52 protein-coding genes are annotated in these 54,116 nt (G+C 64.6%); 21 read left to right on the top strand and 31 right to left on the bottom strand.

Going from position 1 to position 54,116, the window contains the following annotated elements:
* The first annotated feature begins 263 nt into the window (after positions 1 to 263).
* Entirely contained in the window at positions 264 to 1,661 is a 1,398-nt protein-coding gene (locus ACFFWD_RS41475) for an NfeD family protein (RefSeq protein WP_376975175.1), read from the top strand.
* Complete coding sequence (locus ACFFWD_RS41470) at positions 1,658 to 2,419, top strand: slipin family protein (protein ID WP_376975174.1); 762 nt, start codon at positions 1,658 to 1,660, stop codon at positions 2,417 to 2,419. The genes ACFFWD_RS41475 and ACFFWD_RS41470 overlap by 4 nt, the downstream gene beginning before the upstream one ends.
* A gap of 29 nt (positions 2,420 to 2,448) precedes the next feature.
* On the opposite strand, the gene ACFFWD_RS41465 is transcribed toward ACFFWD_RS41470, so the two are convergent.
* The 9 genes from ACFFWD_RS41465 to ACFFWD_RS41425 all read right to left on the bottom strand — a co-directional run bounded on the left by ACFFWD_RS41465 (position 2,449) and on the right by ACFFWD_RS41425 (position 10,189).
* Positions 2,449 to 3,132 carry a DUF2848 domain-containing protein gene (locus tag ACFFWD_RS41465; protein WP_376975173.1) on the bottom strand — a complete coding sequence of 228 codons (684 nt, stop codon included), beginning with the start codon at positions 3,130 to 3,132 and terminating at the stop codon, positions 2,449 to 2,451.
* Positions 3,116 to 3,808 (bottom strand): ABC transporter ATP-binding protein, encoded by a 693-nt coding sequence (locus tag ACFFWD_RS41460; RefSeq protein ID WP_376975172.1) that lies wholly within the window; start codon positions 3,806 to 3,808, stop codon positions 3,116 to 3,118. The genes ACFFWD_RS41465 and ACFFWD_RS41460 overlap by 17 nt, the downstream gene beginning before the upstream one ends.
* On the bottom strand, positions 3,809 to 4,555 hold the full coding sequence (locus tag ACFFWD_RS41455; RefSeq protein ID WP_376975171.1) for an ABC transporter ATP-binding protein: 747 nt from the start codon (positions 4,553 to 4,555) through the stop codon (positions 3,809 to 3,811).
* A complete protein-coding gene (locus tag ACFFWD_RS41450; RefSeq protein WP_376975170.1) occupies positions 4,552 to 5,475 on the bottom strand; it encodes a branched-chain amino acid ABC transporter permease in 924 nt (307 codons plus the stop codon). Before ACFFWD_RS41450 ends, ACFFWD_RS41455 begins: the two co-directional genes overlap by 4 nt.
* Positions 5,476 to 6,375: a branched-chain amino acid ABC transporter permease gene (locus ACFFWD_RS41445; protein ID WP_376975169.1), complete on the bottom strand. Its 900-nt coding sequence runs from the start codon at positions 6,373 to 6,375 to the stop codon at positions 5,476 to 5,478.
* A 50-nt stretch (positions 6,376 to 6,425) separates the two neighbouring features.
* On the bottom strand, positions 6,426 to 7,721 hold the full coding sequence (locus tag ACFFWD_RS41440) for an ABC transporter substrate-binding protein (RefSeq protein ID WP_376975168.1): 1,296 nt from the start codon (positions 7,719 to 7,721) through the stop codon (positions 6,426 to 6,428).
* A gap of 62 nt (positions 7,722 to 7,783) precedes the next feature.
* Positions 7,784 to 8,164, bottom strand: coding sequence for a cupin domain-containing protein (locus ACFFWD_RS41435; protein ID WP_376975167.1), 381 nt, complete (start codon positions 8,162 to 8,164; stop codon positions 7,784 to 7,786).
* Positions 8,165 to 8,180: 16 nt separating this feature from the next.
* A complete protein-coding gene (locus ACFFWD_RS41430) occupies positions 8,181 to 9,650 on the bottom strand; it encodes a 4-hydroxyphenylacetate 3-hydroxylase family protein (RefSeq protein ID WP_376975166.1) in 1,470 nt (489 codons plus the stop codon).
* A gap of 20 nt (positions 9,651 to 9,670) precedes the next feature.
* Positions 9,671 to 10,189, bottom strand: a complete 519-nt coding sequence (locus tag ACFFWD_RS41425) for a flavin reductase family protein (protein ID WP_376975165.1) — start codon at positions 10,187 to 10,189, stop codon at positions 9,671 to 9,673.
* A 148-nt stretch (positions 10,190 to 10,337) separates the two neighbouring features.
* On the opposite strand from ACFFWD_RS41425, the gene ACFFWD_RS41420 reads away from it, so the two are divergent.
* Complete coding sequence (locus ACFFWD_RS41420) at positions 10,338 to 10,934, top strand: MarR family winged helix-turn-helix transcriptional regulator (RefSeq protein ID WP_376975164.1); 597 nt, start codon at positions 10,338 to 10,340, stop codon at positions 10,932 to 10,934.
* Between the two features lie 258 nt (positions 10,935 to 11,192).
* The gene (locus ACFFWD_RS41415; RefSeq protein WP_376975163.1) at positions 11,193 to 12,113 is read left to right on the top strand and encodes a LysR family transcriptional regulator; all 921 of its coding nucleotides are present in this window, start codon (positions 11,193 to 11,195) and stop codon (positions 12,111 to 12,113) included.
* A gap of 27 nt (positions 12,114 to 12,140) precedes the next feature.
* On the opposite strand, the gene ACFFWD_RS41410 is transcribed toward ACFFWD_RS41415, so the two are convergent.
* Positions 12,141 to 12,917, bottom strand: a complete 777-nt coding sequence (locus ACFFWD_RS41410) for an esterase/lipase family protein (protein ID WP_376975162.1) — start codon at positions 12,915 to 12,917, stop codon at positions 12,141 to 12,143.
* Positions 12,918 to 12,989: 72 nt separating this feature from the next.
* Entirely contained in the window at positions 12,990 to 13,787 is a 798-nt protein-coding gene (locus ACFFWD_RS41405) for an SDR family NAD(P)-dependent oxidoreductase (RefSeq protein WP_376975161.1), read from the bottom strand.
* 77 nt (positions 13,788 to 13,864) lie between these two features.
* Here ACFFWD_RS41405 and ACFFWD_RS41400 point away from each other — a divergent pair, with 77 nt between their 5' ends.
* Entirely contained in the window at positions 13,865 to 14,011 is a 147-nt protein-coding gene (locus ACFFWD_RS41400) for a hypothetical protein (protein WP_376975160.1), read from the top strand.
* 79 nt (positions 14,012 to 14,090) lie between these two features.
* Here ACFFWD_RS41400 and ACFFWD_RS41395 read toward each other — a convergent pair whose 3' ends face one another.
* The 9 genes from ACFFWD_RS41395 to ACFFWD_RS41355 form a co-directional block, all read right to left on the bottom strand.
* Positions 14,091 to 14,687 carry an adenylate kinase gene (locus tag ACFFWD_RS41395; RefSeq protein WP_376975159.1) on the bottom strand — a complete coding sequence of 199 codons (597 nt, stop codon included), beginning with the start codon at positions 14,685 to 14,687 and terminating at the stop codon, positions 14,091 to 14,093.
* Between the two features lie 102 nt (positions 14,688 to 14,789).
* Entirely contained in the window at positions 14,790 to 16,127 is a 1,338-nt protein-coding gene (locus ACFFWD_RS41390) for an MFS transporter (protein ID WP_376975158.1), read from the bottom strand.
* Between the two features lie 96 nt (positions 16,128 to 16,223).
* On the bottom strand, positions 16,224 to 17,777 hold the full coding sequence (locus tag ACFFWD_RS41385) for a WS/DGAT/MGAT family O-acyltransferase (protein ID WP_376975157.1): 1,554 nt from the start codon (positions 17,775 to 17,777) through the stop codon (positions 16,224 to 16,226).
* A 168-nt stretch (positions 17,778 to 17,945) separates the two neighbouring features.
* Positions 17,946 to 19,655, bottom strand: coding sequence for a long-chain-fatty-acid--CoA ligase (locus ACFFWD_RS41380; protein ID WP_376975156.1), 1,710 nt, complete (start codon positions 19,653 to 19,655; stop codon positions 17,946 to 17,948).
* A gap of 29 nt (positions 19,656 to 19,684) precedes the next feature.
* Positions 19,685 to 20,452, bottom strand: a complete 768-nt coding sequence (locus ACFFWD_RS41375; RefSeq protein ID WP_376975155.1) for an SDR family oxidoreductase — start codon at positions 20,450 to 20,452, stop codon at positions 19,685 to 19,687.
* Positions 20,453 to 20,489: 37 nt separating this feature from the next.
* Positions 20,490 to 20,930, bottom strand: coding sequence for a TIGR01841 family phasin (gene phaP, locus ACFFWD_RS41370; protein WP_376975154.1), 441 nt, complete (start codon positions 20,928 to 20,930; stop codon positions 20,490 to 20,492).
* 60 nt (positions 20,931 to 20,990) lie between these two features.
* Positions 20,991 to 21,800 carry an esterase/lipase family protein gene (locus ACFFWD_RS41365; RefSeq protein ID WP_376975153.1) on the bottom strand — a complete coding sequence of 270 codons (810 nt, stop codon included), beginning with the start codon at positions 21,798 to 21,800 and terminating at the stop codon, positions 20,991 to 20,993.
* A 195-nt stretch (positions 21,801 to 21,995) separates the two neighbouring features.
* Positions 21,996 to 23,078, bottom strand: coding sequence for an AraC family transcriptional regulator (locus ACFFWD_RS41360; RefSeq protein ID WP_376975152.1), 1,083 nt, complete (start codon positions 23,076 to 23,078; stop codon positions 21,996 to 21,998).
* Positions 23,079 to 23,406: 328 nt separating this feature from the next.
* Positions 23,407 to 24,471, bottom strand: coding sequence for an AraC family transcriptional regulator (locus tag ACFFWD_RS41355; RefSeq protein ID WP_376975151.1), 1,065 nt, complete (start codon positions 24,469 to 24,471; stop codon positions 23,407 to 23,409).
* A gap of 269 nt (positions 24,472 to 24,740) precedes the next feature.
* Here ACFFWD_RS41355 and ACFFWD_RS41350 point away from each other — a divergent pair, with 269 nt between their 5' ends.
* The 3 genes from ACFFWD_RS41350 to ACFFWD_RS41340 are packed head-to-tail and all read left to right on the top strand — an operon-like array spanning position 24,741 to position 27,697.
* Positions 24,741 to 25,499, top strand: a complete 759-nt coding sequence (locus ACFFWD_RS41350) for an acetoacetate decarboxylase (RefSeq protein ID WP_376975150.1) — start codon at positions 24,741 to 24,743, stop codon at positions 25,497 to 25,499.
* A 21-nt stretch (positions 25,500 to 25,520) separates the two neighbouring features.
* The gene (locus ACFFWD_RS41345) at positions 25,521 to 26,501 is read left to right on the top strand and encodes a 3-hydroxyacyl-CoA dehydrogenase NAD-binding domain-containing protein (RefSeq protein ID WP_376975149.1); all 981 of its coding nucleotides are present in this window, start codon (positions 25,521 to 25,523) and stop codon (positions 26,499 to 26,501) included.
* A complete protein-coding gene (locus tag ACFFWD_RS41340) occupies positions 26,498 to 27,697 on the top strand; it encodes a CaiB/BaiF CoA transferase family protein (protein ID WP_376975148.1) in 1,200 nt (399 codons plus the stop codon). The genes ACFFWD_RS41345 and ACFFWD_RS41340 overlap by 4 nt, the downstream gene beginning before the upstream one ends.
* 363 nt (positions 27,698 to 28,060) lie before the next feature.
* On the opposite strand, the gene ACFFWD_RS41335 is transcribed toward ACFFWD_RS41340, so the two are convergent.
* From ACFFWD_RS41335 to ACFFWD_RS41320, 4 genes are all read right to left on the bottom strand, one after another.
* Complete coding sequence (locus tag ACFFWD_RS41335; RefSeq protein ID WP_376975147.1) at positions 28,061 to 29,140, bottom strand: AraC family transcriptional regulator; 1,080 nt, start codon at positions 29,138 to 29,140, stop codon at positions 28,061 to 28,063.
* Between the two features lie 172 nt (positions 29,141 to 29,312).
* The gene (locus ACFFWD_RS41330; RefSeq protein WP_376975146.1) at positions 29,313 to 30,713 is read right to left on the bottom strand and encodes an L-serine ammonia-lyase; all 1,401 of its coding nucleotides are present in this window, start codon (positions 30,711 to 30,713) and stop codon (positions 29,313 to 29,315) included.
* The gene (locus tag ACFFWD_RS41325; RefSeq protein WP_376975145.1) at positions 30,710 to 31,879 is read right to left on the bottom strand and encodes a M20 aminoacylase family protein; all 1,170 of its coding nucleotides are present in this window, start codon (positions 31,877 to 31,879) and stop codon (positions 30,710 to 30,712) included. The genes ACFFWD_RS41330 and ACFFWD_RS41325 overlap by 4 nt, the downstream gene beginning before the upstream one ends.
* A 19-nt stretch (positions 31,880 to 31,898) precedes the next feature.
* Positions 31,899 to 33,251, bottom strand: a complete 1,353-nt coding sequence (locus tag ACFFWD_RS41320) for a DUF3100 domain-containing protein (protein WP_376975144.1) — start codon at positions 33,249 to 33,251, stop codon at positions 31,899 to 31,901.
* Between the two features lie 314 nt (positions 33,252 to 33,565).
* On the opposite strand from ACFFWD_RS41320, the gene ACFFWD_RS41315 reads away from it, so the two are divergent.
* From ACFFWD_RS41315 to ACFFWD_RS41305, 3 genes are read left to right on the top strand one after another with little or no spacing between them, the layout of a single operon-like run.
* Positions 33,566 to 35,653 (top strand): FUSC family protein, encoded by a 2,088-nt coding sequence (locus ACFFWD_RS41315; protein WP_376975143.1) that lies wholly within the window; start codon positions 33,566 to 33,568, stop codon positions 35,651 to 35,653.
* A complete protein-coding gene (locus tag ACFFWD_RS41310; protein ID WP_376975142.1) occupies positions 35,650 to 35,847 on the top strand; it encodes a DUF1656 domain-containing protein in 198 nt (65 codons plus the stop codon). The genes ACFFWD_RS41315 and ACFFWD_RS41310 overlap by 4 nt, the downstream gene beginning before the upstream one ends.
* A gap of 19 nt (positions 35,848 to 35,866) precedes the next feature.
* The gene (locus tag ACFFWD_RS41305; RefSeq protein WP_376975141.1) at positions 35,867 to 36,769 is read left to right on the top strand and encodes an efflux RND transporter periplasmic adaptor subunit; all 903 of its coding nucleotides are present in this window, start codon (positions 35,867 to 35,869) and stop codon (positions 36,767 to 36,769) included.
* A gap of 12 nt (positions 36,770 to 36,781) precedes the next feature.
* Here ACFFWD_RS41305 and ACFFWD_RS41300 read toward each other — a convergent pair whose 3' ends face one another.
* Positions 36,782 to 37,378 carry a GNAT family N-acetyltransferase gene (locus ACFFWD_RS41300; protein ID WP_376975140.1) on the bottom strand — a complete coding sequence of 199 codons (597 nt, stop codon included), beginning with the start codon at positions 37,376 to 37,378 and terminating at the stop codon, positions 36,782 to 36,784.
* A gap of 244 nt (positions 37,379 to 37,622) precedes the next feature.
* On the opposite strand from ACFFWD_RS41300, the gene ACFFWD_RS41295 reads away from it, so the two are divergent.
* The 5 genes from ACFFWD_RS41295 (at position 37,623) to ACFFWD_RS41275 (ending at position 43,872) form a co-directional block, all read left to right on the top strand.
* The gene (locus ACFFWD_RS41295) at positions 37,623 to 39,188 is read left to right on the top strand and encodes an AMP-binding protein (RefSeq protein ID WP_376975251.1); all 1,566 of its coding nucleotides are present in this window, start codon (positions 37,623 to 37,625) and stop codon (positions 39,186 to 39,188) included.
* 185 nt (positions 39,189 to 39,373) lie between these two features.
* Positions 39,374 to 39,565, top strand: a complete 192-nt coding sequence (locus ACFFWD_RS41290) for a hypothetical protein (protein ID WP_376975139.1) — start codon at positions 39,374 to 39,376, stop codon at positions 39,563 to 39,565.
* A 308-nt stretch (positions 39,566 to 39,873) separates the two neighbouring features.
* Entirely contained in the window at positions 39,874 to 40,854 is a 981-nt protein-coding gene (locus tag ACFFWD_RS41285; RefSeq protein WP_376975138.1) for a helix-turn-helix domain-containing protein, read from the top strand.
* A gap of 301 nt (positions 40,855 to 41,155) precedes the next feature.
* Entirely contained in the window at positions 41,156 to 42,787 is a 1,632-nt protein-coding gene (gene mhpA / locus ACFFWD_RS41280) for a bifunctional 3-(3-hydroxy-phenyl)propionate/3-hydroxycinnamic acid hydroxylase MhpA (RefSeq protein ID WP_376975137.1), read from the top strand.
* Between the two features lie 68 nt (positions 42,788 to 42,855).
* On the top strand, positions 42,856 to 43,872 hold the full coding sequence (locus ACFFWD_RS41275; protein ID WP_376975136.1) for an alpha/beta hydrolase family protein: 1,017 nt from the start codon (positions 42,856 to 42,858) through the stop codon (positions 43,870 to 43,872).
* A gap of 17 nt (positions 43,873 to 43,889) precedes the next feature.
* On the opposite strand, the gene ACFFWD_RS41270 is transcribed toward ACFFWD_RS41275, so the two are convergent.
* The 5 genes from ACFFWD_RS41270 to ACFFWD_RS41250 are packed head-to-tail and all read right to left on the bottom strand — an operon-like array spanning position 43,890 to position 47,846.
* The gene (locus ACFFWD_RS41270) at positions 43,890 to 44,228 is read right to left on the bottom strand and encodes a non-heme iron oxygenase ferredoxin subunit (RefSeq protein ID WP_376975135.1); all 339 of its coding nucleotides are present in this window, start codon (positions 44,226 to 44,228) and stop codon (positions 43,890 to 43,892) included.
* 36 nt (positions 44,229 to 44,264) lie between these two features.
* Positions 44,265 to 44,678 carry a Rieske (2Fe-2S) protein gene (locus ACFFWD_RS41265; RefSeq protein WP_376975134.1) on the bottom strand — a complete coding sequence of 138 codons (414 nt, stop codon included), beginning with the start codon at positions 44,676 to 44,678 and terminating at the stop codon, positions 44,265 to 44,267.
* A gap of 2 nt (positions 44,679 to 44,680) precedes the next feature.
* Positions 44,681 to 45,784, bottom strand: a complete 1,104-nt coding sequence (locus ACFFWD_RS41260) for an amidohydrolase family protein (RefSeq protein ID WP_376975133.1) — start codon at positions 45,782 to 45,784, stop codon at positions 44,681 to 44,683.
* A 1-nt stretch (position 45,785) separates the two neighbouring features.
* Positions 45,786 to 46,838 (bottom strand): amidohydrolase family protein, encoded by a 1,053-nt coding sequence (locus ACFFWD_RS41255; protein WP_376975132.1) that lies wholly within the window; start codon positions 46,836 to 46,838, stop codon positions 45,786 to 45,788.
* A 33-nt stretch (positions 46,839 to 46,871) separates the two neighbouring features.
* Entirely contained in the window at positions 46,872 to 47,846 is a 975-nt protein-coding gene (locus ACFFWD_RS41250; RefSeq protein WP_376975131.1) for a Bug family tripartite tricarboxylate transporter substrate binding protein, read from the bottom strand.
* Positions 47,847 to 47,930: 84 nt separating this feature from the next.
* On the opposite strand from ACFFWD_RS41250, the gene ACFFWD_RS41245 reads away from it, so the two are divergent.
* Positions 47,931 to 48,743 (top strand): IclR family transcriptional regulator domain-containing protein, encoded by an 813-nt coding sequence (locus tag ACFFWD_RS41245; RefSeq protein ID WP_376975130.1) that lies wholly within the window; start codon positions 47,931 to 47,933, stop codon positions 48,741 to 48,743.
* Positions 48,744 to 48,795: 52 nt separating this feature from the next.
* Here ACFFWD_RS41245 and ACFFWD_RS41240 read toward each other — a convergent pair whose 3' ends face one another.
* A complete protein-coding gene (locus ACFFWD_RS41240) occupies positions 48,796 to 49,422 on the bottom strand; it encodes a GntR family transcriptional regulator (protein ID WP_376975129.1) in 627 nt (208 codons plus the stop codon).
* A gap of 179 nt (positions 49,423 to 49,601) precedes the next feature.
* Here ACFFWD_RS41240 and bioB point away from each other — a divergent pair, with 179 nt between their 5' ends.
* Genes bioB through ACFFWD_RS41220 form a run of 4 tightly spaced genes read left to right on the top strand, consistent with a single transcriptional unit; the run spans position 49,602 to position 53,612 of the window.
* Positions 49,602 to 50,561, top strand: coding sequence for a biotin synthase BioB (gene bioB / locus ACFFWD_RS41235; RefSeq protein ID WP_376975250.1), 960 nt, complete (start codon positions 49,602 to 49,604; stop codon positions 50,559 to 50,561).
* Positions 50,561 to 51,700, top strand: a complete 1,140-nt coding sequence (locus tag ACFFWD_RS41230; RefSeq protein ID WP_376975128.1) for an 8-amino-7-oxononanoate synthase — start codon at positions 50,561 to 50,563, stop codon at positions 51,698 to 51,700. The genes bioB and ACFFWD_RS41230 overlap by 1 nt, the downstream gene beginning before the upstream one ends.
* Positions 51,697 to 52,338: a dethiobiotin synthase gene (gene bioD, locus ACFFWD_RS41225; protein WP_376975127.1), complete on the top strand. Its 642-nt coding sequence runs from the start codon at positions 51,697 to 51,699 to the stop codon at positions 52,336 to 52,338. Before ACFFWD_RS41230 ends, bioD begins: the two co-directional genes overlap by 4 nt.
* A complete protein-coding gene (locus ACFFWD_RS41220; protein ID WP_376975126.1) occupies positions 52,335 to 53,612 on the top strand; it encodes an adenosylmethionine--8-amino-7-oxononanoate transaminase in 1,278 nt (425 codons plus the stop codon). Before bioD ends, ACFFWD_RS41220 begins: the two co-directional genes overlap by 4 nt.
* The last annotated feature ends 504 nt before the right edge of the window (positions 53,613 to 54,116 follow it).

Below are 54,116 nucleotides of genomic sequence, written 5' to 3'. Positions count from 1 at the left end.
GCTTCGTCGCTTCAGCGCAAAATTGCTTTGCAATTTTGTCGCGAGCTCCTCGCAATGACGTGGGAAGAGCCGCGCATTCAAGCCGATCCCCGTCATGCTGTGGAGGCCGCGCAGCGGCCGTCTCGAAGCACGACGGCCACCGGCGGGTCGAGCAAGAGATGCATCGCATTGCACAACGGCGGGATGGGACACGCCGATGCCCGCCCAGGGGCATTGATGTTCCAGCAGGGAACCCCATGTGTTCGGCTAAGGGAGTGCTTGCCGTGCAGATCGTAAAGGCGGCCCTCGTTGCGGCGATTGGGATCGCCGCGCTGGTTGTCTCCCTCCTTCCCGGCTCGGCGGAGGAGAAAGGCAGCCTTGCCCTGACCATCTCGGTGGACGGCGCCATAGGACCGGCATCGGCAAGTTACGTCAAAGAAGCCCTGGCGAAGGCAAGCGAACGACGCGCCGAGATCGTCATTCTCCGGCTGAACACACCGGGCGGGCTCAACTCCAGCATGCGCGAGATCATCGCCGATGTGCTCGCCTCGCCCGTTCCCGTCGTCGGATACGTCGCGCCCTCCGGGGCGCATGCGGCGAGCGCCGGCACCTACATCCTCTACGCGACGCATATCGCTGCGATGGCGCCAGGCACCAACATCGGCGCGGCCACGCCGGTGCAGATCGGCGGCCCGATCCCCGGCCTGCCGACCGGCACGCCGGACAAGGAGGCAAAGGACAAGAAGGAGGGCGATCGTCCGGCCGAGCCGAAGGATGTGATGTCGGCAAAGGCAACGAATGATGCAGTCGCCCTCATCCGCAGTCTCGCTGAGCTGCGCAATCGCAACGCCGATTGGGCCGAGAAGGCGGTGCGCGAGGCCGCGACCCTTTCCGCCAACGCCGCGTTGCAGGCAAGTGTCATCGAGTTCATCGCACGCGACCCGGCCGAATTGCTGAAGCAGGTCGACGGCCGCGTGGTGGAGGTTGCCGGCGGCAAGACGCAACGCCTCGTGACAAAGGATGGCGTTGTGGAGGCCATCGATCCCGGATGGACCTCCCGATTCCTGGCTGTCATCACCGATCCCAACGTCGCGTTCGTCCTGCTGATGGTCGGCATCTACGGATTGATCTTCGAATTCATGTCACCCGGCGCAGTCGCCCCGGGGGTTGTCGGCACGATCTGCCTGCTGCTCGGCCTCTACGCGCTCAATCTGCTGCCGATCAATTATGCCGGCCTCGCCATGATGGTGGTCGGGATCGCACTCCTCACAATCGAGGCCTTCAACCCAACCGTCGTGATCGGCCTCGGCGGAATCGTGGCCTTCGTACTGGGCGCGGTGATGCTGTTCAGGGTCGAGGCGCCCGGCTACCGGCTGTCGTGGTCGGTCATCGGCATCGTTGCGGCACTGTTCTCCGGTTTTATCCTTGTCGTGCTCGGCTCGATCAGGCGTGCCCGCTCGGGTCCGCCGAAGGTCGGCGCGCAGGCGATGCGCGGCCTGGCTGCAGAGGTCCTCGACTGGAACGAGAACGAAGGACACGTCTTTGCGCATGGTGAACGCTGGCAAGCGCGTGGCGTCGAAACCTTTAGGCCCGGCGAGATGGTCGAGGTCTCCAACATCGTCGATTTGACGCTGGTGGTGCGGCGCATGCCGGTCGCCACCAGCGAGGGAGGTTCATCATGATGCTTGACTATCTGACCTATGCGGCGCTGGCGCTGCTCGTCATCATCTTCCTGACGCAGGCCATCCGCGTGCTGCGGGAATATGAGCGCGGCGTCGTCTTCACGCTCGGCCGCTTCACCGGCGTGAAGGGCCCGGGCCTCATCATCCTCATTCCGGTCGTGCAGCAGCTCGTCAAGGTCGATCTCAGGGTGATGGTGCAGGTCGTGCCGCCGCAGGACGTGATCTCGCGCGACAACGTCTCGGTCAAGGTCAATGCCGTGCTCTACTTCCGGATCGTCGACCCCGAGCGCGCCATCATCAAGGTCGGCGACTACATGGCCGCGACCAGCCAGCTCGCGCAGACCACGCTGCGCTCGGTGCTCGGCAAGCACGAGCTCGACGAGATGCTCGCCGAACGTGACAAACTGAACGCGGACATCCAGGAGACCCTCGACAAGCAGACCGACGTCTGGGGCATCAAGGTTACCGCAATCGAGATCAAGGATATCGATCTCAATGAAACCATGGTGCGTGCGATCGCCAAGCAGGCCGAGGCCGAGCGGCTGCGGCGCGCCAAGGTGATCAATGCGATGGGCGAGCAGCAGGCAGCCGAGAAGCTCGTCGAGGCCGGACGCACCCTCGCCCAGGAACCGCAGGCGATGCAACTCCGTTACTTTGCGGCGCTGCATGATATCGCGGGCGAAAAGTCCTCGACCGTGGTCTTTCCGATCCCGATGAACCTGTTCGATCACCTCGGTCTGCGGAGCGGGCCCGCGTGACCGCCGATCCGGCCTGTCGGCTGCGGCGATCAGGAAATGACCGGCAGCACCGCGACGTCGTAACCATGGGCGAGCGCGCGGTTGAGGACGGGATCCGCAAGCTCCATCTCGAACCGCGTCCCCGGCCGGATGCCGCCGATCGCGCCGGGCGTGCCGCAGAACATCAGCGTGCCGGCCGCGAGCGTATCGGCGCCGGCGTAGCGGCGAATGAGGTCGCGCGGTGTCCGCAGCGAGGAGACTGCGCTCTCTTGGTAGAGCACGCGCTTGCCATCGATCGTCGCCCACGAGCGCAGCATCAGCTGGTCCCAATGCCCTTCGACGTCCGCATAGGACCACAGCTGCGCACCGACCGGCTTGCCGCAGAGCTGCTTCGACAGCGCAATGCCCGACGCCTCCGCCTTGCGGTCGGTATGGTCGGATCCGATCCCGATCCAGAGCCCGTCGGCCATCGCGACAACGACCGGCTCCACCTCGCCGGAGCTGTCGGGCCCAAGCACGGTCAACTGGCTCGCTTGCGTCAATGTCTGCGCGGCGACGCGGTAGTAGAGCGGCGTCGTCGAGGGCCGCGGAATGCCGAGGGCGGCAAGCTCCTCGATGTGGTGCTCGATGGCGGCGGCGTCCCTGCCGGCCCAGCCGGCGATCACGAGGCTGTCGATCTCGACGCCGACATGATCGGTCCGGTCCTTCGCAATACGGTCAAACTGCATGAACATGGGTCTTCTCATCCTTGGTCGGGGTCGCGAGGATTTCGCCGCGCTCGATCTGCAGCGTCCGGTCGGCGATCCGGTCGAGCAGCGCGGGCGAGGATTCGGTGATCAGCAAGGCAAGCTCGGGGCGGCGCTTGCGCAGCTCGCCAAGCGTGCGCGCGTAGTCGAGCGCGAGCGCCGGCGCCAGGCCCTGGAACGGTTCGTCGAGCAGCAGCACCTTGCGCGCGACCATGAGCGCCCGGCCGAGCGCGACCATCTTGCCCTGCCCGCCCGAGACGCCGCCTGCCGGCCTCGCCCGCATGACCTGCACTTCGGGCAGCAGGCCATAGACCTCGTCAAGTCTGCGCGCGATCTCGCTCTGGTCGAGTTTGAGCGCCAGCGCCGGGAGGCGGATGTTTTCCTCGACGCTCAATTCCGGAACGAGGCGGCGATCCTCGGGCGCGTAGCCGATCCCGGCGCGCGCGCGATGGTGGGCGTGCGAGCGGCCGAGGTCATCCGCGTCGAGACGGATGACGCCGCCGTCGAGGGGAAGCAGTCCCATGATCGCGCGCAGCGTGGTGGTCTTTCCGGCGCCGTTGCGGCCGATCAGCACTGTCGTCTTGCGTTCGACGATGTCGCAGCTGACGCCGCGCAGCACGCGGACGCCTTCGATCGAGACACTGACCTTGTCGAGGCTCAGCATTTACGCCACCCCCACGACGCGTTCGCGGACCTGCGCATTGTTGAAAACCTCTTCCGGCCGGCCCTGGGCCATGATGTTGCCGGCGTTCCAGACCAGCACGCGGCTCGCATAGCGGGCGACCACATCCATGTCGTGTTCGACGAACAGTGCCGTGATCCGGCGTTGGCGCAGCGCCCCCATCAAGGCCTCCATCAGCGGGAAGCGTTCCAGCGCGCTGACGCCGCTGGTCGGCTCGTCCAGCAGCAGGAGCCGCGGCTTGAGCGCCAGCGCGACCGCGATGTCGAGCAGCTTGCGATGCCCCTCCGGCAAGGTGCTGCTGATCCGCTCGCTGTCGCCGGCGAGCCCGACCAGGTCGAGCAATGCCTCCGCCTCCTCGCGCCGGCTTGCGGTCTCGAGCGGGCGGACCGCGCTCCACAGACCGTCCTTGGCGGCGAGCGCCAGCATCATGTTGTCGATGACGCGCTGCGCGGAGAACAGCTGCGGAATCTGGAAGGCGCGCGCCACGCCGCGGCGCGCGATGGCGCGCGGCGACAGTCGGGTGATGTCCTCACCGTCGAGCTGCACACTGCCCGACCGCGGCCGGATATAGCCGGTGCAGATGTTGAGCAGGGTGGTCTTGCCCGAGCCGTTCGGCCCGATGATGGCGAGAAACTCGCCGTCGTGAATCGAAATGCTCACGCCGTCGGCAGCCTTGACCCCGTTGAATGCGACGTGAAGCTCCTTGGCCTCAAGGATCGGACGCCTCATAGGCTCGACGCCTCCTTGCGCGAGAACAAGCCATAGAACCCCTGCGGCATGAACATGATCACAGCGATCAGGGCCACACCGACGATCAGGTTCCAGGCGTCGGTCACGGTGACGGCGGCGCTGTGCAGCAACTCCAGGAACAGCGCGCCGAGGAACGCGCCGGGCACGCCGCCGATCCCGCCGAGCACCGCAACCAGCACGAGATGGCCGGACGCGGTCCAGAACGCGAAGTCGGGCACCACACGACCGATCGCAAAGCCCGCAATCGCGCCGCCAAGTCCGGCTAGCGCCGCGGAAATGACGTAGGCGATCAGGAGCACCGCCCAGACCGGAATGCCGAGATATTCAAGCCGGATCTCGTTGGTGTGAACGGCCGAGAGCGCATGCCCCAACGGACTGTTCAGGTAGCGCTGGACGGCCAGCCCGACGAGCACCATCAGCGCCAGGCTGAGATAGAACAGGATGTTCTTGAAGACCGGCTCGGCCACTACCATGCCGAAGATGCCGGGAATCGGAACGGCCATGCCGTCGGTCCCACCGGTCACGCCGTAGAGCTTGGCGCACAGCGCGTAGAACACCATCGAGACAGCAAGGTTCAGCATCGCGAAGAAGATCGCGCGATAGCGGACGAGGAACGATCCGGCGATGGCGCCGACCAGCGCCGCGGACAAGACCGAAAGGATCAGCAGCACCCCGAAATCGTTGATCCCGGCCCGCGCCAGGAACGCGACGCCATAGGCGCTCGCGGCAAAGAACATGGCATGACCGATCGAGATCAATCCGGCGCGGAGCAGCACGGCAACGCCAAGCGCGGCAAAGCCCTTGGCGATCGCCAGCGTCAGCACGAATTGCAGCCAGGGCGCAAGCAGAGGAAGCGCGGCGAGAACGACGACCGCGGCGGCGGCAAGGATGATGCGCATTCAGATCCTCCGCGCCGTGACCGACCCGAACAGGCCATAGGGCCGGATCAGGAGAACGATCAGCATCGCCGCATAGGGCGCCACCGCATCGAGCGATGGCGCGAGATAGATCGCAAGCACGCGCGCCAGACCAACGATCAGCGATGCCACCGCGGCACCCTCGATCTGGCCGAGGCCGCCGATCGCCGCCACTGCAAAGGCGAGCACCATGGTGTCGGCGCCGAGCCCCGGCGCGATCCCGGAGGTCGGTGTCGCCAGGGCGCCTCCGAGGGCCGCGAGGAACACCCCGAGCGAGAACGCCAGGATGAAGATCCGGTTGGTGTCGATGCCGATCGACTGCGCCATCTCCCGATCGGTCACGACAGCCGTGATCAGGCGCCCCAGCCGGGTGTGGTTGATCAGGAGCCGCAGGCCGATCACGACGAGCAGCGCCATCCCGATCAGCAGGATCTGGTAGTTGAGGTAAACGACCCCGCCAATCGTCGACGTGCCGAGCAATCGCATCGGCGCATCCTCGTAGAAGGACTGCACGCCGAAGATCATGCGCTGCAGATCCTCCAGGATCAGGAAGAGGCCGAAGGTAATCAGGATCTGGACCGCTTCCGACTTGCCGTAGGTCCAGCGGATCAGGCTGCGCTCGATCAACGGACCGAAGATCGCCGCAACGCAGACCGCGCTGAACAGCAACGCCGCGAACGACAGATACGGGTTGAGCTGCCGGCTCGCGATGAACAGGCAGACCGACGCCGCGACATAGCCGCCGATCGAATAGAGGCTGCCATGCGCCACGTTGAGGACACGCAGCACGCTGAACACCAGCGTCAGGCCAACCGCCGCGAAGAAGATCAACGCGGCGCTGGCGAGGCTATCCAGCAACAAGGGGATGATTGCGTTCGACATCGGCCTCCGCCTTGAGTGATGAAGGAAGGCAAGCGACGGCTACGGGCCGCCTACTTGTAGCTTCCCGGCTTCGGCAGGGATTTCGCAAACTCCGGCTTCAGCGTTGAGATCCACGCGATCGGATCCTGTCCCGGCTGCGGCATCAGGCTATCGCCCTTGTAGCGGGCCATGTCGCCGATCAGGGGGAACGGACGCCCCTCGGACTTCATGGTGACGCCGACGATCTGGTCGACCAGCCCGTCATTGTCCGCGCGGGTCTGCGTCGTGCCGGTCAGCGTCGTGACATTGCTGCCCTTCATCGCCTCGGCGATTTCCGCGCGCGTCGGCCATTTGCCGCCGTTCTTCTGCATCGCGGCCTGATAGGCGGCCCTGACATAGATCAGCGCGTTGGCCATCTTGATCGACGGGAACACCGGGTACTCGCCGAAGCGCTGCTTGTAGGCGGCCGCGAACTTCGCGGTCTCCACATTGGCCTTGGCGTCGGGCGACATCCACCAGCCGTCGCCGAGCACGCCGACGATCACGCCGTTCGGCAGCGGAACGCGTTGCAGCACGGTTTCACCGAGCGCCAGGATGACCTGACTGGAGGTGAACAACCCGCGTGGCGTGGCCTGCCGCACGAAGTTTTCGAGGTCGGCGCCCCACAGATTGGAGAACACGACGTCCGGGCGCGCCGTGGTGAGGCGCGAAATCTCGGTTTGATAGTTCGGCGAGCCGAGCTTCGGATAGAGTTCCGCCACGACCTCGACATCCGGCTTCAGCGCCTTCAGCGCCGCGGTGAAGATCTTCGCGGCATCATGGCCGAACGCATAGTCCGGGTTGATGATCGCAACCGTCTTCACGTCCGGCTTGCGCTCCAGAAGATAGACCGCATAGGCGATGAACTCCGGGATCGTGTTGCCGTTGGGACGGAACACGTATTTGCTCTTGCCATCGATCAGGAGCTGATGCGTATCGCAGTTCCAGCCGACGGTCGGGACCTCGAGCTGCTCCGCGAGCGGCGCCAGCGCCAGGCAATTGGCGCTCGACAGCGCAGCCACCATCACCTGGTTCTTGGGCTCGCTGGCGAGGCGGCGGTATTCCGCAATGACGCCCTGAGCACCCTGCGCCTCGTCGACATAGACCGCACTGACCGGCACGCCGGCGATGCCGCCCTTGGCGTTGATCTCGTCGATCATCAGGTCAGCCGCGTTCTTGCCGGGCATGCCGTAGGCCGCGGCGGGACCGGACGTGAACGTGAAGATACCGAGCCCCAACGTGGCAGGCTTCTCCTGGGCGACCGCAGGCGCCGCGGCAACGAGACCAATCGCGGTTGCAACCGCAGACAAGCTGATCCTCAACTTCATGACTCCCCCTCTTTGTCTGATCTTTGCAGTTCGAGTGAATGCGCGGCGCGCGCGGCCTGCCGTTACACCGGATCGAAGTAGTGGATTTCCATCAGCAGGCAGCCGTTGACGGATTTGAACGGTCCGTGCGCCGCATGTGGCGGACGGCAGGCGTAGGTGTTCGGCGGGAAGCTCTTGCCGCCCTCCCCCTTTTCGTCATTGCCGACGATCAGATCGCCCGAGACCAGATAGACCTCTTCCCAATACTCGTGGGAAAACGGCGCCGTGGTGTAGACGCCCGGCGCAAAGCGAAGCAGCCGGGTGCGCGTGCCGCGCCGGTTCTCCTCGTCGAGCCCGCCCGAGAGGATCTTCTGCTGGATGCCAGCCGGATAGCCCGCGGGCACTTCCCAGCCGGTGTTCATGTCGAGCGTGTAGAATTCGTCGTGCTTCTTGTTGACAGGCATGGGTTGTCTCCCTGGTTCAGGCGGCCTTGCTGGTGGCCGAGACGCCGTTGAGGTCGTAGGAATCGAGCATGTTCTGCACCAGCCGGTCGGCGCCGGCCCAGTCGTAAGTGCGATAGGAGTGCCCCTTGGTGACGAAGGTCGCGCCGGCGTAGAACATCTCGTATTGCTGGTGGCGCGAGCCGAACTCGGAGCCGACAGCATCCCAGGCGAGCTTGTAGAACTTCACCCGCTCGTGCGAGTTCGCCTTCGGCGACTGCTGCGTCTTGCCGATCAGCGCGGCGATCTCTGGATTGCCGAAATCGGCAACCGACGAGGGCAGCATGATCATGCCACCACCGGCGAGCTCACGCAGTGTGGAGAGAATGTGCGAGTAGAGCTGCTGCGTCAGGACCTGCGCGGAATAGAGCGTGTGCCGGTCCGGAATGAAATAGGGACCGACCTGCTTGCCCTTCGCCTCCATGGCCGCGACCAGCGCGTCCACCATGCCGGTCTCGGCCGCGAGCTGGCCCAGCATCTCGCGCACTTGCGGGAACTGGGTGACGCCGTTCATCTCGGCGGTGCGATGGGCAAGGCCGGTCAGGAACTTGAGTTTCACGCTGAGCCGCACCATCGCCTGGTAGTTCTGGTAGACGTGGCAAGGCGTGGCGTGGAACTGCTTCTGGCACATCTCGACATTGCCCTCGACGAAGACGCGGTCCCACGGCACCTTCACGTCGTCGAAATAGAGAACGGAGTCGTTCTCGTCGAAGCGGCTGGACAGCGGATTGTCGAACACGGCGCCCGCGGCATCCTCGTAGGACTTGCGCGACAACATCTTCAGGCCCTTCGTGTTCATCGGGATGGCGAAGGACATCGCATAACGCTCCTCGCCCGGACGCATCGGCTGGATGGTCGTGACGAAGACCTCGTCGGCGACGACGCCGCCGGTCGCCAGCATCTTGGCTCCGCGGATCGTGATGCCCTCTGCATCGCGGTCGACGACGCCCGCAGTGAGGAACGGGTCCGCCTGCTCAGCTGCGCCCTTCGAACGGTCCGCCTGCGGATTGATGATGACGTAGGTGAGGTAGAGATCCTCGTCGCGCGCGTAGCGGTAGTAGCTTTCGAGCGCGCCGGCACGTGCCGGGTCATAGTCCTTGAATACGTCGAGACCCATGTAGAGGCCGGAGATGCAGGACGCGACGTGGTCGGGAGCGCGACCCATGAAGCCCGCATGGAGCGCCGCCCAGGCCTCGAGCGCCTTGCGCCGTTCCACGAGCTCAGCGTAGGAGGCGGGAAGCTGCCAGATGCGGTTGGCGCGGCCGGCGTCGGTGTCGAACGTCATCAGATCCGCGTTCTCCGGCGCGCTCGCGAAGTCGAACAGGCCAGCCATGGAGCCGGCCAGATTGCGGAAGCCATGGTGTGCCGTCACATCGCTCACCGAGGTGCCGTTGATGTAAATGGTCCGGCCGTCCTTCAGGCCCGACAAATATTCGTTTGCACTACGCATCGCGGTTCTCCGGTTCGAAGCTAGTAATGAATGGGAAGCGGCCAGGTCGGCTCGCGCTCGGTTTCATCGACGAGATCGCGATAGCGGCCGCGAAAGAAGATCAATGGCGCAGTCGCCTCGCTGCGGGTGGTGTGGCGGACGACGCGGACGACGAAGATGACGTGGTCGCCGCCGTCATAATGTCCGTAGGGTGCGCATTCGAAATGCGCCAATGCGCCCGAGATCAGCGGTGCCTCGGCGTGGCCGACCGACGTCTTGACCTGGTCCCATTTGTTGGAGAGCGCACGCGCGAACTGGTTGGAGATCTGCTCCTGGTCGCGCGCGAGGATGTTGATGGCAAAGCCCTTGGCTTCGAGCATCGCGGGCAGGCTACGCGCCTTGCGGTCGACGCTGAACAGGACGAGCGGCGGATCGAGCGAGACGGAATTGAAGGAGCTCATGGTCATGCCGATGAGCTCTTTGCCTTTGCCGCGCGCGGTCACCACCGCAACGCCGGTCGCGAATTCTCCCAATGCACGCCTGAATGCACGGTCCTCCATGGGACGCCCGCCTCGCTTGTCCATTCCCATTTATGTTCTATAACTAGCTTTCTAACAAAGCTATCTTGATCTGTCAACACTTGCTGGCGGACGTCGCGCGTGGTTTGCTGATAAGCTAAGAGAATCAATGAGAACGGGAGGGATTGCGGTGCTTGATGCGCTTCTGACAGCGTCAAAACCGGAGCTGCTCGACAAGGACGGCGACCGAACCCTTCGCGCCCTGCTCTACGATTTCTTCGCATTCGGCCGCAGCCTGGAGGCGGCGCGCGCCAAATTTGCAGGCTATGCCGGCCTGTCGCCGACCCAGTACCTGATCCTGATCGCCATCACGCATTTCAAATCCGACGAGCCGATGGGGATCAACCAGCTCGCCGACTGGCTGCGCCTGAGCGGCGCGTTCGTCACCAACGAGGTCAACAAGCTGGTGTCGGATGGACTGATCGAGAAGCACCCGCATCCAAGCGACGGACGGCGCGTGCAGCTTGCCGTCACCGAGCAGGGCGTGAACTGCCTGGCGCGGCTGGCCGCCCTGCAGCGGCCGATCAACGATGCGCTGTTCGGCATGCTGACGCGCGAGGAGTTCAAGCAATTGTCGCAGCTGCTTGCGCGACTTGCGGCCAATGGTGACCTCGCGGTCAAGCTCGCCGAGCATGTCGAAGCCAATTTGGAGTTGGAGCAACATCGCGTCACGAGCGCGCCACCTGCAAAAACAAAGGGCGTGCAAAGGCGGCGAGGAAGCCGGTAGTCTGCCTGGATCGCGGGCTCGGCGTATTCCGCCTGGTCGGCATCGAGAGAGAAGTCACGAAGTGCTGCTGACCAACCCAGAACTGACGGCGAAGAAGTTCATCGAAGCCGGCCAGGATTAGCGAACCGGCGTAGCCGGGACTGCCAATCCCGAACTCCCAGCACTCGCCCCTTGTCCGGCCCCGTCACGACGTCCTTGCATAAATAGCCGCACGATTGAATATTCGTTGCGCTATCTGCAATGACCAGGGCTGTGCCGATGAACACCAAGCTGGAGCCGCGCCGACTGCATTATTTCATGCAGGTGCTTAACAGCGGCTCTGTGCGCGGAGCCGCGGGCGCGCTCGGCATGGATGCCTCGGCGGTCAGCCGGGCGCTGGGCCTGCTCGAGCAGGAATACGGCGCGCGGCTGCTCGAAAGGCGTGGCCGCGGCGTTGCGCCGACCGACGCGGGCCAACTGCTGGCCGCCTATCTGCACCGCCAGCAGAGCGAGCGGCAGGTGCTGCTCGCGCAGATGGACAGCATCCGCAAGGTCGAGACCGGCCACATCGACCTCGTGACCGGCGAAGGTTATGTCGACTGGCTGGCCAAGACCAGCCTGTGCCGCTTCATGGAAACCCACCCGAAGATCACGATCAGCCTCGACATCGGAAGCACGGATGAGATCGTCCAGCAGGTCGTGACAGAACGCGCGCATATCGGCATCCTGTTCAATCCGCCGCGCGACGATCGCCTGCGCTCGCATCATTCGCAGCCGCACCCGATCAAGGCCATGGTGCCGCGCGGGCATCCGCTGATCCAACTCGGTCGGCCGCTCAAGCTCGCCGACCTCGCGCCCTACCCGGGCGCCGCGATGCATCCCAATTACGGCCTGCGCCAGCACATCCAGGCCGCCGAGATCAGCGAAGGCGTCCGCCTCAACTTCGCTTTCACGACGGCCTCGTTCGACGCGCTGGCCCATTACGTGACCGCCGGCCTCGGCTATGCGCTGGTGTCGCGGCTTGCGATGACGGAGGCGGATGCCGCCAAGGTGGTGGCGCTGCCGATGAAGAACGCCCTGCTGCATCGTGGCCGCACCCACGTGGTCTCGCGCCAGGGACGCACATTGCCGCCCGCCGCGATGGAGCTGCTGCGGATGATGGTCAGCGAAATGCGATCGCCGGGAAGCGGTGTGCGATAAAACTCAGGCAAGCTACGCTTTCACGACTTAATCGCGACGCGTCGTTGCGGGAAACCAGAGCGCGACCTGCGGCGGCGGACGAAACGGCTTCCAGCTGCCGGGCGGCTGGGCGAGACGGTCGGCGATTACCCAAAGCGCCGGCGCGTGAAAGCCAAGCCCGAGATGCGTCGTATTCACCTCGACGTTTTCCCGCTCGTCCCCCTCCTGCTCCAGACACGCGCGCCACGCCACCACGCCGTCGGTGCGGGTGTAGATCGATGTCGCCGGCACCGGAATCGGCTGCGCCAGGCGACTGATCCGCTCGGCAGTCGGCGGCTGGTATGGCTGGCCGGTCAAGAGCCGCCAGATTGCGCGGACATTGCTCGCGCCTGGCGCCGCGAACGGACTGCCGAGCGTGACGACCATCCGCACCGCCTCGGGCGTCTGGCGTGCGACCTCGCGCGCGATGATGCCGCCGCGGCTCCAGCCGACCAGGCTGACCTTCGCACCCCCCTGCTTCTCGAGTTCGACGACGCGAGCAGCCACTGCGGACAGGTCGGCGTCCGGCGCGCGCACATTGCGGCCGCGGCCCCAGCCATGGACCTGGTAACCGAGGAACTCGAGGAACGAGCGAATCGCCAGCGTCGACCGGTCGTCGGCGCCCAACCCGGGCAGCACCATGACCGGATGGCGCTGTCCGCGCGGTGCGGTCGCCAGCAGCGGCGCCGCCACCGCAAGCAGCGCCGGAATGTCGAGCAGGCCGCGCCCTTCTGCGGCCAGCAGGGCGAGCGAAGGTGGTTTGACGGTTTGCGCGTCGCGTCCCATGGCTAACGTCCGCTATTGATGGTCAAGAACTGTGCTCCTGCAACTGTGCATTCGCCGGCAAGCGCGCGTCCGTCAACCGGGCGTCGCAGTCTTGCCAAAGACACCGCCGATGGCGCGCAACAGCCAGCTCGGCTGATACTTGATCCACTGCACGGCCAACTCATTGGCAAGTCCCGCGACATGAACCGGCTTTCCCGCCATGCAGGCGCGATAGCCCTCCTGCGCGACGGTCTTCGCATCCATGATCATCATGCTCGGCATGTTGCCGAGATTGGTGCCATGGACCATTCCGGTGTCCGTCACGCCCGGGCACAGCGTCGTCAGCGTGATCTTGCTGCCGCTCAGTTCCTGGGACAGTGCCTCACCGAACGACAGCACATAGGCCTTGGACGCGGCATAGACGGCGAGGTTCGGCACCGGCATGAACGCCGCGACCGACGCGACGTTCAGGATCCGTCCGCTGTTACGCTCAAGCATGGGCCCGAGGAAGAGGCGGGTCAACGCCGTCATGGCCACGATGTTAACCTGCAACAGCCGCAACTGGTCGTCGAGGCCGATCGCGCTGAAGCGGCCCTCGAACAACAGCCCGGCATTGTTCACCAGCAGGTCGACCTGCACGCCGGCGTCCTTCAGCGAATCGAACACCGCCTGCGGCGCCGCCGGCTCGCTCAGATCGGCGGTAACGATGGTGACCTTGGTGCCATGATCGGCCTTGAGCTCGCGGGCAAGATCCTGCAGCTTGTCGCGGCTGCGCGCCAGCAGCACGAGACTGAACCGGTTCGCCGCGAGCACGCGCGCGAGCTCGAGCCCGATGCCGCCCGACGCGCCGGTCACGAGCGCGCACTGACCTTCATTTCCGCTCACCGACATGAGGCCGCTCCTTTCGCTGCCAGGACAGTTCTGCGCGGTCCGCGGAGGGCGCGGGCAACAAGCCTTCGGCGCACCAGGTGGCGGTCGTCGCGACGGGCCAGATCGGCGGGCGTGCCCGCGCTGTTGCGATCCGCGGCATGCGTGCCGGCAAACCGTTCGATCGCCCGCAGCAGCGCCTGGGCCTGCTCGAACTGATCGGCCGTTTCCCTCACCTCGCCCAGTGACCCGCGCAGCGGTTCCAGCACCTCGATCCGGTCGAGTCGCCGGGCCGTCGGGATTGTGGGTCGAGATGGAGGGTCGGCATCAGATCACCGATCGGCCTTGCCCGATCGCCCTGAACACGTCGGAGGCGACCACTTCGACCGGCTGCAGCCCATCGACGCTCCGCAGGATGTTGCGCGAGCGATAATAGTCGACCAGCGGCGCCGTCTGTTCGTTGTAGGCGTGGATGCGTGCCTTGAGCGTCTCGTGGTTGTCGTCGGGGCGCACCGCGCCGCCCTGCTCGCGCGCTTCGCGGGCTCGCGTCACGATTCGATCCAGCAACACGTTCTGGTCGGCCTTCAGCTCGACGACATGATCGAGGGCGAGGCCTTCGGTATCGAGGAGATCGTCGAAGCTGACCGCCTGAGCCATCGTTCGCGGAAATCCGTCGAGCACAAAGCCGCGCGCGGCATCCGCCTGCGAGATGCGCTCGATCACCGCGGCGATGACGAGCTGATCCGGAACCAGCCCGCCATTCGCCATGGTTTCCTTGACCTTCCGTCCGATGCCGGTTTCCGCCTCGACTGCGGCGCGCAGCATGTCTCCAGTGGAGAGGTGCGGGACGCCGTACTCCTCGACGAGACGCCTCGCCTGCGTTCCCTTGCCGGCTCCCGGCGGCCCGACCAGAACAATCCTCATCGCATTCGTCCCGATATCATCGTCGTCACCAGCAACGTTCTGATGGACCGCAGCTTCGCGCGACCCGGCTCCGACCTGCGGGCCGGGTCACGCGGATCCTCGTCACGCCATCGCCAGCCGCGCACTCGGCGCGGGTCGCACCGAGAACAGCAACAGCAAGCCGGACATCACGTAGAGCGCCATGACGAAGTACATGCTATAGATGTTGTCGCCGGTGCTTCGCACGATCAGGCCATTGATCGAGGGACTGATGGCCGGACCGAGATTTCCGAGGCTGCTGATCAGCGCGAGCCCGCCGGCGGCTGCGCCGGTGGAGAGATATTCGCTGGTCAGCGCGAAGAACAGCGGCGTCGCCGACGCAATTCCGATCACCGCAAAGGACAGCGCAAGGATCGATCCGACGAGGTTGCCCTGCAGCAGCGTGGTGATGAACAGGCCGAGCGCGGCGATGCCGACGCAAGCGGCATAGTGCCATCGGCGCTCGTGCCACTTGTCCGAATGACGGCCGATCAGGATCATGCCGATGACGCCGGCGGCATTCGGGATCGCGGCATACACGCCGACCAGGAACAGGTCCTTGACGCCCCAGCTTTGGATCAGCGTCGGCAGCCAGAACACCATCGTGTAGGTCGCGCCGAGCAGGAGCAGGTAGACGAACGACAGCACATAGACCTTGGGGTCCTTCAGCATCTGCCCGAACGTCCCCGCGGGCTCGCTCTCGACATCCTTCTCATCGTGCTGGAAGGAGTCCTCGAGCAGGGCTTTCTCATCCTTCGAGAGCCAGGCGGCCTGCTCGGGCCTGTCCTCGAGCAGGGCGTAGACGAGGATGCCAAGGATCAGCGCCGGCAGTCCCTGCACAAGGAATAGCCACTGCCAGCCATGAAGGCCGCTGACGCCGTCGAAATATTTCAGGATCGAGCCGCACAGCGGGCCGGCGATGACCGACACGATTGTTGTCGCTGACATGAAGATCGCGATCACCTGCCCGCGCCGGACCGAGGGATACCAGTAGGTAAAGTACAGGATGACACCGGGGAAGAAGCCGGCCTCGAACAGGCCGAGCAGGAACCGCACGATGTAGAACTGCATTGGTGTCGACACGAACATCATGGCGGTCGCGGCGAGGCCCCACAGCACCATGATGCGCAGTAGCGTCTTGCGGGCGCCGATCTTCTCCAGGAGCAGGTTGCTCGGCACTTCGAACAGGAAATAACCGACGAAGAAGATGCCCGCGCCGAGACCGTAGACCGCATCGTCGAACGGCAGGGTCTGCTTCATCTGCAGCTGCGCATAGCCGATATTGATGCGGTCGAGATAGGCGACCATATAGGCGAGCAGCAGAAGCGGTATCAGGCGCCAATCGATCTTCGAGAACAGGGACTTGTGCGCCGGGCTTTCCAGTACCGACAGCGATCCCTTGCTTGCTCCAGGCGGGTGCATTCTGGTTTCCTCCAAATGTTCTTTGATTCCGATGCCGAGCGGAAGACGGTGGTCGCCGACCCGCGCAGGCGAAGTGATGTGTCGAGCTGCGCGGACCTAGCTGGCCCGGCTCGCCTTGTCGTTCGCGGCGACCGGCGGCGCCTCGTCCGGCTGTATGACCGTCACTGACGCCGCCGGCGCGGACGGCGTCTTCGGCTGTGCCGCAGCCGGCGTCTTCAGCTCGACGATCTCGGCCTCGACCGGCGGCAGGGCCTCGATCTCGCGCAGCGCGGCTCGCAGATGCTCGATCATCTCGTAGGACTCGTCCTGCGACAGCACGCGCCGGCACGCGGTGAGACCGAACTCGAGCAGGCCGGCATAGCTGTGCACCGTGATGTTCAGCGCGCTGCCGTGATAGGGGATCGAGACCGGGAAGTAGTGCACCATCCGTGCGCCGGCCATGTAGAGGTTTTGCCCCGGCCCCGGCACGTTGGAGATCAGCACATTGCCCGCCGCCGGCATGCGGCTTGCGAGATTGGAGCGGCCAAGCAGCGAGGCCAGCCCGGTCATCAGCCACGGCGACCCCGTGATCGGCACGTCGACACCGAGCACCGGCTTGAGCTCCCGCACGACCGCCTTGGCGGCCTCGGACGAGGCGTGGATCGCCTTGAAGCGGGTCGGCAGATCGTCGATGTCGGTCGCCAGGTCGACGCGCACCGCCGAGACCTGGTTGTTCATCGCCTTGTCGCCCTCCGCACGCAGGCTGACCGGCACCATCGCGATCAGCGCCTCCTTGGGCAACAGGCCGCGCTCGGCCAGGAAGCGTTGCAGCGCGATGCTGCACATCGCCATGACGATGGTGTTGACCGTGCCGCCGACGCGCTTGCCCAAGGCCTTGATGTCGGTGAGCGGCAACGACATCGTGCTGTAGGAACGCTGATTGGTGATGGAGTCGTTGAAGATCGTCTTCGGCGCCAGTCCGAGGCTGAGCGAGCGCTCTCCCTTCTGCGACCGCTGGCTGGCGACGACGCTGGCGGCGGTGCCGAGTGCCTTGGCTGCGGTTGGCAATAGCTCCGCGAGCTTGCGATATTGCTGGGCCGCATTGTTGGCGGCCGCCTGCAACAGCTCGGTTACGCCGAGCTGGTATTGCCCCGTGGTGCGCTTGCGCCGCGGCGGCGGCACCTCGCGCATCTTCGGCGTGACGTCATAGAGCACCTTGGCCAGCTCGACACCGGCCTTGCCGTCGACGCCGCTATGATGGGCCTTGGTGTAGAACGCGACCTGGCCGTTCTCGAGGCCATCGATGACATACATCTCCCACAGCGGGCGGCTGCGATCGAGCAGCGAAGCGTGCAACCGCGCAACCAGTTGCTCGAGCTGCGCCATGGTTCCCGGTCGACGCAATGTGACGGTGCGGACATGGTAGTCGAGATCGATATCGTCGTCCTCGATCCAGACCGGTTCGGCGAGCTGAAATGGCATCTGCGCCAGCTTGCGATGCAGCAATCCTGAGAGATGCAGGCGCTTGCCGAGCATCTCCTTGACGTCCTCGTAATAGTCGCCCTGGTAACCTTCAGGGAGATCGAAGATCATCAGGCTGCCGACATGCATCGGCGTTTCCGGCGTTTCGAGATGCAGGAACGATGCATCCATGCTGCTGAGTTGGTCCATTCTTTCCTCCCGTAGCGATGTGGCGGCGGTCGCCGTACCTGACGATCGCGGGCGATGCCTTGCGCCGCGACCATCGCGTTGCAGTCAGGGCCTGAAATCGGCTGACGGTCCGGGGCCGGTTATCGCCTTTCCGCCGCCGCCGACCTCAGCCGGTTCACGCAGGCAATCTCATGCCTGCGCCCGGGCCCGGCGTTCCTCCTCGTCGTACAATTCCTTCTTCGAGAGCTTGCCGACCGCGGTCTTCGGCAGCTCGGCGCGGATTTCGAGCGCCTGAACCATCTCGTGCTTGCCGAGCTTGTCCTTGAGGAAGGCCTGCAGCTCCTCGAGCTTGAACGGCTTGGCGTCCGCCTTCAGCTTGATGAAGGCCTTCGGTGACTGGCCGCGATACTCGTCGTGGATGCCGATGACGGCGACTTCCTCGACCGCCGGATATTTGTAGATCGCCTCTTCGAGGACGCGCGGATAGACGTTGTATCCGCTGCACAGGAGCATGTCCTTGGTGCGGTCGACGATGAAGATGAAGCCGTCCTCGTCCATGTAGCCGACGTCGCCGGTGCGCAGGTAGCCGTCAGCGGTCGTGACCTCGGCGGTGGCGTCGGGCTTGTTCCAGTAACCCTTCATCACATTCGGGCCCTGAATGCAGATCTCGCCGCGCTCTCCGAGCGGAACGTATCCGCTGCCGTCGTCGACGTTGAGGAACTTGATCACGATGCCGGGCATCGGCATGCCGCAGGAGCCGGCCTTGCGCATCGCGCCGTGCTGCGCCGGCGTGAAGGTGCCGCTCGGCGAGGTCTCGGTCATGCCCCAGCCTTCGCTCAGGTTGCAGCCCGTGATCGACGCGAATTGCTGCGCGACCTCGAGCGGCAGCGGCGCACCGCCGGATCCGCAATATTTCAGTGTGCGCAGGCTGTGCTTCGGCGTCTCCGGATGGTTGATCAGCGCGGTGAACATGGTCGGCACCCCGCAGAACACGCTGACCGACTTCGTCGAAATTTCCTCGAGCGCCGCTTGCGGATCGAAGCGCACATGCTGGATGATCTCCGCGCCCATCAGGACACCGAACAGCACGTTCACGGAGAGTGCGTAAATGTGGAACGGCGGCAGAACGGCGAGGAAGCGTTCCTGCCCCTCGACCAGCACCGGCGGCGAGCCGGCCGTCGTGGCGCGGTACTGCTGGCAGGCGCTGGTCAGATTGGCGTGGGTGAGCATCGCCCCCTTCGGCAGCCCCGTCGTTCCGCCGGTATATTGCAGCACGGCGATCGTTTCGCTGGGATCATCGATCGGATAGGCCTGGTAGGCGCCGTCATTGTGGATCAACTGGCCGAAGCTGACGTGTCGGTCATCCCACGTCACCTCACTCAGCTGCTTGGCCGCCTTCATCTCGTTGATGACCTTGTCGGGATCGGCGGTGATCTCGCCGAGCGTACCGACCACCAGCTTCTTCAGCCTGGTCTTGCCCAGCATCGCCGCCATCTGCGGATAGAGCGAAGCCATGTCGAGCGTGATCAGGATGTCGGTGCGGCTGTCCTCGATCTTGTGCTCGAGCACCTTGGCCGCGTCGAGCGGCGAATAGTTGACGGCGGTGCCGCCGGCCTTGAGCACGCCGAAGAACGCGATGACGTAGTGCGGGGTGTTGGGCAGATAGAGGCCGACATGGACGCCCGGCTTGACGCCGAGGAGCTGCAGACCCTTGGCCACGCGGTCGGTGAGCCGCCCGAGTTCGCCATAGGTGATCCGCTTGCCCATGAAATCGATGGCGGGACGCGTCGGCCAATTGGCGACGGCGTCGCCAAGGATCTTCTGCACGGGTCCGGAAGCGATCTCGATGTCCCAGCGCACGCCGTCGGGATAGGATCGGATCCAGGGCATGTTGTTCATGAGCACTCTCCCTTCAATGGTCTCTCAGATCAGACGGCGGTCACGCCGCCGTCGACCGCAATGGTCTGGCCGGTGATGAATGCGCAGGCGTCGGAGGCGAGCAGCGCGGCCACGCCCTTGAGGTCTTCGGGGCCGCCCCCGCGATTCATCGGCGCCATATGCGCGGTGGCGCCCTGGTCGAGCTGTGCGGTCATCTTGGTCGGGAAGTAGCCCGGCGCGATCGCGTTGACGTTGATGCCGAGCGGAGCCCATTCATTGGCGAGCGTGCGGGTCAAGTTGACGACCGCGCCCTTGCTCGCGTTGTAGGCCAGCGTCGGCGTTCCTTCCGGATAGCAGCCGGTCAGACCCTGGATCGACGCGATGTTGATCACCTTGCCGCTTCGCCGCGGCACCATGCAACGACGGCCGACTTCCTGGGTGGCGATGAAGATCGCGGTCACATTCAGGTTGATCACCTTGTTCCAGCCTTCGATCGTATGCTCGATCGTCGGAGCGCCCCATGAGGTGCCGGCATTGTTGACGAGAATGTCGATCGGGCCGAGCGCGGCCACGACCTGTTCGATCATCGGCGGAATGGTCTCCAGCCTGCCCATGTCGCAGACCACAGGCAGGGCCTCGATCTCCAACCCTTTGAGGTGGGCGGCCGCGGCATCGAGCTCATCGCGCTTGCGCGCGGTGATCGCGACCTTGGCGCCGAGTTCGCCAAGCACCTCGGCGATCTGAAGGCCGAGGCCTCTCGACCCGCCCGTGACGAGCGCGACGCGGCCCGTCAAGTCCTGCAACTTGGCCAGACTCATGGCTTCCCCCGATGGTTGGCGCGTCAGACGCGCGACGCTATTTCGGCTGCAGCAGCTTCTGAAGGTTTGCGAGGTTCTCCTGCATGCGGTCCTGCATGACCTTCCAGGCGTTGTTGCGCGCTTGTGCTTCCATCTGCGAAAGCTCGCGGAAATTCGCGACCGCCTTCTCGACCTGCTGCTTGGCGGTCTCCGCCTGCTTCGTCACGGCTTCGCCGCCAGCGAGATCCTTCATCGCCGCCTGCCATTGCGCGAGCGTCTCCTGCAGGATCTCGTTGCGCCTTGTGACCAGCGCCTGGATGCCCTCATAGGCCTGGCGGTTCGCTTCCGCCAACGCCTCCATGTCCTTGCGCTGCCACTCGATCAGCGCGGCGACATCGAGCCCGGGCAGCGCGAATTTTTCCGCCATCTTCTTCAGATCCCCGAGCCACGGCATCGCGCCCATGCCGGCTGCGCCGGATTGATTGTCGTCGGTCCCCATGGATGTCCTCCCTCTGGTGCTTGGCTGACGGCGGCAGGACGCCGTCGAACGGATGGCGCGTCAGGCCGCGGACGAACGCGACCGAAACAGGGCCAGGCTGTCCTCTTCGCGATCGGGATCGGGATACACCATGCTGCGGAGACCGCTGCGGTCGAACGGCGACCATTCCCCCTCCCCGAGCGCGAGCCGATCCGCGATCGCGTAGAGGGCGGCCGGATTGTGTCCGAGCCCGCAATGACTGCCTTCGACCTCGATGTTCTGGGTCCGCTCGGCATGCTGCTCGCGGCAACCCCACCACGAGACAATGCCGTCGGTGCGCGAATAGATCGCCGTGCTCGGCACTGGCGGCGGCAGCTTCATGGTGTCCCTGTCGGGCCAGTCGTCGACCCGGCGCTCGCTCAGGACCTCGTAGAGGCGCCACGCATTGCTCGCCTTCGGCTCGTTGGCGAACGGACTGCCGAGCGTGATCACCTGGCGCACCAGATCGGGCGCCCTGCGCGCCATTTCGCGCGCGAACACGCCGCCGAGGCTCCATCCGACCAGGCTGACCTTGCGCCCGTATCGCTCGGCGAGCTCGGCGAGCCTCGCATCCATCGCATCCTCGACGCCGGGCCGCGGTCCGCGGTTGGACCCAAGCTTCCAGCCATGCACCGCATAGCCTTGCGCCTTCAAATAGGCGCGCAACGGTCGCGTCGAGACGTCGCTGGCGGAGAGCCCCGGCAACACCAGCACCGGATGTCCGTCGCCGCGCGGCGCGCGCCGGAGCAACGGATAGCTTGCGAAGAACGCCTGCAGCTCCCAGATCCCGCGCACTTCGAGCGCGAGCAGGAGTTGAGACGGCGGTGCTGCACGGTCAACGGCCGTATTCATGTCAGAATGTCCCCTCCCGGATCACGCAGTGCGTTCCGCACGACCCGTCATTTTTCTTGATCGCTTTTCTTGATCGCTGCCTCGCTCGACGATCGGCTCCATCGGATCCGATTGCGCAAGCCTGCATCTTCTTAGTCTCAAAACGCTATCGAGCAGGTCAGATCAGTAAAAGGTGCAATTGGCCCGCTTGCGCGGTTAGTTTGGGACATCCGCCAATGAATCTTGCGCGCGTGCGGCGACGCGTGACGCACCACCATTGCGGAAGTCCGACGGGCTCTTTCCGGTCCAGCGCACGAAGGCGTGGCGGAAGTTCGCAGCGTCGCTGTAGTCGAGCCGCGCAGCGATCTCGTCATTGGTCATTTGCGTGTTGCGCAGATAGCCGACCGCAAGCTGCATGCGGACCTCGGAGACAATCTGTCGATACGTTCTCTGCTGCAATTGCAGCCGGCGGCGCAACGTGCGCGGATGAATCGAGAGCGTCGCCGCCATCGCCTCGATGCTCGGAAACCGGCCGGGATGCTCGACGAGTCGTCGCCTGATGTCGGCGGCGAGGCCGTCGTCCTGCTCGACGTGATCGAGGAGCTGGTCATACATTCGGCCCGCCATCACCTTGGTGGTCTCGTCGGGACAGACCGCCGGATGGTCGATCCAGGCCGCGTCGAACTCCAGCACGTTCTTTCGCTGGTCGAACTCGACGGGACACTGGAAGATACGGTCATAGGTCTCGGCGTGCGGCGGTGCCGCGTAGGCCGCGCTCAGCTTCGAGAAGCGGAACGAGCCGCCATACACATCGCGGCTCAGCGTCTGATACGTCGCAAAGGCGAACTCGAGCGCGAACCGATAGACATCGTCGGCCGGATCGCGCGACAGCAGAGGGTCGAGCAGATAGCTTGCGGTGTCGTCCTTGCGGGAGAAGCCGATGTCGGCGACCGTTCCAAGGATGCGGCCGTACTTGGCCGCGAAGTCGATGACTTCGGCCCGGGTCGGGCTGCTCAGCATGGCGTAGCCATACATGCCATAGGCCATGACATGCATTCGCTCTCCGGCCCGAAACGCGATCGCCGGGTCCTGCGACAGCCGCATCGCATTGCGAAAGACCGTTTCGACCTGCTGATAGGACACGCGCACGGCGGAGTCCCTGAGGTCGGAGCTCCTTAGGTTGGCGCCACCCAGCACACGGGACGCGGAAATTCCGTCCTCGGCCAGGACGTCAACAACTGCAGCGATCCGCTGCGGCGAATAGAGACACTGCAGGAGATTTGGTGACGGGTGATACACGATCGTCCTTCGTCCGCCTTCCACGCCTGTTTTCCAGCGCCGCAGTCCCGGTTCCTCGCAAGCTGGGGCTGCCGACCAACCAAAGGCTATAAAGGCGAACCGGGGAGCGGAAGGTTCGATTGATCGCGTTTGAAGGTGAATTCCGGACAAAATCGGCAAAAAGAAAGACCGCCGATTGAAGGCGGTCCAGGTTGGGAGAACGCGATGCGATCGCAACCACGGCGATCAGCATACGCCTGCATCGGCCGCGCAAAAGGTTCGATTGAACCAATTTGCCGGTGAACTACGGACAGGTCAGGCGAAGTAACCCAATAGATATATCCCGGAGTCAAAGACCCTGGTCGTCGCGGAACTCGGACGGATTCCTGCCGGTCCAGCGCGCGAAGGCGTGGCGGAAGTTCGCCGCGTCGCTATAGCCCAGCCGGCTCGCGATCTCCTCATTGGTCATGCGCGTCTTGCGCAGATACTCGATGGCGAGCCGCATCCGCACTTCAGCAAGCAGGTCGCGATATGAGGTTCCCTCTGCCTCGAGCCTGCGCCGCAGCGCGCGGGGATAGATCTCCAGCTGTTCCGCGATCGCCTCGATGCTCGGATAGCTGCCCGGCTCCTGGATCAGGATCCTGCGGATATCGGCGGCAACCCCGCCGGCGCGATTCACCTCGCCAAGGATCTCCTCGCACATCTCCCGCGCCATGGCGTGGGTCCGCGGGTTCGCGAGCGCGCGCGGACCGTCATTGCGGGCGTATTCGTATCCGCAATGATGCTGGCTGAAGAAAACCGGGCATTCGAACAGGGTCCGATAGGCCGCGGTGGACGACGGCGGCGCATAGTCCAGCGTCACCCGCGTAAATCCGAACCCCTGGCCGGAGCGGTCGCGGATGGTGGTGAGGTGCGCAGCCAATGCGAACTCCACCGCGAAGCGATGCACGCTCTCGGTCGGGTTCGGCCAGTGCATCGGCTGGAAGGTCGCCGCAACAGTCGCGCCCTCATATGCGAGACCGAAATCGCAGAATGGGCCGACCACTCTTATGTATCGGACCGCGAAGTCGCGAGCCTCCGCATGCGTTGCGCTGCTCAGCAGCGCATATCCGTACATGCCATAGGCGGTGACATGCATGCGCGCGCCGGAGCGCAGCGCGATGGCGGGATCTTTCGATAGTCGCAGCGCGTTGCGAATCACCGTATCGAGCTGTCGATAGGATATTCGTGTCGTATGCGACTCGAGTTGGGCGAGGTTAAGCCTGGTCCCATCGAGCACCGCGGATGGATCAATTCCCTGCTCGCGCAGCTCGGCGGCGATGGCCGCGATCGAATGGGGCGGGAAAATACGCTGCGAGAAACCGGGTAACGTTCGGCTCGGCAGTTCGCCTGCCTGCGGGTTTTGCCTAGCCATGGCGACCGCATGTCCCCAGCATTCCGCACGCCCCTCCCTCGCGATTGTCCTAGCTTCGAACGTAAGCCCGATCGCGTGCATGACGCAACGATCGCGTGCTGACGGTCCTGCACGTGCCGCATCGCGCGTCCGGAAGTCACCCGGTCAGCGGTCCAATCGCACCTTTCTCAAGTCAGCGAGATCGCTACGCTCGCGATGCCTTGCTCGACAACCGACACCCAGTCGGAGGCCCACACGGGCCGCGGCAAGAGTTATCAAGGGAGGAGCGGATGCGACGGGAAGACGTTCTCAAGCAACTGACGACGCCGATCGGTGCACCGGCATTTCCCCGCGGGCCGTTTCGGTTCAACAACCGCGAATATCTGAACATCCTGTATCGCACCGACATCGAGGCGTTGCGCGCCGTCGTTCCCGAACCGCTGGAGATCGACGATCCGCTGGTCCGATGGGAAATCATGCGGATGCCCGACACCTCCGGTCTCGGCGACTACACCGAGTGCGGCCAGGCGGTCCAGGTGCGCTATGGCGACGAGAAAGGTGAGTACCTTCACGCGATGTATCTCGATAACCTGCCGGCGCTGGCGTCGGGCCGCGAAATCAGCGGCTATCCCAAGGTGATCGGCAAGCCGAAGCTCTATGTCGATTCCGATACGCTGGTCGGCACCATGGATTATGGCAGCCTGCGCGTGGCCACCGCGACGATGGGCTACAAGCACCGCGCGATGGACCTCGAGAAGGCAAAGGCCGAGATCTGCGTGCCGACCTTCATGCTGAAGATCCTCTGGACCTATGACAGTCCGAAGCCGGCAGGCGAGCCGCGGATCTGCGAGCTACTGAGATCCGAGATCACCGACATCACCGTCAAGGGTGCCTGGACCGGCCCGGCGCGGCTCGAGCTGTTCGCGCACGCATTGGCGCCGATGGCCGATTTTCCGGTGCGCGAGATCGTCGCGTGCAGCCACATCATGACCGACCTGACGCTGTCCCGCGCCAAGCGCTGCTACAACTATCTCGATCAGCCGCGGTAAGCCGGCGCCTCGGAGGAAACCATGCCATCGTCCGCAGATCGCGCCGCCATACTCAACCGCTATCGCAATGTGTGCGTCATCGGAGCCGGTGTCATCGGCTCCTCCTGGGCGGCACTGTTTCTCGCCCACGGGCTTAATGTCGTGATCAACGACCCGCAGCCGGACATCGAGGCCGTGGTCAAGGCCGCGCTAATCAAGATCGCACCGACGCTGCTCAAGCTCGGGCTGCCGCACGAGGGGTTGGAGCGCAATCTGACCTTCGAGCCGGACCTCGCCCGCGCCGTCGCCGGCGCCGACCTCGTGCAGGAAAACGGTCCGGAGAACCCTGAATGGAAACAGAAGCTCTGGGCGCGGATCGAGGCCGCGGTGCCGAAACATGCCCTGCTGCTGTCGTCGAGCTCGGCGCGACCGGCCACCGAGCAGGCGCGCGAGATGAAGGATGCAAGCCGGCTGCTCGTCGGCCATCCCTTCAATCCGCCGCATTTGATCCCGTTGGTCGAGGTGGTTCCGGGCGAACGCACCGACCCGAAGGCGACCGCCGACGCGGTCGCGTTCTACGAGGCGCTCGGCAAGGTACCGCGCGTGCTCAAGAAGGAGATCCAGGGCTTCGTCGCCAACCGGCTGCAGCGCGCGATCATGCGCGAGGCCTGCTACCTCGTGCAGGAAGGCGTCGTCACCGTCGATGAGCTCGACGACATCGTCACGAACTCGATCGGCCTGCGCTGGGCCGTGAACGGGCCGTTCAGCTCGTTCCACATGGGCGGCGGGCCGAAAGGGCTGGAATCGTTCTTCCAGCACCTCGGCAAGAACATGGCCGCGTCGTTCAAGCTGATCCCGCAAGTCGAGCTCGACGAGACGCTGCAACGCCGCATCATCGATCAGGCCGCCGCGTCGTTCGGCCGGACGCCGATCCCGCAAATGGAACGCGAGCGCGACGATACCCAAGTCGCGCTGCTGCACGTGCTGGGGGCGCGGAACGGCAGGGGAGACGGACTCACATGAGCATCTTCGAGGGTTTGAAGGTCATCGATTGTGGCAGCTTCATCGCCGCTCCGACGGCGGCAACGCTATTGGGAGATTTCGGCGCCGATGTGATCAAGATCGAGCCGCCCGGCGCCGGCGACGCGTTCCGCCAGGTGCCGAAGCTGCCGGGCATGCCGAGGTCCGATCAGCCCTATGGCTGGCTCCTCGACAACCGCAACAAGCGCGGCCTCGCGCTCGATCTGTCGAAGCCCGAGGGCCAGGCCGTGCTGCACCGCCTCGTCGCGACCGCCGACGTGTTCATCACCAACTATCCGCTCGCCGTGCGCAGAAAGCTTGCGATCGGCTACGAGCGGCTCGCCGCGATGAACGATCGGCTGATCTACGCCTCGTTCACCGGCTATGGCGAAACCGGTAGCGAGGCCGGCAAGCCCGGCTTCGACGTCACCGCCTATTGGGCGCGTTCGGGCCTGATGGACATGGTGCGGAGCGACGCCAGCACACCGCCGGCGCGGGCTCTCGCAGGGATGGGCGACCATCCGTCGGGCGTTTCGCTGTTCGCGGCCGTCGCGGTGGCGCTGTATCAGCGCGAGCGCACCGGACGCGGCACCCAGGTCGGCTCCTCGCTGCTGGCCAACGGCGTCTGGTCGAACGGCATCATGGCGCAGGCAGCGCTGTGTGGGGCAACGTTCACGCCGCGCCCGCCGCGCGAGAACCTGTTCAACGCGCTCGGCTGCTACTACCGTTGCCGCGACGGCCGCTGGCTGCTGCTCGCGATCGTCAACGAGCAGCGCGACTGGCCGATCGTCGCGAAATGCCTCGGCCTCGACCATCTGCTCGACGACATCAGGTTCACCAAACAGGCCGATCGCTTCGCCCGCTCGGCGGAGCTGATCGCCTTGTTCGACGCTGCGTTCGCGACCCGCGACCGCGACGAGTGGCGTTCGCGGCTCGATGCGGCCGGTATCGTGTTCGAATGCGTCGCCGAGATGGGCGATCTGTCGGCCGACCGGCAGATGCAGGATGCCGGCGTGCTGATCCCGTTCGAGGACGATCAGATGCTGACCATCGACAGCCCGTTCTTCGTCGACGGCGCGACCAAGGTGAAGCCGCGCAAGGCGCCTGCGGTCGGCGAGCACAGCGCGCAGATCCTGCGCGAGGCGGGCTACGATGACGCCACCATCGCCGCCATGCGCGACAGCAAGATCGTTGCATGACGCGCCCAGCGGCGCACGAGAAAAGGCCGCGCTCCCGGGTGAGAAGCGCGGCCAGTCTCGGGGCGCCCGAACCGGGGGGCACCACAGCGGCGGTGCGGCGCAGCTGAGGTTCGGAAGGCGCGCCCCCGAGCGAAAACGGTTAACGCCTGGGGCGCGTGAATGCTGGCTGGTCGATCCTTCCGCCGCGCAATGCCCTGCACATCTCTCGCAACTCCTTGACCAACCATCGCGTTTGCTATCGATGGCCAGTCTATGCACGGAGTTCAGCGGCGAGGAGGTTCGTCGAGACCGGTTCGGAGGTGACTTATGGACAGCTTGGGGTGACGAACGGTCAAACGCAGTGCTGTCCTGACCGCGCGGCCGTCACATGTGCGGAGAAACCCGGAAATCGGATGGGCTCTTGCCGGTCCAGCGGATGAAGGCATGCCGGAAGTTGGCGGCGTCGCTATAGCCAAGCCGGTTCGCAATCTCTTCGTTGGTCATGGCGGTCTTGCGCAGATACTCGATCGCAAGGCGCGTGCGCACCTCCGCCAGAAGCTCGCGATACGACGTGTCTTCCGCTTCGAGCTTACGGCGCAGCGCGCGCGGATGCATCGAAAGCCGCTCCGCGATCGCCTCGATGTTCGGATACCTGCCGGGCTGCTCGATCAGCACGCGCCTGACATCCGCGGCAATCCCGCCCGCCTGATTGACCTCAGACAAAACCTGCTCGCACATTTCGCGCGCCATTCCGTGGGTGCGGGAGTCCGCCAGCGCCACCGGCCCGTCGGCCTGCGACAGCTGGTACCTGTACTCGTTGCCGCGCTGCCGAAACAGAACCGGGCAGTCGAAGATCTCCTTGTAGGCGCAAGCGTGCGCCGGCTCGCCGTACGCAACGGAAATTTGGGAGAAACGGAATGACTCGCCGGCCAGATCCTTCATCGTCGTCAGATGCGACGACAGGGCGAACTCGGCCGCGAAGCGATGCACGTCCTGCGTTGGATTCGGCCAATGCAGCGGTTCGAACGCGCAGACGACCGTTGCGCCGTCATAGGAGTATTTTGCATCGCAAAGCGGGCCGACGACCCGAAGGTACCGATTGGCGAAGGCGCGAACTTCGTCGTATGTCGCGCTGCTCAGCAGCGCATATCCGTACATTCCGTGCGCCGTCACGCGCATCCGCTGTCCGGCACGAAGCGCGACCGATGGATCGTTCGACAGCCGCAATGCATTGCGCACCACAATGTCGATCTGCCGGTACGAGATCCGCGTCGTGTGCGCTTCGAGCTGATCCTCGGTCAGGCCGGTGCCCGCCAGCGCCACCGACGATCGAACATCCTGCCTGCTGAGCTCGGCAATGATGGCGGCAATCAACTGCGCGGAATAGACATGCTGGTCGAAATCCGGCGGCAATTGACACGCGGGTGCGGCGTCTCGTGCGCGCTCCCTCCCTCCGGAGCTCATGGTCGTCCTCCTCTTGGGTTTAAAGTCTTGCTCCAATTTGATATCATTCGCAATACTGGGCGGAGGCGGACCGCCTTCCTATCCCCAGTACCGGGCCGCGCAGCGCTGTGCCGTGTCCGCGGGGGTTGAGTTTGTTCGCGCGAGACTTCGCTCGCGCTGCGCCTGAAAGGCGTCAGCACTCCACGACGTTCACCGCGAGCCCGCCCAACGACGTCTCCTTGTACTTGGACTTCATGTCTTCGCCGGTCTGCAGCATCGTCTTGATGACGGCATCGAGCGAGACATAGTGCTTGCCGTCGCCGCGCAGCGCCATTCGGGCGGCGTTGATGGCCTTGACGGCGCCCATCGCGTTGCGCTCGATGCAGGGAATCTGCACGAGCCCGCCGACGGGATCGCAGGTGAGGCCGAGATTGTGTTCCATCCCGATCTCGGCCGCATTCTCGACCTGCGCCGGCGTGCCGCCGAGCACAGCCGTGAGGCCGCCGGCGGCCATCGAACAGGCGACGCCGACTTCGCCCTGGCAGCCAACCTCGGCGCCGGAGATCGAGGCATTCGCCTTGTAGAGCATACCGATTGCGGCCGCAGTGAGCAGAAAAGTGATGACGCCGTCGTCGGACGCACCGGGACTGAACTTGACGTAATAGTGCAGCACGGCCGGGATCACGCCGGCGGCGCCGTTGGTTGGTGCGGTCACGATCCGTCCGCGCGCCGCATTCTCCTCGTTCACCGCCATCGCGAAGGCGTTGACCCAATCCATCGCCGCCAGCGGATCAACACTCTCGGTGTCGCTGTTGCGCGCCGACAGCTCGCGATAAAGCGCCGGTGCGCGACGGCGAATATTCAGCGGGCCGGGCAACGGCTCGGCGGCGCCTGCATTGTCGATCCCGAAGCCGCGATCGACGCATTGCTTCATTGCGTCCCAGATCTTCAGCAGGCCGGCGCGAACCTCGGCCTCGGTCCGATGCACGCACTCATTGGCAAGCACCATATCGGCGATCGAGCGACCGCTCGACTGCGCGCGTGCGACCAGCTCGTTGCCGGTGCCAAACGGATACGGCCAGACCGGATGCGCGCCCTCTGCACCTTCAGTCGTTTCACTCGAACCGCGCTCGATCACGAATCCGCCGCCGATCGAGAAGTAATAGCGTTCGGCCAGCAGACTGCCGTCGGCCGCGAACGCCACGACGCGAATTCCGTTCGGATGTTCCGGCAGCGCGCTGTCGGGCTGGAACACGATATCGCGCCCGCGCCGGAACGACACCGGGTGAACATTCAGTAACCGCAACTCTTCGGAACGCTTGATCTCCGCAAGCTGCGGCACCACCTGGGCCGGATCGACCGTATCGGGCTTCTCGCCCAGCAGGCCGAGGATCACGCCGAGGTCGGTCGCATGCCCGTGCCCCGTCGCGCCCAGCGACCCATAGAGGTCGGCGCGAACCTGCGCCGTCCTCGCCAGAAGCCCATCGCGCTCCAGCCCGCGGGCGAATTGTCCGGCCGCGCGCATCGGCCCCACCGTGTGCGAACTCGACGGGCCGATGCCGATCTTGAAGATGTCGAAGACCGAAAGCATCAAGCAGCAGGCAGTTGTTGCTTCACCAGCTCGACCCAATAGGCGGCGCCGAGCGGCAGGATGGCGTCGTTGAAATCATAATACGGATTGTGCAGCGGCGGATCGTTGGCGGATTCGCCGGCGCCGATGCAGATATAGGCGCCCGGGCGCTCCTGCAGCATGAAGGCAAAATCCTCCGAGCCCATGGCAGGCTTGATGTCGGTCTGCACCTGCTCGGTGCCGACGAGGATTGTGGCCGCCGATGCCGCGGCATCGGTCTCGGCGGGCGTGTTGATGACGCCCGGATAACCCCGCATGTAGGTCAGATCGACCTTTGCGCCATGCGTTTGCGCGACGCCCGCGCAGACCTGCTTCATCGCGGCCTCGACCTGATCCTGCACCTCGGCGTCCAGCGTTCGCACCGTGCCGCGCAGCGTGACGGTCTCGGGCACCACGTTCCAGGTGTCGCCGCCGTGGATCTGGGTGACGCTCACCACGGCAGCATCCATTGCGCCAATCCGGCGGCTCACGATCCCTTGCAGCGCGGAGACGAGATCGGCCGACACCAGGATCGGGTCGATGCCCTTCTCCGGCGTCGCTGCATGGCAACCGCTTCCGGTCACGACGACCTCGAAGGTATCGAGGAAGGCCGTCGCGATACCGGTCCTGATCGCGAACCTTCCGCGCGGAATGTTCGGAATATTGTGCATGCCGTAGACCGCGTCGGCGGGAAACATCTTGAACAGCCCGTCCTCGACCATCTTCTTGCCGCCGCCTTCATTCTCCTCGGCCGGCTGAAACACGAAATGGACGGTACCACGGAACGGCCGATGACGCGCGAGATGCACCGCCGCTCCCAGCAGCATCGCCGTGTGACCGTCGTGGCCGCAGCCATGCATCTTGCCGGTGCGGATCGACTTGTGCGCGCGCTCCCCGAGTTCCTGGAGATCAAGCGCGTCCATGTCGGCGCGCAGCGCGATCGTCGGTCCCTCGCCGTTCCTCAGCGTGCCCACCACGCCGGTGCCGCCGAGACCGCGATGGACCGCGATCTGCATTTCCATCAGCGCATCGGCCACCAGCTGGCCAGTCCGGTGCTCCTCGAATGCGGTCTCCGGGTTGGCATGGATGTCATGACGCCAATCCAGCATCCGGGCACAGATATCGTCAGCGATTCCAAATTCCTTTGACATGCGTGATCCTGTCCGTTGGTTAGCGATGGAAGAATTCAGCGATCAATGTTGCGCCGAGGAAGGTGCCGGCGGCGGCCGTCAACGACACCACCACGATGCGCCAGCTCAGCTTCCTGAAGATCGGAAGGTCCTTGGCGACCGAGAAGCCTGCCAGCGTCAGCACGGGGGTCGTGAACGCCAGGAAGTTCAGCTTGTCGACCGACGCAATCATCGCGTTGGAGAATGGCAGCAGGCCGGGAATGCCGAGCACGGTGGTGACCGCGACCAGGATGAGGATGTGCGGCACCTTCGACAACAGGCGGGCCAGGACGTCGACCAGCAACACGACCGCGAGCACGACCAGGAGACCGGTACCTGATTGCAGCAGCGGGACCTTGTAGGTGAGCGAGTTTCCGATCAGGACGCCGCCTGCGACAGTGATCCAGGCGAGCAGCGAGTCGGAGAAGCCGAACGTGCCATGCTTGGCCTCGCCGGCGCCGGAGCCGGCGATCGAAGGCCCGAGGTCCCCCGACTTGAAGCTCGAGAACCGGCCGAGCACGGGCTCCAGCCTGTCATACAGCCAGGAGCACACCGGCAGCGAGAAGAACAGGGCGAAATAGAAACCGAGCACGGCGGTCATCAGGTTCGCCGCCGAGGCGATCGCAATGAGCTCCTTCGCCATCTCGGGCGGACTGTGGCCGTTGATAGTCCCGATCGCGGCCGCCATCATGCTGCCGGACCCGACGCCGGCGCCCATCGCGAGTGATCGCGGATCGAAGATGTGCAGGCTGGCGACGAAGCCGGCCAGCAGCGCGATGAACAGGGCACCGAGCACGGTGCCGGTGATGTACTCGGCGAGCACGCCGCGCCCTTCGGCCGAGTTCATGCCGTACTTTTCGCCGATGATCACGAGATTGCCTTCGCGGCCGATCGAGAACGTCGCGCCGACCGCTTCACGCTTGACGCCGAGCAGGAGCGCGATCGGCAAGCCCAAGACCAGCGTGCCGAAGGTGTGACCGAGCTCCTGGAAGATCAGCGCCCAGCCGGCCTTCTGGACCTCCGGCAGCGCGCCGCCGACCGTGAAGCCCATCTTGATCACGAAGAGCAGCAGGCCTGCGTTGAGCAACTGTCCCGCATAGGTCTGCAGGCCGGGCCCGATCCGCGCGGCGGCAGGCAGATAGCGCGCTGAAAGGCCCCATGCGGCCGCGATCAACAGCGCCCACACCATCGGTTGAAGCAGCACCTTGCCGGGCCCGATCTGGAACTGGACGACCCCGATGGTCTCGGCGACGGCAACGATGATCAGCACCGCAAGGAGCAGCGTGAATTTGCCGGTGCTTGCGGGCTTGACTGTCGCGGCGGCCTGGTCTGCAGGAGAAGAAGTCGACGTCATAATGCTGGACACCCCTAAGATGATTGCGAGGCAACGCGGTGAACGGTGAACCAACTTGCCCGGCAAGCATCAGGGAGAAACCACCTTGCATCAATGATCGCGCTGTCAGATTTCTGTTGCATTTTTTGCAACATTGGCCAAACGGGGGAGATAGGCGGGAAAAGCCGCCATCATGACCCTTCAGGGATTCTTGAGTGGTCAGGTGCGCAAGGGACGCGCATCTTGTCCCAAACTAACCTCCCCGCCGGTCTTGCCGCACCTTCCGCGCCACGTGCATCCGGAGATACTGCAAATCACCCCGCAAGCGACCCGACATGCTGCAGATCGTTCGACAATTGACCTGGCGTCACGCCCTGTTCTCGGTGAAGACATTCGTCGCCGCGATGCTGGCGCTCTACATCGCGTTCCGGCTGAACCTGTCGCGCCCGGTGTGGTCGGTCACCACGGTCTACGTGATCTCGCAGCCTTTTGCTGGAATGGTGCTGGCCAAATCGTTCTATCGCATCCTCGGCACCATCATCGGCGCGATCGCCTCGCTGGTGTTCGTGGCCCTGTTCTCGAACTCGCCCGAGCTGTTCTGCCTGGCGCTGGCGCTCTGGATCGGCGCGGGGACTCTGGTGTCGATCTATCTCCGCGACGCGCCGCAGGCATACGCCGGGATGCTGGCCGGCTATTCGGCCGCGATCATCGGCCTGCCCGCCGCGCTTGCGCCGACGACGGCGTTCGATTTCGCGGTGGAGCGCTGTCTCGAGATCATGATCGGAATCGGATGCGGCACGCTGATGCACCATCTGGTGCTTCCGCAGCGCGCCGGCGACGCGTTGCGCAAGACGCTCCACGCCGCGCTCCCGGACATGGCGCGCTGGGTGAACGATTCGCTGAGCGGCGAGGCCGGCAGCGAAAAAGCGCTCGCCGATCGCCGCACGATCATTGCGACCATGATGTCGCTCGATGCGATGCGCGCTTTCGCCGTCCTCGATGCGCCGGCGCTGCGGCCGATCGACACGGTCCTCCGGCAGTTCGAGGGCAAGATGCTCTCGCTGCTGGCGCTGCTTGTCGCCCTCTATGATCGCGTGGCGCTGCTGCGCCGGCAGCAGCCGGAGGCCGCAGATCGCCTGCGGCCGATCCTGCAACGGGTCGCAACCCATATCGCCGGATCGGCAGGCGCCGCAACGCCGGAGCAATCGGACAAGGAAGCCGCAAGCGAAGCTGCGCTTGTGGCTGAGATCGAGGCCGAGCTTCCCTCGCATCAGGTCCTGCAGGGCAATCCCGAGGCATTCCTGGTCCGCAGCATTCTGCTCCGGCTGATCGACATCTTGCGGATGTGGCGCGATGCGGTGTGGATCCGCGCGCATATCAGCACGGAGCGCATGCTTCCGGACCACCAGGCGGTTCCGACCTTCCGGTCCTATCGCGACTTTGGCTTTGCCGTGCTGGGCGGCTTCGTTTCTACCGCCGCGGTGCTGCTGGCGAGCGCATTCTGGATTGCCACGGCCTGGCCGGCCGGCCCCACGGCCGTGACATTCGCCGGAATCATCTGCGCCATCGCGGGCGCGCGCGACAATCCCGCAGCGATCGCCGCGGTCTTCCTCAAGATGAGCGTGGTCGGCGCCGCGGTGGCCGGGATCTATCTCTTCATCATCCTGCCGCCGCTCACGACGTTCGGCGCGCTCGTGGTCGCACTCGCGCCGCTCTATCTCGTCTGCGGGCTGCTGTTGACGGTGCCCGCCGGCGCGCCTTACGTGCTTCCGGTGATCTTCAACGGCGGCGGGCTGATCGCCATCTCGAACGAGATGCAGTACGACTTCGCCGTCTTCCTGAACAACGCCTTGGCCTATGTCGTCGGCATCTGGATCGGCGCGCTGGCGCTTGCCTTGCTGCGCCCACTGAGCATGAGCTGGGCCGTGGAGCGCCTGACGCGCGGCATGATGGCGGATCTCGCACACACCGCCGATGTGACCATGGCCGAAGGCCGGAGCACGTTCGAGAGCCGGATGTTCGACCGGATCAACGCGCTGCTGATGCGGCTCGATCAGACGGTGGCGGAGCAGAATGCGATTCAGCAGGGCGCGTTCGCGAGCCTTCGCATCGGGCTGAACATGCTCGCGCTTCGTTCCTTCCGCCCTTCGCTTTCCGCGCCGGCGCTGCAAGCGATCGACGCCGGCCTGGTCGCCTTGCGCGCGCATTTCGTCGGCGCGGCCAGATCGGCACGCGCCACCTCGCCGCTGCCTGTCCTTCAAGCTGCGCGCGCCCGGATCATGTCGCTCGGCAACGATGCGCCCCTGACCCGCGCAGCCGAATCCCTTTACAGCATCGAGGTGACGCTGGCGCAGCATGCGGCGTTCTTCGGTCTGCCCGACGCCGCGCGCCGCGCGCCAAGCACGGAGGCCGTGCCCGCATGATCAAGGAGATCGCACTCGACGGCGTCTATCTGCCGCCACTGCTCGGCTACCTCGTCGGGGCCGCCGTCGGATGGTACGCCCTGCGCTATCTGCTCACGCGGCTCGGCGCCTACCACTTCGTCTGGCATCCGCCGCTGTTCAACACCGCGCTGTACGTGATCCTGCTCAGCGCCCTTGTCGCTACAACGCTTTGAACCACCGAGGGTCCGCAGCATGATGCCTAAATTTGCTCCCTGGATCCGGGTATCCGTCACGGTGGTTGCCGTGGCGCTGGCCGCGCTCGGCAGCTGGTACCTCTGGAGAACCTATGAGGAAAGCCCGTGGACCCGCGACGGACGCGTGCGCGCCAACGTCGTGATGGTCGCGCCCGATGTCGCCGGAATGATCGTCGACATCACGGTCAAGGACAATCAGAACGTGCGGATCGGCGACGTCCTGTTCACCATCGACCCGGCGCGCTACGAGTTGGCGCTGTCGGCGGCGGAAGCCGCGGAGGCCGGCGCGAAGAGCGTGCTCGATCAGCGCGAGGACGAACTGCATCGCCGCGAACGGCTGAGCTCGGCCGCGATTTCCGAGGAAGCGTTCAACCAGGCCCGCGCCGCGATGCAGTCGGCGCAGGCTAGCTATGATCAGGCCGTCGCCTCCGTCGGCGTGGCGAAGCTCAATCTGGCCCGCACCGTGGTCCGCGCGCCGGTCAACGGCTATGTCACCAACCTCCTGGTCGATCGCGGCGACTACGCGACCGCCGGCCGCGCCATGGTCGCGATCGTCGACAGCGATTCGTTCTATGTGGCGGGGTATTTCGAGGAGACCAAGCTGCGCCACATCAAGATCAACGACAAGGTCACGGTCGGACTGATGGGCTTCGACGCGCCGCTGCGCGGGCACGTGCAGAGCATCGCCCGGGCGATCACCGACCGCGACAACGCCGTCGCCAACGACTTGATCGCCAACGTCAACCCGACCTTCAGCTGGGTGCGGCTGGCGCAGCGCATTCCGGTCCGGATCGCGATCGACGACGTGCCCAGGGACGTCACCCTGCACGCCGGCATGACCGCGACCGTCGCCGTCCTGGACGCGAACGGCGCGCGAACCGTGAAACCGTCGCTCTGGTAAGCGAAACCGCCGCTACTTGACTGCGTCGGACGAACCATTGGGTTCGAGCTTCGCGCTTACCTCCGCGACGTTGAGGCCGAGCACAACGATGTCGTGGGTCTTGCCCTGCAGGTCCTTCACCTGGTCGCGCAGGAGAGCCTCGGTGCGGAAGCCGAGCCCTTCGAAGATCGCGATCGCACGAACCTGATCCGACGTCATCTGCACGGTCACGCGCTCCAGTCCCATCGACAGCGCAAGGTCGAAGGCCTCGTGGGACAGCGCCCGTCCGATACCGGTACCGCGGACATGGGACGAGATCACGGTGCGGATCTCTCCGACATGGGCAGACCACGACAGCGGATCCCGCACGATCGTGCCGCACCCCACTACCGCGTTGTCCTTGACCGCCAGCAGGCTGACAATCGAGCCGCGCTCGATCTCCTTGATCCAGGCCGACAGCACCTTCGGCTCGCTGATGTTTCGCGGCAGGAACAGCATGTCATGCACGGCCAGCGCCTTGGCGAATTTGAGCGTTGCAGCCTCGTCGGCCAGTCCCATCAACCGAAACTCGACATCCCCGCTCTCGAAGTTGACGCGACGTGGATAGGATCGCATCTTGGTGTTCCTCATGCAGATAGCTCGCTCGTTCAGAAATCAGACGGTGGCCGCAACCGCCCCATGCGGGGGTCGCGGCGCTGCTTCCGCCTGTCCTGCACGCGAGCGTGACATCAAGCAAGTCGAGCGTGCCAATGTCCTAATATAACCCCCGAAGCGGCCTGTTTGCACCTTTCCGAGTCACTATGAGCACAAGACCCTCCCGACAATGACAAAAACAAACGCTCCCAAGGACAGCCACGAACGACCATTGCATGAGATGCTCCGGCAGCACGCCCGCGAGCGGCCGGAGAAGCCCGCCTGCATCTGGTACGGTCGTGCCATCACCTATCTCGAGCTCGACCGCGCGAGCGATGCGTTCGCGGCGCGCCTGCAACAGCTCGGCGTCCGCAAGGGCGATCCGGTCGCGCTGTTCATGAACAACTGCCCGCAATACATGATGGCGCAATACGGCGTCCAGAAGATCGGCGCCATCGCCTCCCCCTGCGGAGCGCTGAACAAGGAGCATGAGCTCGCCTATCAGCTCGACGACCTCGGTGCGCGCGTGATCGTCGCGGCCGAGCCGCTGCTGCCCATCGTGCGGCAGGTCCGCGACAAAACCAGGCTTGAGCACGTTTTCGTGGTCCGCTACCCGGACCTGCTGCCCGAGCAGCCGCAGATCGGCGTCCCCGACGAACTGCTCGCATCCGTATCAGAGCCGGCCGGTGCGGCCGGCGACACCGAGGACTTCCTCTTGGTCGCTGCAAGCGGTGCAACGCCCGGCGCTGTCGCGATCGACATGAACGATACGGCGCTGATGATCTACACATCGGGCAGCACGGGCCGGCCCAAGGGCGCGATGCTGTCGTATCGCAACGTCATCTTCAAGACCGCCGCGACCGTGAACTGCAACGGGATCGGTGCCGACGACGTCCTGCTCTCGATCGCTCCGCTCTACCACATCGCGGGCATGGTGATGGGCGTGAACGCACCGGTCTATGCCGGCGCGACGTCGGTCCTGCTGTACCGGTTCGATCCGCTGACGACCGCACAGGCGATCGACCGCTACCAGGTGAGTTGGTGGTACAGCGTGGCGCCGATGAACGTCGCGATCACGCAACTGCCAAATATTTCCGACTTCAGGCTGACCAGCCTCCGCGTCAACCCCGTGACCAGCTTCGGCATCGACTGGACTGAGGCGCTCGCCAGGCAGTGGCAAACCGTCGCGTCAAACTGCGAAAGCTTCGAGGCCGCCTACGGGCTGACCGAGACGCATACGGTCGACACCTTCATGCCGCGCACCGCGGTGCGCTGGGGAACGCATGGCAAGCCGGTGCCCGGCAACGAGATCCGGATCGTCGATCCCGACTCCGGCGCAGACACGCCGGCAGGCGTCCCCGGCGAAATCGTGATCCGCGGCCCGGGCGTGTTCAAGGGCTACCGCAATCGCCCCGATGCGACCGCGGAAACGCTGCGCAATGGCTGGCTGCACACCGGCGACATGGGCCGCCTCGATGCCGAGGGCTATCTGACCTTCATGGGCCGCTTCAAGGAGATGATCAAGGTCTCCGGCTACAGCGTCTTCCCCGAAGAGGTCGAGGCGATCCTCAACAAGCATCCGGACATCGCGGCGTCGGCCGTCATCGGCGTGTCCGATGCGACGAAGGGCGAGGTCGTCAAGGCCTTCATCGTTCTGAACCCGCGTGCCGAGCTGGATGCCGCGCGTCTCGTGGCATGGGCACGGCAGAACATGGCGCCCTACAAGGTGCCGCGCGACGTCAGCTTCGTCACTGAGTTGCCGCGCTCACCGGCCGGCAAGCTGTTGCGGCGGCTGCTCAAGGATTGACGCGACGCCAAACATGCGGGCAGCGGCGCAGTTCGACGCATCTGCGTCAAATTGACTCGGCCCGTGTCCCAAAATAACCACCGATGCGGTCCGACGGCACCTTTCGCGACTCGATGACCATGCTGCACATGACGCTTTGACGCCGGCTACTCACCTCAATCAGAAAGCGTATTGCAGCCTTCGACATGTTCAGTGACGACCATTGCTCCAATATCAAGTACCAACAACGCATGAAACGAATGATCGAAGCGCTAAAGGGCGAGTTGACGCTGCAAGGCATCATCGGTCAGGGGACCACCACCGACCTGCGGGTGGATATCGTCAGCCTCGCCGAGACCGCGCTGATGGTCTGCGATGTCGAGGGAGTTACCGACTGATTGCGTCCTGCCCCGCGTAGCGGCTCCTCACTGCGGCCGTCCCCTGATGGCGGCGCGGTTCTACATGTACCCGCGTTTCTCAAAAACGCCGCCAGGACCGCAGCCGAAGTCCGCCGACGACGGTGATGCGTGAATGGTGCCGGGAACCCTGAGGCGGGACCCGGTTCACGGCATCTCGGCTTCGCCGGACAGATCGCGAAGGACATATCCAGCCTGCATGGCCCCTTGCCTTGCTCGCGCAGAACGCCTGACATAGGGGGAAAATCCAGTCGCATCAGGCGGCTGACCGATCTACAATCGCTCCCAAGGTGCCGATCCTCTGGGAGGGGGACATGAACCTCGTTTGCTCGACAAGAATGCTGACGAGCGATAAGCGCGTCCGATGGCAAGAGATCATCAGCGAACTGTATGCGCCGCTGGAGATAGACATTGGCGATCCGACGAGCTTCGTCGGAGAAATCAGCAGGACGTCACTAGGCCCCCTCGAACTGACCCAGTCGATCGTCGACGGCGAATTTTCTCGACGAACCAAGCGTCATCTGGTCAGTCAAAACAACAACGACTGTGTCGTGGTTCTGGTCAAGCAAGGCCCGCTGACCGTGTCGCAGTTCGGTCGGGAAAGCGACATCGGGAGCGGTTGCTACACTATTCTCGACCTCTCTGAGCCCTACACGCTGAAGCATCGTAATCGCACCGACGCCTACTTTCTCAAGATGGCAAAGCCGATCCTGGGTCTGCGCATCCGCGATGTCGAGATGCGCTGCGCGGTCAACCGCCCCGGCGGCACCGGCGTCGCCGCGATCGGCTACGATCTGATCCAGTCGCTCGGAAGTCACGCGGCAACCACGTCCGAGAGGGTGACGATGGGACTGGCCGAGCACATGATCGACTTCTTCGGCATCGTTTTTGATACGGCCGGCGATGGCCTGGTCGAGGGCAGCTCGATAGCCTGCAACGGAATACGGCGCCGCGCGGCCCGCTATATCGATCGAAATCTGGCCGACCCCGAATTGTCGCCAGAGAAAGTCGCCGACGCCTTGCGTATCTCGCTTCGATATCTCCATCGCGCCTTTGAAGGCTCCGGAATGTCGGTCAACCGGCACATTCGCACGCAGCGGCTGACCCGCTGTCGGGACGCCCTGCTGCGAACGACAGGCACCTCGCAGCGCATTTCGGAGATTTCCGAGCGATACGGTTTTCGCAACGCGAGTCATTTTTCGACCTGCTTCAAGGAGGAGTTCGGCTTTCCGCCGAGCGCGGTGCGGCTTGGCAGGTCCACCGTCGGCTGATGTGGGCACGTAGCTGACCGCCGTAATCCTTCCTTCCAGAGAACAGCTTTCATCCCCGAGCTGGCAAGCGTGCTGCGATCCGTCAGCACCCGGCAATTCATGCGCTCTGACAAAATGTCTTGTGCGCTCGCCCGAAAGCGAGGGTCTGCCTCTCCCCGGCCGGCCGGGGCATAGTCCCGTGCACATTTGAAGTGCCATCGCGCGCCACCGCCCATCGTCGACGACAGCATGCGTCGAGGTACGTGGGAGACGGCGGCATCTTGATCAACGACATAATCCAATACGAGACAGGGAGGATCAGGTGAACAGAAACAATCCGTCGATCGGCTTCGACCGGCGCCACGTCGCCATCATCGGCTGCGGTCCGACCGGACTCGCCGCTGCGTCACTTCTGGGCAAGGCCGGACATCAGGTCATCGTCATCGAGCGTTGGCCGGAACCATACGGGCTTCCCCGGCTGTCCCACATCGATGGAGAAACCGCGCGCCTCGTGCAGTCCGCCGGCGACATCGATCACGCCCTGCGTGACGCCGTTCCGATCGATCACTACCACTACCTCGATGCCGAAGGGGCCATTCTGATCGACCTCAACTGGAACGGCGAGCAGTGCGGCTTTCCCGCCCACATCTCCATCTTTCAGCCGGAGATCGAAGAGGCGATGTATCTGCGCGCCCAGTCGCTGCCGAACGTCGAGTTCCTGCGCGGCTGGGAAGCGGTGGAAATCACGCAAGGATCCGACGCCGCCACCGTTACGGCCCGCCCGTGGAGCGCTTCGTGGAAGGTCCCGTCGGAGGCCATGTCGACGTCTCGCGTGTTCAAGGTTGATTTTGTCATTGGTGCGGACGGCGCGAACAGCTTTACACGCCGCGCGCTCGGTATCGAACGCCTCCAGTATGGCCATCACGAGCGCTGGCTCAACCTTGATTCCGAGTATCTTCGCGATCTGGGTGGCCGCTTCAAGGTCACCTCGATCTACTGCGATCCGGCGCGGGCTCACATGTACATGCCGATCGGCAAGTCCCGCGTGCGGTTCGAGATGCGTGTGCTGCCGGGCGAAGAAACGTCCTACTGGGAAGACATCAACAACGGACTGCGATGGCTTCGCGAACAGCATGGAATCGGCCTTGACGAGGTTAAGCCAATTCGGAACGTCGTCTACACATTCGACCCGGCGATCACGACCAAGTGGCGCGAGCGGCGGATCCTGCTCGCGGGCGACGCCGCTCACACCATGATGCCCTACATGGGGCAGGGGGCGTGCTCGGGAATTCGCGACGGCGCGAACCTGGCCTGGAAGCTCGACCTCGTGCTCAGCGGATTGGCGTCCGAGGAGCTGCTCGACAGCTATGAGCAGGAGCGCCGGCCGCACGTGACCTCGATTACGGAAACCTCCACTTTCCTCGGAAAGGTCGCCAACGAGGATGATCCGGCAAAGGTCGCGGCGCGCAACGCGATGCTTCGCTCCGGTCAGGTCCCGCCGCTGCCTCCATTTCCGAAGATCGAAGCAGGGGTGGTTCACCGCGAGGTGGACGGCAGCCTGCTGCCGACGACGGGCGCGCCAACCCCGCAAGGGATCATCCGGCGCGGTCAGCGCGAGGGCCGCTTGGACGATCTGTATCCGAGCGGCTTCCTTCTCGTCTGCCTGGAAGACCCGAGCCCCTACCTTGATGCCGAGTCGTTGGCATTCGTCCGGAAATTGGGGTGCGGCATCGTCGTCCTTGGCGAGACCGGTTCATGTGACGCCGCCGACGTCGATGGCGTCCAGTCCGCCTTCCTCCGGGACAACGGAATGGCTGCCTATCTGCGCAGACCCGACTTCATCGCCTTCGGTTCAGTCCGCACGCTCGAGCGGTTGCCGTCGCTTCTCGCGAGCCTCCGGCAAGCACTGTGCTGGCAGGAGCAGACCGTTCAAGCAATCGCGTGCGGCCAATGACACCGGCACTCTCGCCCGGACAGGCCAAGCAGATATCGGCCCTTCAGCGCGCCATGCCGATGACGCGCTTGATCGACTACGGCATTGACTACGCCAGCGCCGTCGAACTGTTTGCACGAACAAGCGCCGGGGAGCCCTGGGACGAGGCCGCGGAGGCCATTGCAACACGGCATTTGGCCAGGGCTGCCGAGGCAGTGCTGGCGGGCCATGTGGTCACCTCGTCCGAAGCGCTGGCCGACGGTATCGCCGCGCTCATTTTCGCGCAGATGGCCTTCAACTCCGACGTCGAAAGAAAGCGAACGCTCTATCGCGATCTGGTCCGCGCCTGCTTGAAGCTGACCGAGGTCTACGATCTGCCGCTGCAACGGGTGGAAATCCCCTTTGCCGGCGCGCGGCTGATCGGATGGCTGGTTCGGCCGGCCGCAATCCCCATTCGTGGCACCGTCGTGATCTTCGGCGGCCAGAGCGGCTGGGGGATGGCCTATCTGCAAGCTGCCCGCGCCCTGGCAAAGCGCGGCCTGGCCGCACTGCTGGCCGAAGGACCGGGACAGGGTGAGACCAGGCTTGAGCAGCACATCTACCTCGACGTCGATGTGCCCGCCGCCTATCAGGCATTGGTCAGCTACGTCACCGAACAGCCGGAGCTCGGCAGACCCGGCATCTGGGGCAACAGCTATGGCGGCCTGTGGGCCGCGAAGACGGCGGCGCGGGACAAACGCATCGCGGCCTGCTGCGTCAACGGCTCATTCGCGCGACCGCGCCTATTGCCCTTCCGCACGGCATTCGAACAATCCGCCGCGATGCTGGGCACGGAAGATGAAGCAAGGATCAATCGGAACTTCGAGAGGATGAGCTTTGAGCCAGGCGTGGATCAGATCGCTTGCCCGTTGCTCGTGCTGCACGGTGGAGCGGATCCGCTGGTTCAGCAATCGGATCAGTCGCCGTTCCTTGACGGGGCAACCACGAAGGACAAGACGCTGAGGATATGGCCGGACGGCGAACATACGATCTACAATCACGGCCGGGAACGAACATCCTTCGTCGCCGACTGGTTCACGTCGCGCCTGTCGCAGCCGGACGATTAGCGAGCCGGACAGCGACGTCAGACGTCGCCGTTCCGCGACTGGTCCAGCAGGACCTCGATCCGGTCGTCGACCCGTCGCGTGCGATAGGTCCGCACATCGCAATCGACCGGCTCGCACAGCGCTTTGCCCGACCTGATGTTGAACATGCCGCCGTGCAGCGGGCACTCGACGACGTCGTCCTCCAGGATGCCGTCCGTCAGCAGCGCAAAGCCGTGCGTGCAGACATTGTCGGTGGCGAAGACCTCGCCGCCGACCCGGTAGAGCGCAAGCTGCAGGTCCCCGATCTCGACGGGCACCATCGCGCCCTCCTCGATGTCGGCGTCGCCACAGATCGCCTGCCAATTGCCGTCGCTCATCTGCCTTTCATCCTGTTGCTGCCGCATCGCCGCGCGTCACGTTTCGACGAAGACCGTCGCCTGTTCGACGACGACCGGAAATGTCTCCGCCTGGAGTTCCCGCTCGGCGGGGGCGGCTTCGTTCTCGACACACGTCTTGTAACGCCTCGTGAACAGGCGCTCCGGATCGCAGTGCGACTTGCCAGTGCGCAGATCGAATTCCCAGCCATGCCACGGGCAGCGCAGGATTTCGCCCGGCCGGGACAGCTTGTAGCAGCCGGGCGTCTCGGACTCCGGCAGGCCGACCACGAGCCCCCGGCTCAGCTTCGCGCCTTCGTGGGGACAGCGGTTCAACAGCGCATAGAAGTCGCCGGCGACATTGAACACGCAGATTTCGCGGCCGCCGATGCTGACGACCTTGTTGGTCCCGGGCGGGATCTCCTTGACGAGCGCGACGCGATGTTTCGGCATGCTCAGAACCGGTAAAGTTGCTCGGCGTTGTCGCGGCAGATCTGCCGACGTTCCGCAGGCGTCAGTTTCATGTTGAACGCGTAGGCGGGGTCGTCCTGGTCCCAGTGCGGATAGTCGCTCGAGAACAACAGGCGATCCCAGCCGACCTGGTCGAAGCAGCGGCGCAAATCGGCCGGGTTGTTCGGCTCCTCCATCGGCTGCGTCGTGTACCAGAAATTGCGCTTCACATAGTGCGACGGCGGATGCTTGAGATGCGGCACCTCGCCTGCCATGTGCTCCCACAGCCGGTCCATGCGCCACGCGAAGCTCGGCACCCAGGCAAAGCCGATCTCGACCAGCACGACCTTGAGCGCCGGAAATCGTTCGAGCACGCCCTCGAACACCAGGCTGCTCATTGTCGCTGGTCCGCCCATCGTGGTCGCGTAGTGCTCTTCCATGTAGAACGACGGCCAGCCGCCGCCGGTCGATGCGTGCCCGCCGATGCCATAGGAATGGATGCCGAGCGGCAGCCCGTGCGCCTCGGCGGCCTCGTAGATCGACCAATAGCGTTGCTGCCCGAGCGGCTCGCTCGAGCGCGGCGCCAGCATGATCTGGACAAACCGCCGGTCGCGCGCGCAGCGCTCGATCTCCTTCACGGCAGCCGCCGCGTCATCCTGCACGACGACGAGCGAGGCATGAAGGCGCGAATCCTTCTCGAGCCATTCGGCGACCTGCCAGTCGTTATGGGCCGTGGCGAGCGCGCCGGCGAATGCCAAATTGCGCTCGCTGCCGACATTGCCGAACAGCGGGATCAGGATGGCCTTGGTCACGTTGAAGGGATTGAGGTGCTGCTCCTGCATGAATGCGAGGTCGGAGCCGGGCGGTCCGCCGGACGGCGGCCAGGCATCGCGCCGGCAGATCAGCGGCGCCGAGCGCGGATACTGCGTCGTGTTGATGAACGGCTGCCGCAGATGTCCGCTGAACTGCTCGGCATGCTCCTGCCATCGCCGGGGCAGGAACGGGTGCAGGCTCTTCGCGCTCTTCGGCAGCGGATGAATGTCGCAATCGATGATTCCGGCATCCGCCTTTTTCGCGGCGCCGACCTGCGGTTTCTCAATCACGCTCATCTCAGCCCTCCCGCAAACGCACGTAGGTCTCGAACGGGTTCTCGGTCCGCAGCTTGCGCATCAGCTCCGGCCGGTCGCGCAGTGGCACGGCATCCGTCCCGTCGAAATTCCAGCGCGGATAGTCGGTCGAGAACAGCAACATGTGCTCGCCGATCTGCTCGATCAGTCCGGCGATGAGCTCGGTATCCTTCGGGCCATCGAACGGTTGCAGCGTCATGCGGACATGCTGCGACACGACCTCGCTCGGCGGGCGCTTGAGCCAGGGCACCTCCATGCGCAGGCCGCGCCACAGCTTGTCGATCCGCCACAGGAATGCCGGCAGCCAGGTCACACCCGAATCGGTCAGGACCACCTTCAGCTTCGGATGCTGCTCGAACACGCCCTCGGCGATCATGCTGAGAAGCTGCGTCTGGAAGCCGACGCTCAGCGCCGCCTGGTCCTCGATGTGAAACGACGGCCAACCGTTGGTCCACGGCGCGAACCGGTAGGCGGTGCCGGCATGGACAGCGACGGCAAAGCCGTGGGCTTCCGCGGCCGCATAGATCGGCCACATCGCGCGACGGCCGAGCGGCATCTCCCCCATCAGCATCAACTGGACCTGAACGAACCTGCGGTCGGAGGCCCAGCGCTCGATTTCGCGCGCGGCCGCTTCCGGATGCTGCCAGGGCACGATGACCGAGCCGCGCAGCCGCTCGTCCTTGCCGAGCCATTCCTCAGCGAGCCAATCGTTCATCGCGCCGCAGAGCGCGGCGGCGAGGTCATGATTGTAGACGGCCTGCGCGCCGTAGAGGCAGTTGCAGATCGCGATGTCGGTGCCGAACGGATCGAGCGCCTGCGCGCGGATCGCGTCGAGATCGCCGGCGCCCTTCCAGTCCGGGCGCACCGCCGCCGGGATGTTCGAGAGATCGCTGGTCAGCTCCAGCCGATCAATGCCGCGGCTCGTCACCTGCTCGCGCCAATACTCGGACAGATACGGCAGCAGCTTTGCTGTCGTCGGCAGCGTGACGTGAACGTCGCAATCGATCTTCTTTTCGGAGACAAGGGACTGCAGCATGGGTTTCGTTCCGCTCGGGACCTGAAGGGACGGCTACTCGACGGTGATCCCCGCCGCACGGATCGTCGTTGCCCATTTGTCGGTTTCCTTGCGGATGAAGGCCGCGAACTCCTCGGGCGACGATCCGACCGGCTCGGCGGCCTGCTTCTTCAGCGCCTCCTGCAGGTCGGGCGATTTCACGGCCTGAACGATCGCCGCATTCAGCTTCATGACGACGTCGCGCGGCGTGCCGGCCGGCACCACGATGCCGGTCCAGCCGGTGGCCTCGTAGTCAGGCAGCCCCGCTTCGGCGACGGTCGGAACATCGGGAAGCAGCGGCGAGCGCGTCTTGCCGGTCACCGCCAGCGCGCGCAGCTTGCCGCCTTCGACCAGCGGCATCGCGGTGATCATGGAATCGAACATCAGCTGGACGTGCCCGCCCATCAGGTCGTTCAGCGCCGGCGCGCTGCCCTTGTAGGGCACGTGCGGCGCATCGATGTTGGCCTGGCGGACAAACAGCTCGCCCGACAGATGCATCGAGGTGCCGAGCCCCCCGGACGCCCGGTTGAGCTTGCCGGGATTCTTCCGGGCGTAGTCGATCAGTTCCTTGACCGACTGCACCGGCAGGTCCGGCGAGACGACGAGCAGCAGCGGATATTGCACGACCAGCGACACCGGCTCGAAATCCTTGATCGGATCGAACGGCAGCTTCTTGAACAGCGTCTGGTTGATCGCGTGCGTTCCGGTCGTTGCGAACAGCAGCGTGTAGCCGTCGGGCGCGCTCTTGGCGACATAGTCCGCGCCGAGATTATTGCCGGCGCCGGGCTTTGGCTCGACAATGACGGGTTGGCCGAGCGAGGCCTGCATCTTGTCCGCCAATAGCTGCGCCGTGATGTGGGTCGGGCCGCCGGCTGCGGCCGGAACCACGATCTTGAGCGGGCGGCTCGGAAAATCATTGGCCTGCGCGGGCGACGCCAGCACGCAGAGCGCCGCAAGCCCCAGCCATGTCCACAAATTTCCTGCGCGCAACCTCGCCTCCCGCTTCCATTGTTCGACTGTCGAACTTAAGGTCGACTATCGAACAGCACTAATCACAGCCGCAGGGGTTTTGCAATGACCGGACAGCCCGGCGAGTCCTGGACCGACAGCTCGAAATGGCCTGGTGGCAGCGACACCTTCGTCGAGGCCTTCGCCAAGGGGCTGGTCGTGATCTCGTCGTTCACCGACCAGCGCAAGCTGACGCTGACCGACGTGGCCCAGCGCGCCAATTTGCCGCGGGCCGGCGCGCGCCGGCTGCTCTACACGCTGGTCGCGCTCGGCATGGTTCGGCAGGACGGCGACGATTTCAGCCTGACGCCGCGCGTGCTACAGCTCGGCTTTTCCTATCTGTCATCGCTCTCGCTCCGAGAGGTCGCGCAACCGGTCATCGAGACCCTGTCGCGCAAGACCGACGAGGTCGTCGCGATCTCGGTGCTTGACGGCTCCGACGTCATCTACGTCGCGCGCGCCGAAGTCACGAGCGTGCTGCGACGCGGCCTGATGACGGGCAGCCGCATCCCGGCGTTTTGCACCTCGATGGGACGGGTCCTGCTCGCAAGCCTCTCTCCAGAGGATTGCCGGGCGACCCTGCAAAACTCCGAGCGGCGGCAGTGGACGCGGGTGACGACGACCGATGTCCGCAAGCTCGAGCGCGACATCGCCAAGGTCCGCGATCAAGGCTGGAGCGTGGTGGTCGACGAGCTCGAGCTTGGCGCGTTCGGCATGGCCGTCCCGATCCGCGGCCCCAACGGCAACACGATCGCCGCGATCAATCTCTCGACCAATCTGGCGCGGCATTCGCCCAAGGCGCTGTTCAAGCGCTTCATGCCGGCATTGAAGAGCGCCGCCGACGAGATCGCCCAGCACCTCGCGGCCTATGGCCGCTAGCAGCCTTGCGGCATGATCCGGCGTGGCGCGAGACACTCTTGCTCCTGGCCGATCAGCCCGGAGCTTCCCCGGCGGTACGCTCCAGGTTCCGGATGTGCGCGCGAAGCAGCGAAACCGCCCTTTCGAACTCCCGTTTCTTCAGGGCGGTGACAATCTGGCGATGCGCATGACTCGAGCCCGGCTTCCAGCCGGCGGAGCGTGTCGCCGAAAAGATGATCCGGGAGTTCGCGAGCTGAAGATCATCGAGCATGGATAGCAGCTTGGGCATCTTGCAGGGCGCCACAAGCTCGCTGTGGAATGCACGATTGGCGCGCTCCCAGTCGACCATCGATTGAGCCTGATCGCCCGCAAGAAGCGCCTTCTCAATTCTGTCGAAGCAAGCGGCATTCATTCTCGGAGCCGCCAAGGTCAGCGCCAGCGTCTCAAGCGCGGCGCGGATTTCGACGATCTCCTGGACCGATGCAGGATCGAGCGGGGACACCCGCACGCCCCGGCGAGGCAGGTTGACAACCAGCCCGCGGGATCGAAGCAGATGAAATGCTTCACGCGCCGGCACATGGCTCGCGTCGAACTCCTCGGCGATATGGTCCTGCCGAAGCGGCGTCCCGGGAGCCAGTTCTCCGGAAACAATCCGCTCTCCAACTTCCCTTGCAATCCGTTCGGCAACGGTCTCAGCCATCTCCGCCTCATAGATAATCTATGGAGTTTCAAATTGACCGCACGCCTCTCGGCGGTCAAGTTCAAAGCTACGGAGCAGTTTAATAGATTATCTATTAATTGCGCTCGCAACTGCTAATCGACGCCGTGACGGTGGCGCAAGGAGAAACGCGAATGCTGGACCTGGACAACGCTTCAACGATGATGGACCGCGGCAGGCCGCAGATCTGGACCGTCGCGGCGGCGCGCTCCCTGTATGAGCGCCCCTTCAACGATCTGCTGTTTGATGCGCACACCGTTCATCGGGCCCATTTCGACCCCAACCAGGTGCAGCTCAGCAAGCTGCTCAACATCAAGACCGGCGGCTGTCCGGAGGATTGCGGCTACTGCAGCCAATCGATTCATCATGCCTCCGGGGTGAAGGCATCAAAGCTGATGTCGCCGGAGCAGGTCATCGAAGAGGCCCGCAACGCGAAGCAAGGCGGCGCGACCCGATATTGCATGGGGGCTGCCTGGCGGAGCCCGAAGCCGCGGGACGAGGCGGCGATCGTCGCGATGGTCAAGGGCGTCAAGGCCCTTGGCCTCGAAACCTGCATGACGCTCGGCATGCTGTCGCCCGAGCAGGCGAAGACTTTTGCCGACGCGGGCCTCGATTACTACAATCACAACATCGATACGTCAGAGCGATTTTATCCGGAGGTCGCGACCACCCGCACGTTCGATGACCGCCTGCAAACATTGGCCCATGTTCGCGAAGCGGGCATGAAGGTTTGCAGCGGCGGGATCCTCGGGCTCGGTGAAAGCGTCGATGATCGCATCGATATGCTGGTGACCCTGGCCAACCTGCCAACGCCACCGGAAAGCGTCCCCATCAACATGCTGATCCCGATCAAAGGGTCCAGGCTCGCGGATGCCACGCCGGTCGATCCGATCGCATTCGCTCGCATTGTCGCGCTGGCCCGCATCCTGATGCCGGAGTCATATGTTCGACTGACTGCGGGGCGCGCCTCGATGTCGGACGAGATGCAGGCGCTGTGCTTCTTCGCCGGCGCGAACTCGATCTTCATCGGCGACACGCTGTTGACGACAGCCAATCCCGGAAATGATCGCGACTCAAGCCTGCTGCGCCGGCTGGGCCTCACGGCGGAGACAGCAGTCTGATGCGCGCGCAACTGGCTCGCTACGAAACCAAGCTGAAGCAGCTCGAACAGGAAGGCCGGCGCCGCACGCTGAGCGGCGGCGCCGGCCTCGACTTCACCTCCAACGACTATCTGGGGCTCGCCGGCTCCGAGCGGCTCGCCAAGGCCATCATGGCCGCGCTCGAACGCGGAGTTCCTGCCGGCGCAGGCGGCTCGCGCCTCCTGCGCGGCAATCATCCCGAACACGAAGCGCTGGAGGCGGAGGCCGCGGCCTTCTTCGGCACCGCGCGCAGCCTTTATTTCGGCAGCGGCTACGCGGCAAATCTCGCGGTGCTCGCCACGCTGCCGCAGCCCGGCGACATTGTCGTCCACGATTCGCTGGTCCATGCCAGCGCTCATGCCGGCATCGCCGCCGGACGCGCGTCCGCCATTTCGGTCCCGCACAACGATGCCGACGCTTTCGCTGACGCCCTCCGGCGATGGCGGCTTGACGGCGGCAAGGGACATCCCTGGATCGTGGTCGAAAGCCTTTACTCCATGGATGGCGATCGGGCGCCGTTGCGCGAACTGGCCGAGCTCGCAGACCGTTACGATGGATTCCTGTTCGTCGACGAAGCACATGCAACCGGTGTCCATGGACCGAACGGTCGCGGCCTTGCAGCCGGTCTCGAGGGGCGTGACAACGTCATTGTCCTTCATACCTGCGGCAAGGCACTCGGCGCGTCCGGGGCACTGATCGGAGCCAGCGGGCTGTTGTGCGACTACCTCCTCAACCGCGCGAAGCCTTTCATCTATGCGACAGCCCCCTCGCCGCTGCAGGCGGCATGCGTTCGTGAAGCCTTGAAGATCCTCATCGACGAGCCTGACAGGCAGGCACGGCTGCGCGACCTGATTGGCGTTGCGGATCGTCTCGCCACCGAGCGCCTTGGCTATTCAAGCGGCTCGCAGATCCAGCCGGTGATCATTGGCGCCAATGGAAGAACGGTTGTGGTCGCCGAGCATCTGAAGGCGAGCGGCTTTGACGTTCGTGCAATCCGTCCGCCAACGGTACCGATTGGAACCGCGCGCCTGCGCATCGCCGTCACGCTCAACGTCACCGCCGGCGACATCACCGCCTTGTTCGAGCGCCTTGACCAGGCTCTTCGGGACGAAACGCCGTGAGTCTGCGGTTTGTGGTGACAGGAACGGACACGGGCATCGGCAAGACCGTCTTCTCGGCGGCGCTGACCGATGCCCTGAATGCCTGCTATTGGAAACCAGTCCAGTCCGGGCTCGAGGGCGAGACCGACAGCGAAGCGGTCCGTCGCCTCGGCGGCATCCCGGCGAACCGGATTCTTCCCGAACGATGGCGATTGAAAGCGCCGCTGTCACCTCACATATCCGCCGCGATCGACGGAGTGAGGCTTGATCCAGCGACGTTGCAGCCGCCCGGCATCAGCCAACCGCTGGTGATCGAGGGCGCGGGAGGCGTGCTGGTGCCGCTCGCAACCGACATGGTCTTTGCCGATGTATTCGCGCGCTGGCAATTTCCCGTCATTCTATGCGCCCGCACGGGGCTCGGTACGATCAATCATACCCTGCTCTCGCTCGAGGCGATGCGCAGCCGCCAGATCCCGGTCCATGGCGTGGCCTTCATCGGCGATGCTGTCACCGATACTGAAAGCACCATCGTGGAGATGGGCAAGGTCCGCCATCTCGGACGCCTCCCACATCTTGATGTGCTGACGCCGCAGCGACTGCGTCAGGCCTTCCGTGACAATTTCGCTCTCTCGATGTTGCGTGAGGCGTGCCCGCAATGAGCGCCGTGCCGCCATCGCCGGTGTGGCATCCATTCACCCAGCATCGCCTTGACCCTGTCTTCAAGGGGATCCTGAGGACCGAGGGTGCCTATCTGATCGATGAAGATGGCCGAGCCGTCCTCGATGCGATTTCCTCCTGGTGGGTCATTACCCACGGCCATCGGCATCCGACCATCATGGATGCGATCCGGAAAGCCACCGAGAGCTTCGATCAGATCATTTTCGCCGAATACACCCATGCAGCGGCGGAGGAGCTTGCCCAAGGCGTGATCGAGATCGCGCCTGCCGGCCTCAGTCACGTCTTCTTCTCCGATAGCGGCTCAACCTCGGTCGAGGTCGCCCTGAAGATGGCGCTCGGTTTCTTTCACAACAGGGGCGTTCCACGCGCGCGCATCGTGGTCATGGAGCACAGCTACCACGGGGATACCGTGGGCACGATGTCGGCGGGCGCGCGCGGCGTGTTCAATGCCGCTTACGAACCGCTGCTGTTCGCGGTTGAAACGATTCCTTTTCCCGCGCCCGGGCGGGAGCAGGACACGCTGGACGCACTCGATCGCGCCTGTCGCGGCGGTGACGTTGCAGCCTTGCTCGTCGAGCCTCTGGTGCTCGGCGCCGGTGGGATGAAAACCTATTCCGCGCATCTCCTGGCCGAATTCAGGCGGATCACCTCGCGCTGGAACGTGCTGCTGATCGCAGACGAGGTCATGACCGGCTGGGGACGAACCGGCACACACTTCGCCTGCGAGCAGGCGGGAATTATGCCCGATATCCTGTGTACGTCGAAGGGATTGACGGGAGGCGCGCTGCCTTTGGCCGCCACCTTATGCCAGCCGGCGATATTCGAAGCGCATCTGTCGACGGACCGCAGCCGGACCTTCTTCCATTCGAGCTCATACACGGCCAACCCGATCGCATGTGCCGCTGGATTGGCCAACCTCGCGGTCTGGCGGAACGAACCTGTGCGGGACCGCGTGACCAGATTGGCGAACATGCATGCCGAACGACTGGTTCACTTTCGCTCCGACCCGCGCTTTCTCAATGTCCGGCAAATCGGCACTGTAGCTGCGCTCGATCTCGACGTCAGATCGACCGGCTACCTCTCCGAGGTCGGTCCCTCCTTGCGCACGTTCTTTCGCCGGAGGGATCTGCTCATTCGTCCCCTCGGCAATGTGATCTACCTGATGCCGCCCTACTGCGTCACGGCGGCCGAGCTCGACCGAGCATATGAGGCGATTGCAGAAGCCGCAGACTTCGTCGGGACGCCCGGACGATGAACGCCCCGGCTGCATCATGGGCTTCTTCGATCAGCGATTGGGAGCCACCGCGCAGGTGAAAGGGAAGTCAGCATGTAGGATGGGTAGAGCGAAGCGAAACCCATCATTTTGCGCCGCGGACATGAATTGATGGGTTTCGCTGCGCTCTACCCATCCTACAGCATTACGGACCTGCGGCGATCGTCGGCCCTTGCCACTGAGTTGCCCGACGGCGCAAGCCCCCGCGAAAGAAATATTTCGGTTTTCCGGAATCGCAAATCGGTATATGAATCCGCCCGTCTCACCCGATTGAGGGGCGCGTCGCGATCGTCACGAGTGTTGCGGTGAGATGCGGTGGACGCCGCGGTGCGCGAGACGAGTGCACCAAGGCGGACGGTGAAGTCGTGTGGTCCTGACGCCCCAGTGGCTGGTGTCTCTCCCGGGACGCGGAAGCGTCTTGCGGATGACGGTGACAAAAAAGCCCGGTCTCGCCGGGGAGAGCACGAAGGAAGCCGTAAAACCATC

The organism is Bradyrhizobium erythrophlei (assembly GCF_042430365.1).
Lineage (GTDB): Bacteria > Pseudomonadota > Alphaproteobacteria > Rhizobiales > Xanthobacteraceae > Bradyrhizobium > Bradyrhizobium erythrophlei.
Note: the sequence above shows the minus strand (reverse complement) of the source record. Positions and strands in the feature narration are given on the sequence as shown.

Excerpts from the sequence above, each read along its gene's own strand:
- ACFFWD_RS41375 (WP_376975155.1), bottom strand. The coding sequence starts at position 20,452 with ATGAGTCTGGCCAAGTTGCAGGACTTGACGGGCCGCGTCGCGCTCGTC.
- ACFFWD_RS41220 (WP_376975126.1), top strand. The coding sequence starts at position 52,335 with ATGAGCGCCGTGCCGCCATCGCCGGTGTGGCATCCATTCACCCAGCAT.
- ACFFWD_RS41230 (WP_376975128.1), top strand. The coding sequence starts at position 50,561 with ATGCGCGCGCAACTGGCTCGCTACGAAACCAAGCTGAAGCAGCTCGAA.
- ACFFWD_RS41350 (WP_376975150.1), top strand. The coding sequence starts at position 24,741 with ATGCGACGGGAAGACGTTCTCAAGCAACTGACGACGCCGATCGGTGCA.
- ACFFWD_RS41355 (WP_376975151.1), bottom strand. The coding sequence starts at position 24,471 with ATGGCTAGGCAAAACCCGCAGGCAGGCGAACTGCCGAGCCGAACGTTA.
- ACFFWD_RS41245 (WP_376975130.1), top strand. The coding sequence starts at position 47,931 with ATGACCGGACAGCCCGGCGAGTCCTGGACCGACAGCTCGAAATGGCCT.
- ACFFWD_RS41435 (WP_376975167.1), bottom strand. The coding sequence starts at position 8,164 with ATGCCTGTCAACAAGAAGCACGACGAATTCTACACGCTCGACATGAAC.
- ACFFWD_RS41315 (WP_376975143.1), top strand. The coding sequence starts at position 33,566 with ATGCTGCAGATCGTTCGACAATTGACCTGGCGTCACGCCCTGTTCTCG.
- ACFFWD_RS41310 (WP_376975142.1), top strand. The coding sequence starts at position 35,650 with ATGATCAAGGAGATCGCACTCGACGGCGTCTATCTGCCGCCACTGCTC.
- ACFFWD_RS41325 (WP_376975145.1), bottom strand. The coding sequence starts at position 31,879 with ATGTCAAAGGAATTTGGAATCGCTGACGATATCTGTGCCCGGATGCTG.
- ACFFWD_RS41450 (WP_376975170.1), bottom strand. The coding sequence starts at position 5,475 with ATGCGCATCATCCTTGCCGCCGCCGCGGTCGTCGTTCTCGCCGCGCTT.
- ACFFWD_RS41405 (WP_376975161.1), bottom strand. The coding sequence starts at position 13,787 with ATGTCGGTGAGCGGAAATGAAGGTCAGTGCGCGCTCGTGACCGGCGCG.
- ACFFWD_RS41465 (WP_376975173.1), bottom strand. The coding sequence starts at position 3,132 with ATGTTCATGCAGTTTGACCGTATTGCGAAGGACCGGACCGATCATGTC.
- ACFFWD_RS41255 (WP_376975132.1), bottom strand. The coding sequence starts at position 46,838 with ATGCTGCAGTCCCTTGTCTCCGAAAAGAAGATCGATTGCGACGTTCAC.
- ACFFWD_RS41290 (WP_376975139.1), top strand. The coding sequence starts at position 39,374 with ATGTTCAGTGACGACCATTGCTCCAATATCAAGTACCAACAACGCATG.
- ACFFWD_RS41440 (WP_376975168.1), bottom strand. The coding sequence starts at position 7,721 with ATGAAGTTGAGGATCAGCTTGTCTGCGGTTGCAACCGCGATTGGTCTC.
- ACFFWD_RS41460 (WP_376975172.1), bottom strand. The coding sequence starts at position 3,808 with ATGCTGAGCCTCGACAAGGTCAGTGTCTCGATCGAAGGCGTCCGCGTG.
- ACFFWD_RS41380 (WP_376975156.1), bottom strand. The coding sequence starts at position 19,655 with ATGAACAACATGCCCTGGATCCGATCCTATCCCGACGGCGTGCGCTGG.
- bioB (WP_376975250.1), top strand. The coding sequence starts at position 49,602 with ATGATGGACCGCGGCAGGCCGCAGATCTGGACCGTCGCGGCGGCGCGC.
- ACFFWD_RS41385 (WP_376975157.1), bottom strand. The coding sequence starts at position 17,777 with ATGGACCAACTCAGCAGCATGGATGCATCGTTCCTGCATCTCGAAACG.
- ACFFWD_RS41410 (WP_376975162.1), bottom strand. The coding sequence starts at position 12,917 with ATGGGACGCGACGCGCAAACCGTCAAACCACCTTCGCTCGCCCTGCTG.
- ACFFWD_RS41240 (WP_376975129.1), bottom strand. The coding sequence starts at position 49,422 with ATGGCTGAGACCGTTGCCGAACGGATTGCAAGGGAAGTTGGAGAGCGG.
- ACFFWD_RS41260 (WP_376975133.1), bottom strand. The coding sequence starts at position 45,784 with ATGAGCGTGATTGAGAAACCGCAGGTCGGCGCCGCGAAAAAGGCGGAT.
- ACFFWD_RS41390 (WP_376975158.1), bottom strand. The coding sequence starts at position 16,127 with ATGCACCCGCCTGGAGCAAGCAAGGGATCGCTGTCGGTACTGGAAAGC.
- ACFFWD_RS41365 (WP_376975153.1), bottom strand. The coding sequence starts at position 21,800 with ATGAATACGGCCGTTGACCGTGCAGCACCGCCGTCTCAACTCCTGCTC.
- ACFFWD_RS41445 (WP_376975169.1), bottom strand. The coding sequence starts at position 6,375 with ATGTCGAACGCAATCATCCCCTTGTTGCTGGATAGCCTCGCCAGCGCC.
- ACFFWD_RS41470 (WP_376975174.1), top strand. The coding sequence starts at position 1,658 with ATGATGCTTGACTATCTGACCTATGCGGCGCTGGCGCTGCTCGTCATC.
- ACFFWD_RS41430 (WP_376975166.1), bottom strand. The coding sequence starts at position 9,650 with ATGCGTAGTGCAAACGAATATTTGTCGGGCCTGAAGGACGGCCGGACC.
- ACFFWD_RS41335 (WP_376975147.1), bottom strand. The coding sequence starts at position 29,140 with ATGAGCTCCGGAGGGAGGGAGCGCGCACGAGACGCCGCACCCGCGTGT.
- ACFFWD_RS41270 (WP_376975135.1), bottom strand. The coding sequence starts at position 44,228 with ATGAGCGACGGCAATTGGCAGGCGATCTGTGGCGACGCCGACATCGAG.
- ACFFWD_RS41265 (WP_376975134.1), bottom strand. The coding sequence starts at position 44,678 with ATGCCGAAACATCGCGTCGCGCTCGTCAAGGAGATCCCGCCCGGGACC.
- ACFFWD_RS41340 (WP_376975148.1), top strand. The coding sequence starts at position 26,498 with ATGAGCATCTTCGAGGGTTTGAAGGTCATCGATTGTGGCAGCTTCATC.
- ACFFWD_RS41455 (WP_376975171.1), bottom strand. The coding sequence starts at position 4,555 with ATGAGGCGTCCGATCCTTGAGGCCAAGGAGCTTCACGTCGCATTCAAC.
- ACFFWD_RS41305 (WP_376975141.1), top strand. The coding sequence starts at position 35,867 with ATGATGCCTAAATTTGCTCCCTGGATCCGGGTATCCGTCACGGTGGTT.
- ACFFWD_RS41395 (WP_376975159.1), bottom strand. The coding sequence starts at position 14,687 with ATGAGGATTGTTCTGGTCGGGCCGCCGGGAGCCGGCAAGGGAACGCAG.
- ACFFWD_RS41345 (WP_376975149.1), top strand. The coding sequence starts at position 25,521 with ATGCCATCGTCCGCAGATCGCGCCGCCATACTCAACCGCTATCGCAAT.
- ACFFWD_RS41300 (WP_376975140.1), bottom strand. The coding sequence starts at position 37,378 with ATGAGGAACACCAAGATGCGATCCTATCCACGTCGCGTCAACTTCGAG.
- ACFFWD_RS41425 (WP_376975165.1), bottom strand. The coding sequence starts at position 10,189 with ATGGAGGACCGTGCATTCAGGCGTGCATTGGGAGAATTCGCGACCGGC.
- phaP (WP_376975154.1), bottom strand. The coding sequence starts at position 20,930 with ATGGGGACCGACGACAATCAATCCGGCGCAGCCGGCATGGGCGCGATG.
- ACFFWD_RS41320 (WP_376975144.1), bottom strand. The coding sequence starts at position 33,251 with ATGACGTCGACTTCTTCTCCTGCAGACCAGGCCGCCGCGACAGTCAAG.
- ACFFWD_RS41295 (WP_376975251.1), top strand. The coding sequence starts at position 37,623 with ATGCTCCGGCAGCACGCCCGCGAGCGGCCGGAGAAGCCCGCCTGCATC.
- ACFFWD_RS41415 (WP_376975163.1), top strand. The coding sequence starts at position 11,193 with ATGAACACCAAGCTGGAGCCGCGCCGACTGCATTATTTCATGCAGGTG.